Raw genomic sequence first — 55,468 nt, 5'->3', positions numbered from 1 at the left:
ACCTAACCTCAGGTTTTTAATGAGAAAATGCTTGACAGAAGGCTGGCATGATATAGAATGCCGGCTCGCTTAGGAGGGGTTCCCGAGCGGCCAAAGGGATCAGACTGTAAATCTGACGTCTACGACTTCGAAGGTTCGAATCCTTCCCCCTCCACCATTTTTAGCGAGAGCTGCAAGCCTCGCGGGTATAGTTTAGTGGTAGAACCTCAGCCTTCCAAGCTGATGATGCGGGTTCGATTCCCGCTACCCGCTCCAAGTTTGCAGGTCCTGCAAAGTGTTACGCTCTTGTAGCTCAGTTGGTAGAGCACACCCTTGGTAAGGGTGAGGTCAGCGGTTCAAATCCGCTCAAGAGCTCCATATAACAAGGCAGATATGAAAATATCTGCCTTTGTTTTAAGGGTTGCGATCAGGCCTTTTTGTTTTTTTGTTGGCTGGTTGCGCGGGTAGCTTTGGTCTTAAGGTCGAGGCTGTCGAGTAAGGTGTTGTAATGTCTTTTTCGGGTCGGCATAATGGTCGGCCTGATTTTGTTTTAGGTCAGTAGCTCAATTGGCAGAGCGACGGTCTCCAAAACCGTAGGTTGGGGGTTCGATTCCCTCCTGACCTGCCAGATTCACCTGGTGTGTCTGGCTTTCTTTTCACAGGATCTTCATAGATGACTCCTAAAGCTGAAGCTCAAGGCTCTCGCTTCGATCTGCTCAAGTGGCTAGTAGTAGTCGCTTTGGTGGTTGTTGGCGTTGTTGGTAATCAGTATTACTCTGCTTCGCCGATCCTGTACCGCGTACTTGCATTGCTTGTCATCGCTGCTGTGGCTGCCTTCGTAGGCCTGCAAACAGTCAAGGGCAAGTCTTTCTTTGTACTGGTTAAGGAAGCTCGCACCGAGATTCGTAAAGTCGTATGGCCAACTCGCCAAGAAACCACGCAGACCACGTTGATCGTTGTCGCTGTTGTGTTGGTTATGGCGTTGCTGTTGTGGGGGCTTGATTCCCTGCTCGGCTGGCTTGTTTCCTTGATTGTCGGCTAAGGGTGTCCCGTGGCTAAGCGTTGGTACGTTGTGCATGCTTACTCCGGTTACGAGAAGCATGTCATGCGCTCGTTAGTAGAGCGCGTAAAGCTGGCTGGCATGGAAGATGGCTTTGGCGAAATTCTGGTTCCCACTGAAGAAGTGGTTGAAATGCGTAATGGCCAGAAACGCAAAAGCGAGCGTAAGTTCTTCCCAGGTTATGTGCTGGTTCAGATGGATATGAACGAGGGTACTTGGCACTTGGTCAAGGATACTCCTCGGGTGATGGGTTTCATCGGCGGTACCGCTGATAAGCCTGCACCAATCACAGACAAAGAGGCAGAAGCGATTCTGCGTCGTGTCGCTGATGGTAGCGATAAGCCTAAGCCGAAGACGTTGTTCGAGCCTGGCGAGTCGGTGCGTGTCAACGACGGGCCGTTTGCCGACTTTACCGGCACGGTTGAAGAAGTTAACTACGAAAAGAGCCGGATCCAAGTGGCAGTGCTCATTTTCGGTCGCTCTACTCCGGTAGAGCTAGAGTTCAGCCAGGTCGAAAAAGTCTAGCTGAGCAAGCATCCCAACCCCGCAGCCCTAGGCTGTGGGGTTTTGTCGTCACTGGGATAAACGCGCAAGTAACCGGGGAGCCTTTCGAGGCGTTCGAACCCGTAATTGGAGTGCCTCATGGCCAAGAAGATTACCGCTTACATCAAGCTGCAAGTGAAGGCCGCTCAGGCTAACCCAAGCCCACCTGTTGGTCCTGCTCTGGGTCAGCACGGCGTGAACATCATGGAATTCTGCAAGGCTTTCAACGCCCGTACTCAGGGTATTGAGCCAGGTCTGCCGACTCCAGTGATCATCACTGTCTACAGCGACCGTAGCTTCACTTTCGAAACCAAATCCACCCCTGCTTCGGTTCTGCTGAAGAAGGCGGCTGGTCTGACTAGCGGTTCCGCTCGTCCGAACACCGTTAAGGTTGGCACCGTGACTCGTGCTCAGCTGGAAGAAATCGCGAAAGTTAAAAACGCGGATCTGACTGCAGCTGATATGGAAGCAGCCGTGCGTACCATCGCCGGTTCTGCTCGTAGCATGGGCCTTAACGTGGAGGGTGTGTAATGGCTAAGTTGACCAAGCGTCAAAAGGCTATCGCCGGCAAAATCGAAGCAGGCAAGTCCTACAACTTTGTAGACGCTGCTGCTCTGCTGGCTGAGCTGTCGACTGTCAAGTTCAGCGAGTCGTTCGACGTTGCTGTGAACCTGGGTGTTGACCCGCGTAAATCCGACCAGGTCGTTCGTAGCGCTACTGTGCTGCCGCACGGCACTGGCAAGACTGTTCGCGTTGCTGTGTTCACCCAGGGTCCAGCTGCTGAGGCCGCTCTGGCTGCCGGCGCTGACCGTGTAGGTATGGACGACCTGGCTGCCGAAATGAAAGGCGGCGACCTGAACTATGACGTAGTTATTGCATCCCCGGATGCAATGCGCGTTGTAGGTCAGTTGGGTCAGATCCTCGGTCCACGTGGTCTGATGCCTAACCCTAAAGTCGGCACCGTAACTCCAGACGTAGCTACCGCGGTTAAAAACGCCAAGGCTGGTCAGGTTCGTTATCGCACCGACAAAAACGGCATCATTCACACTTCCGTTGGCAAGATCGGCTTCGACGCCGTCAAGCTGAAGGAAAACGTTGAAGCCCTGATCGCTGATCTGAAGCGTATCAAGCCAGCTTCCTCGAAAGGCATTTACGTCAAGCGCGTTACCCTGAGCACCACCATGGGCCCAGGTCTGGTCATCGACCAAAGCTCGCTCGACGCGTAAGACACAGGTTGGCGCAAGCGATTGCGCCAATTGAAAAATTGGGGTCCCTGCCTGGCGGGGGCTATCCAAGACCGTAGGCGACGCAAGTCTTAAACCTCAAGCCTACGCAGATGGTGCTCCCGGTTCCTTACCGAATCAGACACCAAAACGACATCCGGCTCCGGTTGGATGAAACGGTAACAAGCAGGAGTTAAACCCGTGGCAATTAAACTCGAAGACAAGAAGGCCATCGTCGCTGAAGTCAACGAGGCTGCCAAAGTCGCTCTGTCCGCTGTCGTGGCTGATGCCCGTGGCGTAACAGTAGGCGCAATGACCGGACTCCGTAAAGAGGCTCGTGAAGCTGGCGTTTACGTACGTGTTGTACGTAACACCCTGCTCAAGCGCGCCGTTGCCGACACTGAATACAGTGTTCTCAACGACGTGTTCACCGGCCCTACCTTGATTGCATTCTCCAAAGAACATCCGGGCGCTGCTGCTCGTATCTTCAAAGAGTTCGCAAAAGGTCAGGATAAGTTCGAGATCAAGGCAGCTGCGTTCGAGGGCAAGTTCCTCGCAGCTAATCAGATCGACGTACTGGCAACCCTGCCGACCCGTAACGAAGCTATTTCTCAGCTGATGAGCGTGATTCAAGGCGCTACCAGCAAGTTGGCTCGTACTCTGGCGGCAGTTCGCGACCAAAAAGAAGCTGCCGCAGCCTAAGGCTCGTCTCCTTCTCGCGTTTTTTGTTTATTTCGATGGTCGCGTAGGCCGTCCCCAATATCAGGAATTAGATTCATGTCTATCTCTCAGAACGATATCCTTGAAGCAGTTGGCAACATGTCCGTAATGGAAGTTGTTGAGCTGATCAAAGCTTTCGAAGAAAAATTCGGCGTTACCGCTGCTGCTGCATCGGCTGGTCCAGCTGCTGCTGCCGCTGTTGTTGAAGAGCAAACTGAATTCAACGTCATGCTGACCGAAGCTGGCGAGAAGAAAGTTAACGTGATCAAGGCTGTACGTGAACTGACCGGTCTGGGCCTGAAAGAAGCCAAGGCTGTAGTTGACGGCGCTCCTGCCATGGTTCTGGAAGCTGTTGCCAAAGACGCAGCTGACAAAGCCAAAGCAGTACTGGAAGAAGCAGGCGCTAAAGTCGAGCTGAAGTAAGCATCGACTTTGCTCCTCCAGCCCGAGCGTTAAGCGAAAGGCTGATGGCTGGTGGCTCTTGCCACCGGCCTTTTTCCGTTATTGGCAGCCGACTGGGTCGGTGCTGATAACGAGTTGTAACCACCCGATGCGGTGGCGCAAACCATGGGGTTTGCACGATTTTCTGGCTGCTCCCGTCGGGAGGGGCCAAACAAGCAGGTGACCAAGCTGGGGAACGCTGATGGCTTACTCATATACTGAGAAAAAACGTATCCGCAAGGACTTTAGCAAGTTGCCGGACGTCATGGATGTGCCGTACCTCCTGGCCATCCAGCTGGATTCGTATCGTGAATTCTTGCAAGCGGGAGCGACTAAAGATCAGTTCCGCGACGTGGGCCTGCATGCGGCCTTCAAATCCGTTTTCCCGATCATCAGCTACTCCGGCAATGCTGCGCTGGAGTACGTCGGTTATCGCCTGGGCGAACCGGCATTTGATGTCAAAGAATGCGTATTGCGCGGTGTAACTTACGCCGTACCTTTGCGGGTAAAAGTGCGCCTGATCATTTTCGACAAAGAATCGTCGAACAAAGCGATCAAGGACATCAAAGAGCAAGAAGTCTACATGGGTGAAATCCCCCTGATGACTGAGAACGGTACCTTCGTAATCAACGGTACCGAGCGTGTAATCGTTTCCCAGCTGCACCGTTCCCCGGGCGTGTTCTTCGACCACGACCGTGGCAAGACGCACAGCTCCGGCAAACTGCTGTACTCCGCGCGCATCATTCCTTACCGCGGTTCGTGGTTGGACTTCGAGTTCGACCCGAAAGACTGCGTGTTCGTGCGTATCGACCGTCGTCGCAAGCTGCCTGCATCGGTACTGCTGCGCGCGCTCGGCTATACCACTGAAGAAGTGCTCGACGCGTTCTACACCACCAACGTCTTCCACGTGCAAGGTGAAAACCTCAGCCTGGAACTGGTGCCTCAGCGCCTGCGTGGTGAAATTGCTGTCCTGGATATCCTGGATGACAAAGGCAAGGTTATTGTCGAGCAAGGTCGTCGTATCACCGCTCGCCACATCAACCAGCTGGAAAAAGCCGGGATCAAAGAGCTGCAAGTGCCTCTGGACTACGTCCTGGGTCGCACTACCGCCAAGGTCATCGTGCATCCGGCAACCGGCGAAATCCTGGCAGAGTGCAACACCGAACTGAACACCGAGATCCTGGCGAAAATCGCCAAGGCTCAGGTTGTCCGCATCGAAACTCTGTACACCAACGATATCGACTGCGGTCCGTTCGTCTCCGACACCCTGAAGATCGACTCCACCAGCAACCAATTGGAAGCGCTGGTCGAGATCTATCGCATGATGCGTCCAGGCGAGCCGCCAACCAAAGACGCTGCCGAGACTCTGTTCAACAACCTGTTCTTCAGCCCTGAGCGCTATGACCTGTCTGCGGTCGGCCGGATGAAGTTCAACCGTCGTATCGGTCGTACCGAAATCGAAGGTTCGGGCGTGTTGTGCAAAGAAGACATCGTCGCGGTTCTGAAGACTCTGGTCGACATCCGTAACGGTAAAGGCATCGTCGATGACATCGACCACCTGGGTAACCGTCGTGTTCGCTGCGTAGGCGAAATGGCCGAGAACCAGTTCCGCGTTGGCCTGGTACGTGTTGAGCGTGCGGTCAAAGAGCGTCTGTCGATGGCTGAAAGCGAAGGCCTGATGCCGCAAGACCTGATCAACGCCAAGCCAGTGGCTGCGGCGGTGAAAGAGTTCTTCGGTTCCAGCCAGCTGTCCCAGTTCATGGACCAGAACAACCCACTGTCCGAGATCACCCACAAGCGTCGTGTGTCTGCACTCGGCCCTGGCGGTTTGACTCGTGAGCGTGCCGGCTTTGAAGTTCGTGACGTACACCCGACTCACTACGGTCGTGTATGCCCGATCGAAACGCCGGAAGGTCCGAACATCGGTCTGATCAACTCCCTGGCCGCCTATGCGCGCACCAACCAGTACGGCTTCCTCGAAAGCCCGTACCGTGTGGTGAAAGACGCTCTGGTCACCGACGAGATCGTTTTCCTGTCCGCCATCGAAGAAGCTGATCATGTGATCGCGCAGGCTTCGGCCACGATGAACGACAAGAAAGTCCTGATCGACGAGCTGGTAGCTGTTCGTCACTTGAACGAGTTCACCGTCAAGGCGCCGGAAGACGTCACCTTGATGGACGTATCGCCGAAGCAGGTAGTTTCGGTTGCAGCGTCGCTGATCCCGTTCCTCGAGCACGACGACGCCAACCGTGCGTTGATGGGTTCGAACATGCAGCGTCAAGCTGTACCAACCCTGCGCGCTGACAAGCCGCTGGTCGGTACCGGCATGGAGCGTAACGTAGCTCGTGACTCCGGCGTTTGCGTCGTGGCTCGTCGTGGCGGTGTTATCGATTCCGTGGACGCCAGCCGTATCGTGGTTCGTGTTGCTGATGACGAAGTTGAAACCGGCGAAGCTGGTGTAGACATCTACAACCTGACCAAATACACCCGCTCTAACCAGAACACCTGCATCAACCAGCGTCCGCTGGTGCGTAAAGGTGATCGGGTCCAGCGCAGCGACATCATGGCCGACGGTCCGTCCACCGACATGGGTGAGCTGGCTCTGGGTCAGAACATGCGCATCGCGTTCATGGCATGGAACGGCTTCAACTTCGAAGACTCCATCTGCCTGTCCGAGCGTGTTGTTCAGGAAGATCGCTTCACCACGATCCACATTCAGGAACTGACCTGTGTGGCACGTGACACCAAGCTTGGGCCTGAGGAAATCACTGCGGACATCCCTAACGTGGGTGAAGCTGCACTGAACAAACTGGACGAAGCCGGTATCGTTTACGTAGGTGCTGAAGTTGGCGCAGGCGACATTCTGGTCGGTAAGGTCACTCCGAAAGGCGAGACTCAACTGACTCCGGAAGAGAAGCTGCTGCGTGCCATCTTCGGTGAAAAAGCCAGCGACGTTAAAGACACCTCCCTGCGTGTACCTACCGGTACCAAGGGTACTGTCATCGACGTACAGGTCTTCACCCGCGACGGCGTTGAGCGTGATGCTCGTGCACTGTCGATCGAGAAGACTCAGCTCGACGAGATCCGCAAGGATCTGAACGAAGAGTTCCGTATCGTTGAAGGTGCCACTTTCGAACGTCTGCGTTCCGCTCTGGTCGGCCATAAAGCCGAAGGCGGCGCCGGTCTGAAGAAAGGTCAGGACATCACCGACGAAGTTCTCGACGGTCTTGAGCATGGTCAGTGGTTCAAACTGCGCATGGCTGAAGATGCTCTGAACGAGCAGCTCGAGAAGGCTCAAGCCTACATCGTTGATCGCCGCCGTCTGCTGGACGACAAGTTCGAAGACAAGAAGCGCAAACTGCAGCAGGGCGATGACCTGGCTCCAGGCGTGCTGAAAATCGTCAAGGTTTACCTGGCAATCCGTCGCCGCATCCAGCCGGGCGACAAGATGGCCGGTCGTCACGGTAACAAAGGTGTGGTCTCCGTGATCATGCCGGTTGAAGACATGCCGCACGATGCCAATGGCACCCCGGTCGACGTCGTCCTCAACCCGTTGGGCGTACCTTCGCGTATGAACGTTGGTCAGATCCTTGAAACCCACCTGGGCCTCGCGGCCAAAGGTCTGGGCGAGAAGATCAACCGGATGATCGAAGAGCAGCGCAAAGTCGCCGAGCTTCGCAAGTTCCTGCACGAAATCTACAACGAGATCGGCGGTCGTAACGAAGATCTGGATAGCTTCTCCGATCAGGAAATCCTGGATCTGGCGAAGAACCTGCGTGGCGGCGTTCCAATGGCCACTCCAGTGTTCGACGGCGCCAAGGAAAGCGAAATCAAGGCCATGCTGAAACTGGCAGACCTGCCAGAAAGCGGCCAGATGCAGCTGACCGACGGCCGTACCGGCAACAAGTTCGAGCGCCCGGTTACTGTTGGCTACATGTACATGCTGAAGCTGAACCACTTGGTAGACGACAAGATGCACGCTCGTTCTACCGGTTCGTACAGCCTGGTTACCCAGCAGCCGCTGGGTGGTAAGGCACAGTTCGGTGGTCAGCGTTTCGGGGAGATGGAGGTCTGGGCACTGGAAGCATACGGTGCCGCTTACACTCTGCAAGAAATGCTCACAGTGAAGTCGGACGATGTGAACGGCCGTACCAAGATGTACAAAAACATCGTGGATGGCGATCACCGTATGGAGCCGGGCATGCCCGAGTCCTTCAACGTGTTGATCAAGGAAATTCGTTCCCTCGGCATCGATATCGATCTGGAAACCGAATAACACGTGACGCGAATCGAGAGCGGGGCAGGATTGCCCGCTCTCTGCTCCGCCAGGAGGAAAGGCCTTGAAAGACCTACTGAATTTGCTGAAAAACCAGGGTCAAGTCGAAGAGTTCGACGCCATCCGTATTGGATTGGCATCGCCTGAGATGATCCGTTCGTGGTCGTTCGGTGAAGTTAAAAAGCCGGAAACCATCAACTACCGTACGTTCAAACCTGAGCGTGACGGCCTGTTCTGCGCCAAGATCTTTGGCCCGGTAAAGGATTACGAGTGCCTGTGCGGTAAGTACAAGCGCTTGAAGCACCGTGGTGTGATCTGCGAGAAGTGCGGCGTTGAAGTCGCGCTGGCTAAAGTTCGTCGTGAGCGCATGGCGCACATCGAACTGGCCTCGCCAGTTGCCCACATCTGGTTCCTGAAATCGCTGCCGTCGCGTATCGGCTTGCTGATGGACATGACCCTGCGTGATATCGAACGCGTTCTCTATTTCGAGAGCTATGTCGTTATCGATCCAGGCATGACCACCCTTGAAAAAGGTCAGCTGCTGAACGATGAGCAGTACTTCGAAGCGCTGGAAGAGTTCGGCGACGATTTCGATGCCCGCATGGGTGCCGAAGCTGTCCGCGAACTGCTGCACGCTATCGACCTGGAACACGAGATTGGCCGTCTGCGTGAAGAAATTCCGCAAACCAACTCCGAAACCAAAATCAAGAAGCTGTCCAAGCGTCTGAAGTTGATGGAAGCCTTCCAGGGTTCCGGCAACCTTCCAGAATGGATGGTGCTGACCGTTCTGCCGGTTCTGCCGCCAGATCTGCGTCCACTGGTCCCGCTGGATGGCGGTCGCTTCGCGACTTCCGACCTCAACGATCTGTATCGTCGAGTGATCAACCGTAACAACCGCTTGAAGCGCCTGCTCGATCTGTCCGCTCCGGACATCATCGTGCGCAACGAAAAGCGTATGTTGCAGGAAGCCGTCGATGCACTGCTCGACAACGGTCGTCGTGGCCGTGCTATCACCGGTTCCAACAAGCGTCCTCTGAAATCCTTGGCTGACATGATCAAGGGTAAGCAAGGTCGTTTCCGTCAGAACTTGCTCGGTAAGCGTGTTGACTACTCCGGTCGTTCGGTAATTACCGTAGGTCCGACCCTGCGTCTGCACCAGTGCGGTCTGCCGAAGAAAATGGCTCTCGAGCTGTTCAAGCCGTTCATTTTCGGCAAGCTGGAAATGCGTGGTCTCGCTACCACCATCAAAGCTGCGAAGAAGATGGTTGAGCGCGAGCTGCCGGAAGTTTGGGACGTTCTCGCTGAAGTTATCCGCGAACACCCAGTGCTTCTCAACCGTGCACCGACCCTTCACCGTCTGGGTATCCAGGCGTTTGAACCAGTACTGATCGAAGGTAAGGCTATCCAGCTGCACCCTCTGGTCTGTGCTGCGTACAACGCCGACTTCGACGGCGACCAAATGGCCGTGCACGTACCGCTGACACTGGAAGCCCAGTTGGAAGCGCGTGCGTTGATGATGTCGACCAACAACATTCTGTCGCCAGCCAACGGTGAGCCAATCATCGTTCCGTCGCAGGACGTTGTATTGGGTCTGTACTACATGACTCGTGAAGCGATCAACGCCAAGGGCGAAGGTCGTGTGTTCGCGGATCTGCAGGAAGTTGACCGTGTGTTCCGTGCCGGCGAAGCCGCGCTGCACGCAAAAGTCAAAGTGCGGATCAACGAAACCGTCAACGACCGTGATGGCGGCAGCGTGACCAACACTCGTATCGTCGACACCACTGTCGGCCGTGCGCTGTTGTTCCAGGTTGTACCAAAAGGTCTGTCGTACGACGTCGTCAACCTGCCGATGAAGAAAAAGGCGATCTCCAAGCTGATCAACCAGTGCTACCGCGTGGTTGGTTTGAAAGAGACCGTGATCTTCGCTGACCAGTTGATGTACACCGGTTTTGCCTATTCGACTATTTCCGGCGTTTCCATCGGTGTTAACGACTTCGTTATCCCGGATGAAAAAGCCCGCATCATCGGTGCTGCTACCGACGAAGTGAAAGAGATCGAAAGTCAGTACGCCTCCGGCCTGGTAACCCAGGGCGAGAAGTACAACAAAGTGATCGACCTTTGGTCCAAGGCGAACGACGAAGTTTCCAAGGCGATGATGGCCAACCTCTCGAAAGAGAAAGTCATCGACCGTCATGGCGTCGAAGTCGACCAAGAGTCCTTCAACTCGATGTACATGATGGCCGACTCGGGCGCACGGGGTTCTGCTGCGCAGATCCGTCAGCTCGCCGGTATGCGTGGCCTGATGGCCAAGCCGGACGGTTCCATCATCGAAACGCCGATTACTGCGAACTTCCGTGAAGGTTTGAGCGTACTTCAGTACTTCATCTCGACTCACGGTGCTCGTAAAGGTTTGGCGGATACCGCGTTGAAAACTGCGAACTCCGGTTACCTGACTCGTCGTCTGGTAGACGTGGCGCAGGATCTGGTTGTGACCGAGATCGATTGCGGCACCGAACATGGCCTGGTAATGACTCCGCACATTGAAGGCGGTGACGTTGTTGAGCCGTTGGGTGAGCGCGTATTGGGTCGTGTCATTGCCCGTGACGTATTCAAGCCAGGTACCGAGGAAGTTATCGTTCCTGCCGGCACTCTGGTAGACGAGAAGTGGGTCGAGTTCATCGAGCTGAACAGCATCGACGAAGTGATCGTGCGTTCGCCGATCAGCTGCGAAACCCGCTACGGCATTTGCGCCAAGTGCTACGGCCGTGACTTGGCTCGTGGTCACCAGGTGAACATCGGTGAAGCGGTCGGCGTTATCGCTGCCCAGTCCATCGGTGAGCCGGGCACCCAGCTGACCATGCGTACGTTCCACATCGGTGGTGCGGCAAGCCGGACCTCCGCAGCTGACAGCGTTCAGGTGAAGAATGGCGGTACCGTCCGTCTGCACAACCTGAAGCACGTTGAGCGAGTGGATGGTTGCCTGGTTGCTGTGTCCCGTTCCGGTGAGCTGGCAATCGCTGATGACTTCGGTCGTGAGCGCGAGCGTTACAAGCTGCCGTACGGTGCTGTGATTTCGGTTAAAGAAGGTGACAAGGTCGACGCTGGCGCAATCGTGGCCAAGTGGGATCCGCACACTCACCCAATCGTTACCGAAATGAAAGGTACCGTGACCTACGTGGGCATGGAAGAAGGCATCACGATCAAGCGTCAGACTGACGAATTGACCGGTATGACCAACATTGAAGTCCTCGACGCCAAAGACCGTCCAGCTGCCGGTAAAGATATCCGTCCTGCTGTGAAGATGGTTGATGACAACGGCAAGGATCTGTTGCTGCCAGGCACTGACGTTATCGCTCAGTACTTCCTGCCAGCCAACGCCCTGGTCGGTGTTGCGGACGGTGCGAAAATCGCGATCGGTGATGTTATCGCTCGTATTCCGCAAGAGACTTCGAAAACCCGTGACATCACCGGTGGTCTGCCGCGTGTTGCCGACTTGTTCGAAGCCCGTCGTCCGAAAGAAGCCTCGATTCTGGCTGAAGTCAGCGGCACCATCGCGTTCGGTAAAGAGACCAAAGGCAAGCGCCGTCTGGTCATCACTCCGAACGACGGTAGCGATCCGTACGAAGAGCTGATTCCGAAGTGGCGTCACCTGAACGTCTTCGAAGGCGAACAGGTAAACCGCGGCGAAGTTATCTCCGACGGCCCGAGCGATCCACACGACATCCTGCGTCTGCTGGGTGTAAGTGCGCTGGCCAAGTACATCGTGAACGAGATCCAGGACGTTTACCGCCTGCAAGGCGTGAAGATCAACGACAAGCACATCGAGACCATCCTGCGTCAGATGCTGCGTAAAGTTGAAATCGCTGAATCCGGCGATTCCAGTTTCATCAAGGGCGACCAGATGGAATTGACTCACGTACTGGTAGAGAACGAGCGCCTGGCGAACGACGAGAAATTCGTTTCCAAGTTCACTCGCGTGCTGCTGGGTATCACCAAGGCGTCGTTGTCCACCGAATCGTTCATCTCGGCGGCTTCCTTCCAGGAAACCACTCGCGTACTGACCGAAGCGGCGGTAACCGGCAAGCGCGATTACCTGCGCGGCCTGAAAGAAAACGTGGTCGTGGGTCGTCTGATCCCGGCTGGTACCGGTCTGGCTTATCACAGCGAGCGTAAACGCCGTCGTGATGCTGACAAACCGTTGCGCGTAAGCGCCAGTGAAGTGGAAGCTGCACTGACCGAAGCGCTGAACTCGAGCGGTAACTGAGTTCTGCGATAAATGAGCCAAGGCCCTGATCGTTCCGTTCATCGAATCAAGACATTTTGTCGAGGTTGGATAAGCGGGAAGGTTGGGGCCTTGTCTTGACTGGGGGCAAGATCCTCTTTAGACTCTTGTACCCCTAAATTTGGCGGGAATTCGTTCCTGCCATTTTGCTTTTCTTGCAAGACAATAGCGTCGCAAGACAACAGTGGAGCTAGTAGATGGCAACTATCAACCAGCTGGTACGTCAGCCGCGTAAGCGTATCGTCGAGAAATCCGACGTGCCTGCGCTGCAGAACTGCCCGCAACGTCGTGGCGTATGCACCCGTGTGTATACCACCACGCCGAAAAAACCTAACTCGGCACTGCGTAAAGTATGCCGTGTGCGTCTGACCAACGGTTTCGAGGTTTCCTCGTACATCGGCGGTGAAGGCCACAACCTGCAAGAGCACAGCGTGGTACTGATCCGCGGCGGTCGTGTAAAAGACTTGCCAGGTGTTCGTTACCACACCGTTCGCGGCTCTTTGGATACTTCCGGCGTTAAAGGTCGTAACCAAGGTCGTTCGAAGTACGGTACCAAGAAGCCTAAGTAGTAGTGGCTTTTTGTAAAAACTGAATCATCTATTTTTCTGAGTCGATAAGAGTAAGGTCGGAGGCGTCCCGAAAGGGCACCGATTCCGAGCGAACCTGAAGACCGTTTGAGGGCTTATCCATGCCAAGAAGACGCGTAGCAGCCAAGCGCGAAGTGCTTGACGATCCAAAATACGGAAGCCAAATCCTGGCCAAGTTCATGAACCACGTGATGGAAAGCGGCAAGAAAGCCGTTGCCGAGCGTATCGTTTATGGCGCGCTGGAGAAGGTTAAAGAACGCAAGAACAGCGACCCCCTGGAAATCTTCGAGAAAGCTCTCGACGCCATCGCTCCGCTGGTCGAAGTAAAGTCGCGCCGTGTAGGCGGTGCTACTTACCAGGTTCCGGTCGAAGTTCGTCCGTCCCGTCGTAACGCTCTGGCAATGCGCTGGTTGGTAGACTTCGCCCGTAAGCGCGGCGAGAAGTCTATGGCTCTGCGTTTGGCTGGCGAACTGTTGGACGCTGCTGAAGGCAAAGGTGCTGCAGTTAAGAAGCGTGAAGACGTGCACCGTATGGCTGAAGCCAACAAGGCTTTCTCGCACTACCGCTTCTAATTTTAGCGTCACTAATTTTGCGAGGGCTTTATGGCTCGTACTACACCGATTAATCGCTACCGTAACATTGGTATCGTTGCTCACGTGGATGCTGGTAAAACCACCACCACCGAGCGCGTCCTTTTTTACACTGGCAAAAGTCACAAAATGGGCGAGGTGCATGACGGCGCCGCGACCACAGACTGGATGGTGCAGGAGCAGGAGCGTGGTATTACCATTACTTCTGCTGCTATTACCGCCTTCTGGCAGGGTTCCGAGAAGCAGCACAAAGATCAGTATCGCTTCAACGTCATCGACACCCCGGGCCACGTTGACTTCACTATTGAAGTTGAGCGTTCCCTGCGTGTTCTCGACGGCGCGGTCGTTGTGTTCTGCGGTACCTCGGGTGTTGAGCCTCAGTCGGAAACCGTATGGCGTCAGGCCAACAAGTACGGCGTTCCACGTCTTGTTTACGTAAACAAGATGGACCGTGCTGGTGCAAACTTCCTGCGCGTGATCGGTCAGATCAAGCAGCGTCTGGGTCACACTCCGGTGCCAATCCAGTTGGCTATCGGTTCCGAAGACAACTTCCAGGGTCAGATCGATCTGATGTCCATGGAAGCTGTTTACTGGAATGACGCTGACAAAGGCATGACTCCACGTCGCGAGCCTATCCCTGCTGAATTGCAGGAATTGGCTGACGAGTGGCGCAGCAACATGATTGAAGCTGCGGCCGAAGCCAGCGAAGAGCTGATGAACAAGTACCTCGAAGGTGAAGAACTCACCAACGCGGAAATCAAGGCCGCTCTGCGTCAGCGTACTATTGCTGGCGAGATCGTTCTGGCTGTTTGCGGTTCTTCCTTCAAGAACAAGGGCGTTCCCCTGGTTCTCGACGCCGTTATCGACTACCTGCCTGCTCCTACCGACATTCCTGCCATCAAGGGTACTGACCCGGATGACGAGACCAAGGAAATGGAGCGTCACGCAGACGACAGCGAGCCGTTCTCGGCTCTGGCGTTCAAGATCGCTACCGACCCGTTCGTGGGTACCTTGACCTTTGTTCGAGTTTACTCGGGCGTGTTGGCCTCCGGCGACGGCGTGATCAACTCGGTTAAAGGCAAGAAAGAGCGTGTGGGTCGTATGGTGCAAATGCACGCAAACGCCCGCGAAGAGATCAAGGAAGTTCGCGCTGGTGACATCGCGGCCTTGATCGGCATGAAGGACGTCACCACTGGTGAGACTTTGTGCAACGCTGACAAGCCAATCATCCTGGTTCGCATGGACTTCCCGGAGCCGGTTATTTCGGTTGCCGTAGAGCCTAAGACCAAGGACGACCAGGAAAAAATGGGTATCGCTCTGGGCAAGCTTGCTCAGGAAGACCCGTCTTTCCGCGTCAAGACTGATGAAGAGACTGGTCAAACGATCATCTCCGGCATGGGCGAGTTGCACCTGGACATCCTGGTTGACCGGATGCGCCGTGAGTTCAACGTCGAAGCCAACATCGGTAAGCCTCAAGTTTCGTACCGTGAGCGCATCACGAAGAGCTGCGAAATTGAAGGCAAGTTCGTTCGTCAGTCCGGCGGTCGTGGCCAGTTCGGTCATTGCTGGATTCGTTTTGCTCCTGCTGACGAAGGTCAGGAAGGTCTGCAATTCCTGAACGAAGTAGTGGGTGGTGTGGTTCCTAAGGAATACATCCCGGCTATCCAGAAGGGTATCGAAGAGCAGATGAAGAACGGCGTTGTTGCCGGCTATCCGCTGATCGGCCTGAAGGCTACCGTGTTTGATGGTTCCTACCATGACGTCGACTCGAACGAGATGGCGTTTAAGGTGGCTGCTTCCATGGCGACCAAGCAACTGGCCCAGAAGGGCGGTGGTGAGTTGCTTGAGCCGATCATGGCTGTAGAGGTTGTTACACCTGAAGACTATATGGGTGACGTGATGGGCGACCTTAACCGTCGTCGCGGCATGATCCTGGGTATGGAAGATACGGTTTCCGGTAAAGTAATTCGTGCCGAGGTTCCGTTGGGTGAGATGTTCGGTTATGCGACCGACGTTCGTTCCATGTCCCAAGGTCGCGCAAGCTACTCTATGGAATTCAAAAAATACAATACAGCTCCGTCGCACATCGTCGAAACTGTAACCAAAAAACAAGGCTGATTCAGTCCTTTAGGCTAGGAGTTAATTGTCGTGGCTAAAGAAAAATTTGATCGTTCCCTTCCGCACGTCAACGTTGGCACCATCGGTCACGTTGACCATGGTAAAACCACTCTGACTGCTGCTCTGACTCGCGTCTGCTCCGAAGTTTTCGGTTCGGCTGTTGTTGCTTTCGACAAGATCGACAGCGCTCCAGAAGAAAAGGCTCGTGGTATCACCATCAACACCGCGCACGTTGAGTACAACTCGAAGATCCGTCACTACGCTCACGTTGACTGCCCAGGTCACGCTGACTATGTGAAGAACATGATCACCGGTGCTGCACAGATGGACGGCGCAATCCTGGTTTGCTCGGCCGCTGATGGTCCGATGCCACAAACCCGTGAGCACATCCTGCTGTCCCGTCAGGTAGGCGTTCCGTACATCGTGGTTTTCCTGAACAAGGCTGACCTGGTAGACGACGCTGAGCTGCTGGAACTGGTTGAGATGGAAGTGCGCGATCTGCTGAGCACCTACGACTTCCCGGGCGACGACACTCCGATCATCATCGGTTCTGCTCGTATGGCTCTTGAAGGTCTTGACGACAACGAAATGGGTACCACTGCTGTTAAGAAGCTGGTGGAAACTCTGGACAGCTACATCCCAGAGCCAGTTCGTCTGACCGACAAGCCGTTCCTGATGCCAATCGAAGACGTATTCTCGATCTCGGGTCGCGGTACTGTTGTGACTGGTCGTATCGAGCGCGGTATCGTTCGCGTTCAAGATCCGCTGGAAATCGTTGGTCTGCGTGACACCACCGTCACCACCTGCACCGGTGTTGAAATGTTCCGCAAACTGCTCGACGAAGGTCGTGCTGGCGAGAACTGCGGCGTTCTGCTGCGTGGTACCAAGCGTGACGACGTTGAGCGTGGCCAGGTTCTGGTTAAGCCAGGTTCGGTTAAGCCGCACACCAAGTTCACCGCAGAAGTTTACGTTCTGAGCAAGGAAGAAGGCGGTCGTCATACTCCGTTCTTCAAAGGCTACCGTCCACAGTTCTACTTCCGTACTACTGACGTGACTGGTAACTGCGAGCTGCCAGAAGGCGTTGAAATGGTAATGCCAGGTGACAACATTCAAATGACTGTTACCCTGATCAAAACCATCGCAATGGAAGACGGTCTGCGTTTCGCTATCCGTGAAGGCGGTCGTACCGTCGGCGCTGGCGTCGTAGCCAAAATCATCGAGTAAGCTCTTTTTGAGTAAGCTTTGATGAGTTGAAAAAGCCCCCGCTTAGCGGGGGCTTTTTTATTGGGTTGACACCTATCTGGGGCGTCTATAGAATTGCGCCTCCTTTTAACGGGCGTATTGCGCCCGGTGGGAATAGCAGCCGGAGTCTGAAATCCAATGCAAAATCAGCAAATCCGTATCAGGTTGAAGGCTTTTGACCATCGCCTGATCGACCAATCCACCCAGGAAATCGTGGAAACCGCGAAACGTACTGGTGCTCAAGTGCGTGGTCCAATTCCACTGCCTACCCGTAAAGAGCGGTTCACCGTTCTGGTCTCCCCGCACGTCAACAAAGACGCGCGTGACCAGTACGAGATCCGTACTCATAAGCGCGTTCTGGACATCGTCCAGCCAACGGATAAAACCGTTGATGCTCTTATGAAGCTTGATCTTGCGGCCGGTGTGGAAGTGCAGATCAGCCTCGGCTAAGACTCGGTCTTAGTCGTGTAACGCTCTGAAATGGGCGGCCATAGCGGGTGAAAGCCCCGTACACTCATGAGGTTTACAACATGACTATTGGTGTAGTCGGTCGTAAATGCGGTATGACCCGTATTTTCACCGAAGAAGGTGTCTCCATTCCGGTCACGGTCATTGAGATCGAGCCGAATCGCGTCACCCAGTTCAAAACTGAAGAGACCGATGGCTATCGTGCAGTGCAAGTCACTGTAGGCGAGCGTCGTGCTTCGCGTGTTACAGCTGCTCAGGCTGGCCACTTCGCTAAAGCGAACGTTGCCGCTGGTCGTACCGTAATGGAATTCCGTCTTGAAGAAGGCGAGTACCAGGCCGGCGATCTGATCAACGCTGAAATCTTCGCCGCTGGTCAACTGGTTGATGTAACCGGTCAGTCCAAAGGTAAAGGCTTCCAGGGTACGATCAAGCGTTGGAACTTCCGCGGGCAAGATAATACCCACGGTAACTCCGTGTCCCACCGCGTTCCAGGCTCTATCGGCCAGTGCCAGACTCCTGGTCGTGTATTCAAGGGCAAAAAAATGTCCGGTCATATGGGCGCTGAGCGCGTGACCGTGCAGTCCCTCGAAGTAGTGCGCGTGGACGCTGAACGCAATCTGTTGTTGGTCAAGGGCGCTGTTCCTGGCGCTACTGGCGGCAACTTGGTTGTACGTCCAGCAGCCAAGGCTCGCGGTTAAGGGGAAGCTGACATGCAATTAAATGTAAATGACGCTCAAGCGATCGAAGTTTCCGAACTGACATTTGGCGGCGAATTCAACGAGACGCTGGTTCACCAAGCAGTCGTGGCCTACATGGCCGGCGGCCGTCAAGGTAGCAAGCAGCAAAAGACCCGTTCCGACGTTCGTGGTGGCGGTAAGCGCCCATGGCGTCAGAAAGGTACTGGCCGTGCTCGTGCCGGTACTATCCGTAGCCCAATCTGGCGTGGCGGCGGTACCACTTTCGCAGCTCGTCCTCAGGATCACTCCCAGAAGCTGAACAAGAAGATGTATCGCGCAGCAATGCGTTCCATCCTTGCTGAGCTGGTGCGTACTGATCGTCTGGTCGTGGTTCAGGATTTCGCCGTTGAAACGCCGAAAACCAAAGACCTGCTGGGCAAACTGAACAACATGAGCCTGACCGACGTTCTGATCGTGTCTGACGCTGTTGATCAGAACCTGTACCTGGCTGCTCGCAACCTGCCGCACGTAGATGTACGTGATGTGCAAGGTTCCGATCCAGTTAGTCTGATCGCATACGACAAGGTGTTGATCACCGTGTCGGCCGTGAAGAAATTCGAGGAGCTGCTGGGATGAACCAGGAACGCGTATTTAAAGTTCTGCTTGGCCCGCACGTTTCCGAGAAGGCTACGGTTCTGGCAGACAAGAAAGGCCAGTTCGTTTTCAAGGTTGCCACTGACGCAACCAAGCTGGAAATCAAGAAGGCCGTCGAAAGCCTGTTCAGCGTGAAAGTAGAGCGTGTTACTACCCTGAATGTTCTGGGTAAGAGCAAGCGCACTGCTCGCGGTCTGGGCAAGCGTAATGACTGGAAGAAGGCAGTTATCTCCCTTCAGCCAGGCCAAGATCTCGATTTCAGCAGCAGTGCTGAGTAAGGAAGGGGTGCATCATGGCAATCGTTAAATGCAAACCGACTTCCCCTGGCCGCCGTCATGTGGTCAAGGTGGTCAACCAGGAGCTGCATAAAGGCGCTCCTCACGCACCGCTGCTCGAGAAGAAATCGAAGTCTGGTGGTCGTAACAACAATGGTCGTATTACCACTCGTCACATCGGTGGTGGCCATAAGCAGCATTATCGTCTGGTCGATTTCCGTCGCAACGACAAAGATGGCATTCCAGCCACTGTCGAGCGTATCGAATACGATCCAAACCGTACTGCTCACATTGCTCTTATGTTGTACGCAGACGGCGAACGCCGTTACATCATCGCCCCTAAAGGCGTGAACGCTGGTGACCAGCTGATTTCGGGTGCTTTGGCTCCGATCAAGCCGGGCAACCAGTTGCAACTGCGCAGCATTCCAGTTGGTAGTACCGTACACGGCATCGAATTGAAGCCAGGTAAAGGCGCGCAAATCGCTCGTTCCGCTGGTGCTTCGGCTCAGCTGATCGCTCGTGAAGGTGTCTATGTGACCCTGCGTCTGCGTTCTGGTGAGATGCGTAAAGTGCTGGCTGAATGCCGCGCGACCCTGGGCGAAGTCTCGAACTCCGAGCACAGCCTGCGTTCGCTGGGTAAAGCTGGTGCCAAACGCTGGCGTGGCGTTCGCCCAACCGTTCGTGGTGTTGCCATGAACCCGGTTGACCACCCACATGGTGGTGGTGAAGGTCGTACCTCTGGTGGTCGTCATCCGGTATCGCCATGGGGCTTCCCGACTAAGGGCGCGAAGACTCGTGGTAATAAGCGTACCGACAAAATGATCGTCCGTCGTCGCAAGTAAATAGAGGGATACGACAGTGCCACGTTCTCTGAAAAAAGGTCCTTTTATCGATCTTCACCTACTGAAGAAGATCGAAGTGGCGGCGGAAAAGAACGATCGCAAACCAGTTAAAACCTGGTCGCGCCGTTCGATGATCCTGCCACAAATGGTCGGTCTGACCATCGCAGTACACAACGGTCGTCAACATGTGCCAGTTCTCGTGAACGAAGACATGGTCGGCCACAAACTGGGCGAGTTCGCCGGTACCCGCACTTATCGTGGGCACGTGGCTGACAAGAAAGCCAAGCGTTAAGGGGTTAGGAAATGGAAGTAGCCGCTAAGTTGTCGGGCGCTCGAATCTCCGCCCAGAAAGCCCGCTTGGTCGCCGACCAGATCCGCGGGAAGAAGGTGGGCGAAGCGCTCAACTTGTTGGCTTTCAGCAGTAAGAAAGCCGCCGAGATCATGAAGAAAGTGCTGGAGTCGGCCGTAGCCAACGCCGAGCATAACGAAGGCGCAGACGTTGATGACCTTAAAGTCAGCACCGTTTTCGTCAACGAAGGGCGTTCGCTGAAGCGAATCATGCCACGTGCCAAAGGCCGTGCTGATCGCATCGTCAAGCGGTCTTGCCATATCACTGTCAAGGTTGCTGACAAGTAACGGAGTCGAAGAGATGGGTCAGAAAGTACATCCCATTGGCATTCGCCTGGGAATCGTCAAGGAGCACACCTCCGTCTGGTACGCAGACGGTCGGACTTATGCGGACTATTTGTTCGCTGATCTGAAGGTGCGTGAGTATCTCCAAGACAAACTAAAAAGCGCGTCCGTAAGCCGTATCGATATCCATCGTCCGGCCCAAACTGCACGTATCACCATCCACACCGCTCGTCCAGGTATCGTTATCGGGAAGAAAGGTGAAGATGTTGAGAAACTGCGTCAGGACCTGACCAAGCAAATGGGTGTGCCTGTGCACATCAATATCGAAGAAATCCGCAAGCCGGAACTCGACGGTATGTTGGTTGCGCAGAGCGTAGCTCAGCAGCTGGAGCGTCGCGTAATGTTCCGTCGCGCTATGAAGCGCGCTGTACAGAACGCCATGCGCATTGGTGCCAAAGGCATCAAAATCCAAGTGAGCGGTCGTCTCGGCGGTGCTGAAATCGCACGTACTGAATGGTATCGCGAAGGTCGTGTGCCACTGCACACCCTGCGTGCCGACATCGACTATGCCAACTACGAAGCTCACACCACTTACGGTGTGATCGGTGTAAAGGTTTGGATCTTCAAAGGCGAAGTAATTGGTGGTCGCCAAGAAGAACTGAAACCACAAGCACCAGCGCCTCGTAAAAAAGCTGCTAAGTAAGGGGTACGCCAAATGTTGCAACCAAAGCGTACGAAGTTCCGCAAGCAGATGACTGGTCACAACCGTGGCCTGGCATTGCGCGGTAGCAAAGTCAGCTTCGGCGAGTTCGCGCTGAAGTCTGTAGCTCGTGGTCGTCTCACCGCTCGTCAGATCGAGTCAGCGCGTCGTGCTCTGACCCGTCACGTTAAACGTGGCGGCAAGATCTGGATCCGTGTATTCCCGGACAAGCCTATTTCCAAGAAGCCACTCGAAGTTCGGATGGGTAAAGGTAAAGGTAGCGTGGAATACTGGGTTGCCCAGATTCAGCCAGGCAAAGTCCTGTATGAAATCGAGGGTGTTTCTGAAGAGCTGGCGCGTGAGGCATTTGCCCTGGCTGCTGCAAAGCTGCCGCTCGCCACTGCCTTCGTTAAACGGACGGTGATGTGATGAAAGCGAACGAACTTCGTGAAAAAGACGCGCCGCAGCTTAACGAGCAACTGCTCGGCCTGCTGCGCGACCAGTTCAATCTGCGCATGCAGAAAGCAACTGGCCAGTTGGGGCAGTCTCACCTGCTCCGGCAAGTTAAGCGTGACATCGCTCGCGTGAAGACTGTGCTCAAACAGCAGGCAGGTAAGTAATCATGGCTGAAGCCGAAAAAACCGTCCGTACGCTGACTGGCCGTGTTGTCAGCGACAAAATGGACAAGACCATCACCGTTCTGATCGAGCGTCGCGTTAAGCACCCGATCTACGGTAAATACGTTAAGCGTTCGACTAAGCTGCACGCGCACGACGAAACCAATCAGTGCCACATCGGCGACAAAGTCACTATTCGTGAAACTCGTCCTTTGGCCAAGACCAAGTCTTGGGCGCTGGTTGATGTTCTCGAACGCGCTGTGGAAGTCTAAGGACTAGGGGTCGGAGAAATTATATGATTCAGACTCAATCCATGCTCGATGTGGCCGATAACAGCGGCGCTCGCCGCGTTATGTGCATCAAGGTGCTGGGTGGCTCCCATCGTCGTTACGCTGGTATCGGTGACATCATCAAAGTTACCGTGAAGGAAGCAATTCCTCGCGGTAAAGTGAAAAAAGGCCAAGTGATGACTGCTGTTGTAGTCCGCACTCGTCACGGCGTTCGTCGTGCTGATGGCTCCATTATCCGCTTTGATGGCAACGCTGCTGTTCTTCTGAACAACAAGCAAGAGCCGATCGGCACCCGTATCTTTGGGCCAGTGACCCGTGAACTTCGTACTGAGAAGTTCATGAAGATCGTCTCGCTCGCCCCAGAAGTGCTGTAAGGAGATCCGACATGCAAAAGATTCGTCGTGACGACGAGATCATCGTGATCGCCGGCAAAGACAAAGGTAAGCGCGGTAAGGTGCTTAAGGTTCTCGCTAATAACCGTCTGGTTATCGGTGGTCTGAACCTGGTCAAGCGTCATACCAAGCCTAACCCGATGTCGGGCGTACAAGGCGGTATCGTCGAGAAAGAAGCTCCGCTGGATGCTTCTAACGTAGCCATTTTCAACGGCGAAACCAACAAGGCTGATCGCGTTGGTTTCAAAGTAGAAGACGGCAAGAAAATTCGTGTCTTCAAGTCGACCCAAAAAGCGGTTGATGCTTGAACACTGCTAGGTAGATGAGACCATGGCACGACTAAAAGAGATTTACTGGAAAGAAATCGCACCGAAGCTTAAGGAAGAACTTAAGCTTTCGAACGTGATGGAAGTTCCACGCGTTACCAAAATCACCCTGAACATGGGTCTGGGCGAAGCAGTCGGTGACAAAAAAGTCATCGAGCACGCTGTTGCCGACCTGGAAAAGATCACCGGCCAGAAAGTCGTTGTGACTTACGCTCGGAAATCCATCGCTGGCTTTAAAGTCCGTGAAGGTTGGCCGATCGGCGTCAAAGTGACCCTGCGCCGTGAGCGTATGTACGAGTTCCTGGATCGTCTGCTGTCGATCTCCCTGCCTCGGGTTCGCGACTTCCGCGGCCTGAATGCCAAGTCCTTCGATGGTCGTGGTAACTACAGCATGGGCGTTAAAGAGCAGATCATCTTCCCGGAAATCGACTACGACAAGATCGATGCTCTCCGCGGTCTGGACATTACCCTGACCACCACTGCCAAGAACGATGATGAAGGTCGCGCCCTGTTGCGTGCTTTCAAATTCCCGTTCCGCAACTGATTGGAGTAGGAAAATGGCCAAGATGAGCATGAAAAACCGCGAGCTGAAGCGTCAGCTCACGGTTGCCAAGTACGCCAAAAAGCGTGCAGCACTGAAAGCAATCATCGTTGATCTGAACGCAAGTCCAGAAGCGCGTTGGGAAGCTACAGTAGCTCTGCAAAAGCAGCCACGTGACGCAAGCGCTTCGCGCATGCGTAACCGCTGCCGCCTGACCGGTCGTCCACACGGCGTTTACCGCAAGTTCGGCCTCGGCCGTAACAAACTGCGTGAAGCTGCAATGCGTGGTGACGTACCTGGTCTGGTTAAAGCCAGCTGGTAAGCACTATCAAAGTCTCGGCGTCCAGGTTCGCAAGATCCTGACCGCCGGTGACCTTGAACTTGAATCAAGCCCCTTTTGGGGCTTGATTCATTTGTGGGGTGTGTCTAGAATACCCGGCTCGCCTGAGCCCGTGCTTTTTTCGCACGGATGTCCTCGGCGACACGTAGTAGCCGCAAGGCTAATTTTTTGTGTATTAGGAGCGTCTAGCCCATGAGTATGCAGGACCCGTTAGCGGACATGCTAACTCGAATCCGTAATGCCCAGATGGCTGAAAAGTCCGTCGTAAGCATGCCATCTTCTACTTTGAAGGTAGCTGTTGCCAAAGTCCTGAAGGACGAAGGTTACATTGCGGGTTATCAGATCAGCAGCGAAATCAAGCCACTGCTGTCCATCGAGCTGAAGTACTTCGAAGGCCGTCCGGTCATCGAGGAAGTGAAGCGCGTTAGCCGTCCAGGCCTGCGTCAGTACAAGTCCGTCGATGATCTGCCAAAAGTTCGTGGCGGTCTCGGTGTGTCTATCGTCTCCACCAACAAAGGTGTGATGACGGATCGTGCTGCGCGCGCTGCCGGTGTCGGCGGCGAAGTTCTTTGCACTGTGTTCTAAGGGGGGATAAGCATGTCACGCGTCGCTAAGAACCCCGTTAAGCTGCCAGCCGGCGTCGAAGTCAAATTCGCAGGCCAACAGCTTTCGGTGAAGGGTGCCAAGGGTACTCTCGAACTGAACATCCATTCGTCCGTTGAGATCGTTGAAGAAGCTGGTGAGCTGCGTTTTGCTGCTCGCAATGGCGATCAACAAACTCGCGCAATGGCTGGTACCACTCGTGCGTTGGTAAACAACATGGTCCAAGGCGTAAGCCAAGGCTTCGAGCGTAAGCTCCAGCTGGTCGGTGTTGGTTACAAAGCGCAAGCAAAAGGCACAGTGCTGAACCTGGCTCTTGGCTTCTCGCACCCAGTGGATTATGAACTGCCGGAAGGCATCACCGCTGAGACTCCTAGCCAGACCGATATCCTGATCAAGGGCATCGATAAGCAGCTGGTAGGTCAAGTGGCCGCCGAGATCCGCGACTTCCGTCCACCAGAGCCGTACAAAGGCAAAGGTGTGCGCTACGCGGACGAAGTCGTCCGTCGTAAAGAAGCCAAGAAGAAGTAGGGCATAGCAAATGACCGACAAAAAAGTTACTCGACTGCGTCGCGCTCGCAAAGCACGCCTGAAAATGCACGAACTCGAAGTCGTGCGTCTCTGCGTGTTCCGCTCGTCGCAGCACATCTACGCCCAGGTCATTTCGGCCGACGGCAACAAAGTCCTGGCATCTGCCTCGACTTTGGATAAAGAACTGCGTGATGGCGCCACTGGCAACATCGACGCGGCCACTAAGGTTGGCCAGCTGGTCGCTACGCGTGCTAAAGCCGCTGGCGTCTCGCAGGTGGCTTTCGACCGCTCTGGCTTCAAGTACCACGGCCGCGTCAAGGCGCTGGCTGATGCTGCTCGTGAAGCTGGGCTGGAGTTCTAAGTTATGTCAAATAACGACCAAAAGCGCGACGAAGGCTACATCGAGAAGCTGGTTCAAGTTAACCGCGTAGCCAAAACCGTTAAAGGCGGCCGTATCTTCACTTTCACCGCGTTGACCGTGGTTGGTGACGGTAAAGGGCGTGTTGGCTTCGGCCGTGGCAAGTCACGTGAAGTGCCTGCTGCGATCCAGAAGGCAATGGAAGCTGCTCGCCGCAACATGATCCAAGTTGACCTGAACGGCACCACTCTGCAGTACGCAATGAAGTCCGGTCACGGCGCTTCGAAGGTGTACATGCAGCCTGCTTCTGAAGGTACCGGTATCATCGCTGGCGGCGCTATGCGTGCTGTCCTCGAAGTTGCTGGCGTTCAGAACGTTCTGGCCAAGTGCTACGGCTCGACTAACCCGGTAAACGTGGTTCACGCCACTTTCAAAGGTTTGAAAGCTATGCAGTCTCCTGAATCCATTGCCGCCAAGCGTGGCAAAAGCGTCAAGGAGATCTTCTGATCATGGCTACCGTTAAAGTTACGCTGATCAAAAGCATGACCGGCCGCATCCCTAACCACAAACTGTGCGTTAAGGGTCTGGGTCTGCGTCGCATCGGTCACACTGTAGAAGTACTTGATACTCCCGAGAATCGCGGGATGATCAACAAGGCTTACTACATGCTGCGTGTCGAGGGTTAATCGATGAAACTCAATGATCTGAGTCCAGCGCCGGGTTCCCGTCGCGAAAAGCATCGTCCGGGCCGTGGTATCGGTAGTGGTTTGGGTAAGACCGGTGGCCGTGGCCACAAAGGTCAATCCTCCCGCTCCGGTGGCACCATTGCTCCAGGCTTTGAAGGCGGTCAACAGCCGCTGCATCGTCGCCTGCCGAAGTTCGGTTTCGTTTCCCTGAAAGCCATGGATCGCGCAGAAGTGCGTTTGTCCGAGCTGGCTAAAGTGGAAGGCGACATCGTCACCGTGCAGTCCTTGAAAGATGCCAACGTGATCAACGTCAACGTACAGCGTGTGAAAATCATGCTGTCCGGTGAAGTGACTCGCGCTGTTACCATCGGAAAGGGAATCGGCGCCACCAAAGGTGCGCGTGCGGCTATCGAAGCAGCTGGCGGCAAGTTCGAGGAATAAATGGCTAAGCAAGGTGCTCTCTCTGCGCTCGGCAAAGGCGGTATGTCTGAACTCTGGGCTCGTCTGCGTTTTCTGTTCCTGGCGATTATCGTCTACCGAATAGGCGCACACATCCCGGTTCCAGGTATCAACCCGGACCGACTCGCGGACCTGTTTCGACAGAATGAGGGGACCATTCTTAGCTTGTTCAACATGTTTTCCGGCGGCGCGCTGGAGCGGATGAGCATCTTTGCATTGGGGATCATGCCGTACATTTCGGCATCGATCATCATGCAGCTGATGACCGCCGTCAGCCCGCAGCTGGAGCAGTTGAAGAAGGAAGGTGAAGCTGGCCGTCGCAAGATCAGCCAGTACACCCGCTACGGCACTGTCGTCCTCGCTCTTGTTCAGGCAATTGGCATGTCCATTGGTCTGGCAGGGCAGGGCGTTGCGTTCACTGGTGACTTTGGCTTCCATTTCGTCGCGGTATCCACGTTTGTGGCTGGTGCGATGTTCATGATGTGGCTGGGTGAGCAGATTACTGAGCGTGGTGTTGGCAACGGTATCTCGATGTTGATTTTTTCGGGTATCGTCGCCGGTCTTCCGAGAGCGATCGGGCAGTCTTTCGAGTCTGCACGTCAGGGTGATATCAACATCTTCGCCCTGGTTGCCATCGGTTTGCTGGCAGTAGCGATTATCGGTTTCGTGGTGTTCATTGAGCGTGGTCAGCGTCGTATTGCTGTTCACTACGCCAAGCGTCAGCAGGGCCGTAAGGTCTTCGCTGCGCAGACTAGCCACTTGCCGCTGAAGGTGAACATGGCCGGTGTTATTCCGGCCATTTTCGCGAGCAGCATTTTGCTGTTCCCGGCTTCGTTGGGTGCCTGGTTCGGCCAGTCTGAAGGTATGGGCTGGTTGCAGGACATCTCGCAGTCGATCGCTCCTGGTCAGCCGTTGAATATTCTGCTGTTTAGTGCAGGGATTATTTTCTTCTGCTTCTTCTATACGGCGTTGATGTTCAATCCGAAAGACGTAGCGGAAAACCTGAAGAAGTCCGGTGCCTTTATTCCGGGCATCCGTCCAGGTGAGCAGTCTGCGCGCTACATTGATGGCGTTCTGACTCGCTTGACCATGTTCGGTGCTCTTTACATGACGGCCGTGTGTCTGCTTCCCCAGTTCCTGGTGGTTGCGGCAAACGTACCGTTCTACCTTGGCGGGACCTCGTTGCTGATCGTCGTCGTGGTTGTGATGGACTTCATGTCCCAAGTACAATCGCACCTCGTTTCGCACCAGTACGAATCCCTGATGAAGAAAGCCAACCTGAAGGGTTACGGCAGCGGCATGTTGCGCTGAGTACCCATAAGGTTCGAGGAGTTGGTGATGAAAGTTCGTGCATCGGTGAAAAAGCTGTGCCGTAACTGCAAGATTATTCGCCGCGAAGGTGTTGTTCGAGTAATTTGCAGCGCGGAACCGCGTCACAAACAGCGCCAAGGCTGAGTGTGATTGTGCTTCAAGCCCGGTAGCTAGTGCGCTACCGGGTTGATTATTTGTTATTACAGCGATATTATCTCGCGCCCTATTTCTTGGCTTCCGGGGCGTAGGTAGCTGTCAATTGGAGTCCCACTGAATGGCCCGTATTGCAGGCGTTAACATTCCAGATAACAAGCATACTGTTATCTCGCTGACCTACATCTATGGTGTTGGTCGCACTACTGCACAGAAGATCTGTGCAGTGACTGGGGTAAACCCAGCCGCAAAGATCAAGGATCTGAGCGACGAGCAGATTGAACAGCTGCGTGGCGAAGTGGCGAAGTTCACCACTGAAGGTGACCTGCGTCGCGAAATCAACATGAAAATCAAGCGTTTGATGGACCTCGGTTGCTATCGCGGTCTGCGTCATCGTCGTGGTCTTCCAGTACGCGGTCAGCGTACCAAGACTAACGCGCGTACCCGTAAAGGTCCGCGTAAGCCGATCCGCAAGTAATCGCCCCAGCGAATCGACAGGAAATTAATCATGGCTAAACCTGCTGCTCGTCCTCGTAAAAAAGTTAAAAAGACAGTGGTTGATGGCATCGCCCACATCCATGCTTCTTTTAACAACACAATCGTGACCATCACCGACCGTCAAGGCAACGCTCTTTCCTGGGCTACCTCCGGTGGTTCGGGTTTCCGCGGTTCCCGCAAGTCCACCCCGTTTGCTGCTCAAGTAGCTGCTGAACGTGCTGGCCAAGCTGCGCTGGAATACGGTCTGAAAAACCTCGACGTTAACGTCAAAGGTCCAGGCCCAGGTCGTGAATCTGCAGTCCGCGCTTTGAACGGCTGTGGCTACAAGATCGCCAGCATCACCGACGTGACGCCAATCCCGCACAACGGGTGCCGTCCGCCGAAGAAGCGCCGCGTGTAATCCAGGAGATTGTAAAGAATGGCTCGTTACATTGGTCCAAAATGCAAACTCGCTCGTCGCGAAGGCACCGATCTCTTTCTGAAGAGCGGCGTGCGCGCGATCGAATCGAAGTGCAACATTGAAGCAGCACCTGGTATCCACGGCCAACGCCGCGGTCGCCAGTCCGATTACGGCACCCAACTGCGTGAAAAGCAGAAGGTCCGTCGTATCTACGGCGTTCTCGAGCGTCAATTCAGCGGCTACTACAAAGAAGCTGCTGGCAAGAAAGGTGCAACCGGTGAAAACCTGCTGCAACTGCTCGAATGCCGTCTGGACAACGTTGTATACCGTATGGGTTTTGGCTCTACTCGTGCCGAATCCCGTCAGCTGGTATCGCACAAATCCGTCAGCGTTAACGGCCAGACCGTAAACGTACCGTCTTACCAGGTTCGTGCTGGTGACGTGGTCGCGATTCGCGAGAAAGCAAAGAACCAACTTCGCATTGTCCAAGCTCTCGATCTGTGTGCCCAACGTGGCCGCGTAGAATGGGTAGAAGTAGACACTGAGAAGAAGTCGGGCGTTTTCAAGAACGTTCCAGCTCGCAGTGATCTGTCCGCCGACATCAACGAAAGCCTGATTGTCGAGCTCTACTCCAAGTAAGGGCTAGAAAATAGGTGCATCCATGCAGATTTCGGTAAATGAGTTCCTGACACCCCGCCATATTGATGTGCAGGTTGTCAGTCCAACCCGCGCCAAGATCACTCTCGAGCCTCTCGAGCGTGGTTTCGGCCACACCCTGGGCAACGCGCTGCGCCGCATCCTGTTGTCCTCAATGCCCGGCTGTGCAGTAGTCGAGGCCGAGATTGACGGTGTACTCCATGAGTACAGCGCAATCGAAGGCGTACAGGAAGACGTAATTGAAATCCTGTTGAACCTTAAAGGTCTGGCTATCAAGCTGCACGGTCGTGACGAAGTTACGCTGACCTTGTCGAAGAAGGGTTCGGGGGTGGTTACCGCTGCCGATATTCAGCTGGATCATGATGTCGAGATCGTTAACCCCGATCACGTAATCGCTAACCTGGCGTCTAACGGCGCCCTGAACATGAAGCTCACCGTAGCTCGTGGTCGTGGTTATGAACCGGCAGACTCGCGTCAGAGCGATGAAGACGAAAGCCGCAGCATCGGTCGCTTGCAGCTTGACTCTTCGTTCAGCCCGGTTCGCCGTATCGCATACGTGGTGGAAAACGCCCGTGTCGAACAGCGTACTAACCTGGACAAGCTGGTTATTGATCTGGAAACCAACGGTACTCTGGATCCTGAAGAGGCTATCCGTCGCGCTGCAACCATTCTGCAACAGCAGTTGGCTGCGTTCGTCGACCTCAAAGGTGACAGTGAGCCAGTGGTTGTCGAGCAGGAAGACGAGATCGATCCGATCCTGCTTCGCCCGGTTGACGATCTGGAACTGACTGTACGTTCGGCTAACTGCCTTAAGGCGGAAAACATCTACTACATCGGTGACCTGATTCAGCGTACCGAAGTAGAGCTGTTGAAGACTCCGAACCTTGGCAAGAAATCCTTGACTGAAATCAAGGACGTTCTGGCCTCCCGCGGTCTGTCCCTCGGCATGCGCCTCGACAACTGGCCGCCTGCAAGTCTTAAGAAGGACGACAAGGCGACTGCCTGATCGTCGTAATCACCGAACGTCGTGTTTGGTAAGGAATGAACCATGCGTCATCGTAAAAGTGGTCGTCACCTGAGCCGCACTAGCTCGCACCGCAAGGCCATGTTCCAAAACATGGCAGTGTCGCTGTTCGAGCACGAGCTGATCAAAACTACACTGCCGAAAGCTAAAGAACTGCGTCGCGTTGCTGAGCCGCTGATCACTTTGGCCAAGACAGACAGCCTGGCTAACCGCCGTCTGGCTTTCGACCGTACTCGTTCGAAAGCTATCGTTGGTAAGCTCTTCAACGACTTGGGCAAGCGTTACGCTACCCGTGAGGGTGGCTACCTGCGCATCCTCAAGTGCGGCTTCCGCACTGGCGACAACGCGCCTATGGCGTACGTCGAGTTGGTTGATCGTGCTACCGGCGGTGAAGCTGTATCCGCTGAGTAAGACGTCAGTCTGAAACGAAGAACCGGGCCTAGTGCCCGGTTTTTTGTGGGCGTCTGAAAAGTAGGCTCTTCGTTAGTAATTTTCTATCGACACTTACAAGTTAATGAATTTGTAGGTGTAACGTTGGTGATCAATACTCCCTCTCAGCCGATTAGCCGGCAGTTCAAGACTGACAGAGGAAGAGATCGCATGAGCCAAAATAAAATACTTACCACCGCCAGTGGCGCTCCTGTCGCCGACAACCAGAATTCCCGCTCCGCCGGCCCTCGCGGCCCGTTGCTGCTCGACGACTTCCACCTGATCGAGAAGCTTGCCCACTTCAACCGTGAAAACATTCCTGAGCGCCGCGTACACGCCAAGGGCTCGGGTGCTTACGGTACGTTCACCGTGACGCGCGACATCACTGAGTACACCAGCGCCAAGCTGTTCGAATCCGTCGGCAAGCAGACCCCAACGTTTCTGCGGTTTTCCACCGTGGGCGGTGAGCGCGGCTCGGCTGACACAGAGCGCGATCCACGTGGCTTCGCCCTGAAGTTCTATACCGAGGAAGGTAACTGGGACATCGTTGGCAACAACACTCCAGTGTTCTTCATTCGCGATCCGCTCAAGTTTCCGGACTTTATCCACACCCAAAAACGCCTGCCGCAAAGCAACCTGAAAAGTGCGCAGATGATGTGGGACTTCTGGTCGCACTCGCCTGAGGCGCTGCACCAGGTCACCATCCTGTTTTCGGACCGTGGCATCCCTGACGGCTACCGTCACATGCACGGCTTCGGCAGCCACACCTACAGCCTGATCAGTGCCAGCGGCGAGCGTCACTGGGTGAAGTGGCATTACAAGACCCAGCAAGGGATCAAGAACCTGGCACCGGCAGAAGCTGCTCGCCTGGCGGGCACTGATCCGGATTACGCACAGCGCGACTTGTTCGAAGCGATTGAGCGTGGCGACTTTCCAAAATGGCGTGTGTGCATTCAGATCATGACCGAGGCCCAGGCTGCGGCGCATTACGAGAACCCTTTCGATGTGACCAAGACCTGGTCGCAGAAAGAGTTCCCACTGATCGAAGTGGGTGAGCTCGAGCTCAACCGCAATCCGCAGAACTACTTCGCGGAAGTTGAACAAGCGGCGTTCGGTCCGAGCAATATGGTGCCAGGTGTCGGCCTGTCGCCAGACCGCATGCTGCAAGGGCGAGTGTTCGCTTACGCCGATGCGCACCGCTACCGTGTTGGTACCAACCATCAGCAACTGCCGGTGAATGCGCCGCGCAGCCCGGTCAACAGCTACCAGCGTGATGGCTCCATGGCGTTTGGCAGCAATGGCGGTGCAGCGCCGAACTACGAGCCGAACAGTTACGTAGAGTCGCCAAAACAGGCGCCTCGTTATGCTGAGCCTGCTTTGGCATTGAGCGGTGCGGCTGATCGTTACGATCATCGCGAAGACACGGACTACTACAGCCACGCAGGTGCGTTGTTCCGTTTGATGAGTGATGAGCAGAAAAACCTGCTGACCAACAATATTGCGGGCGCGATGGCAGGGGTCTCCGCTGATGTAGTGGATCGCCAATTGCAGCATTTCTTCAAGGCCGACCCGGCTTATGGAGACGCAATCGCAAAGGCGCTCAACGTACAGATTAACGAAGTCTAAACGAGAAACAGAACCGCCCTCATTAGGGCGGTTTTTGCGCTATTTAAACTACTTTTCTCAGAATATCTTCGCTTTTATCGCGCAAACCAAGTGACCAAACAGTCGCTGTGGTTCAAACTACAGACTTTCAAGCAGGGAGATGTAGGGCGATGCAAGGCCACCCAGACGTAATCGATTACCTCAACACGTTGCTGACCGGCGAACTGGCCGCGCGTGATCAATATTTCGTTCACTCGCGGATGTATGAGGACTGGGGATTCACCAAGCTCTACGAACGAATCAACCACGAGATGGAAGAGGAAGCGGGGCACGCCGATGCGCTGATGCGCCGAATCCTGATGCTCGAAGGCACGCCACGCATGCGTCCGGACGATCTTGATGTCGGCACCACGGTTCCTGACATGCTCGCTGCCGACCTGCGACTGGAATACAAAGTCCGCGCCGCACTCTGCAAGGGTATCGAACTCTGCGAGCAGCACAAAGACTACGTCAGCCGCGAGATGCTGCGCATTCAACTGAACGACACCGAAGAAGACCACACCTACTGGCTCGAGAAGCAGTTGGGGCTTATCAAGTTGATCGGTCTGGAAAATTACCTGCAATCTCACACCTGACATTGAACCGTAGGAGCACAGCTTGCTGGCGAAGGCTTCCTTGATATCGCCATCGCCAGCAAGCTGTGCTCCTACAGTGTCAACGAAAAAGCCCCTGTCACCGACAAAGTGACAGGGGCTTTTTCATGGGCTTGATTCAGTCCCTGTCGCGAGCCAGCAGCGGTTTGAGATAGAAACCGGTGTGAGACTGCTTCATCTCGGAGACTTCTTCCGGCGTACCGACGGCAATGATCTGCCCGCCTTTGGAACCACCTTCCGGCCCCAGATCCACCAACCAGTCAGCGGTCTTGATCACGTCCAGATTGTGCTCGATCACCACCACGGTGTTGCCGTGGTCGCGCAGTCGATGCAGCACGTCGAGCAGTTGCTGAATATCCGCGAAGTGCAAACCGGTGGTTGGCTCATCGAGGATGTACAGCGTCTTGCCGGTATCGCGCTTGGACAGCTCGCGGGACAATTTCACTCGCTGCGCTTCACCACCAGACAGCGTGGTCGCCGATTGCCCCAGCTTGATGTACGACAGGCCGACATCCATCAGCGTCTGAAGCTTGCGTGCCAGTGCCGGCACCGCGTCGAAGAACACCCGGGCTTCCTCGATGGTCATCTCGAGGGTTTCGTGGATGCTCTTGCCCTTGTACTTGATCTCCAGCGTTTCGCGGTTGTAGCGCTTGCTCTTGCAGACGTCGCACGGAACATAGATGTCCGGCAGGAAGTGCATTTCAACCTTGATCAGGCCGTCGCCCTGGCAGGCTTCGCAGCGTCCGCCCTTCACGTTGAAGGAGAAACGCCCCGGCCCGTAACCGCGGGAACGGGATTCCGGCACGCCGGCGAACAGTTCGCGAATCGGCGTGAACAGCCCTGTGTACGTCGCCGGGTTGGAGCGTGGCGTGCGGCCGATCGGGCTCTGGTCGATGTCGACGACCTTGTCCAGGTGTTCCAGCCCTTTGATGCTGTCGTGAGCCGCAGCCTCAAGCGTCGTCGCACCGTTGAGTGCCGTCGCACTCAAAGGGAACAGCGTGTTGTTGATCAGCGTCGACTTGCCCGAACCGGACACGCCGGTAACGCAGGTCAGCAGGCCAATCGGAATCTCCAGATCGACGTTGCGCAAGTTGTTGCCGCGAGCGCCCTTGAGGGACAGCGACAATTTCTTGTTACGCGGTGTGCGTTTGGCTGGAACAGCAATCTTCACCCGACCCGACAAGTACTTGCCGGTCAGTGAGTCAGGGTGAGCCATGACTTGCGCTGGCGTACCTTCGGCGACGATATGCCCCCCGTGCACGCCGGCACCCGGGCCGATATCCACGACATAGTCAGCCAGGCGAATGGCATCTTCATCGTGTTCGACCACGATCACCGTGTTGCCGATATCCCGTAGATGTTTGAGCGTGCCGAGCAAACGGTCGTTGTCGCGTTGGTGTAGACCAATCGACGGTTCATCGAGGATGTATAGAACGCCCACCAGACCGGCACCAATCTGACTGGCCAGGCGAATCCGCTGCGCCTCGCCACCGGACAACGTGTCGGCACTGCGATCCAGCGACAGATAGTCGAGGCCGACGTTGACCAGGAACTGCAGGCGCTCGCGGATTTCCTTGAGGATCTTGTCGGCAATTTCACCGCGACGCCCGGTCAGCTTCAGCACGCCGAAGTATTCGCATGCATCGCCAATCGGCAGATTGGTTACCGCCGGCAGCGTCTTCTCGCCGACCCAGACATGCCGCGCCTCGCGACGCAGGCGGGTGCCACGGCAATCCGGGCAATGCTGGGTGCTGAGGAACTTGGCCAGCTCTTCACGCACCGAAGCCGATTCGGTTTCGCGGTAGCGACGTTCCAGGTTTGGCACGATGCCTTCAAACGGGTGCGAACGTTTGACGATGTCGCCACGGTCATTCAGGTATTTGAAATCGACGTTCTGGGAACCGCTGCCGTGCAGGATGAATTTCTGCTGATCGGCCGGCAGTTCGTTGAACGGTACTTCGAGGCTGAATTTGTAGTGCGCCGCCAGCGACCCGAGCATCTGGAAGTAATAGACGTTACGCCTGTCCCAGCCGCGAATCGCACCTTCGGCCAGGGTCAGTTCGCCATTGACCAGTCGCTTGATGTCGAAGAATTGCTTCACGCCCAGACCATCGCACGTCGGGCAGGCGCCGGCCGGGTTGTTGAAGGAGAACAGCTTGGGTTCCAGCTCGCTGATCGCGTGACCGCAGATCGGGCAGGCGAAGCGCGCGGAGAAGATCATCTCTTCGCCGGGTTCGTCGTCCATCGGTGCGACCAGGGCAATGCCATCCGCCAGTTTCAGCGCGGTCTCGAAGGATTCGGCCAGACGCTGTTGCAGATCGGCGCGGACCTTGAAGCGGTCGACGATGACGTCAATCGAATGCTTCTTCTGCTTGTCCAGCTTCGGCAGTTCGTCCAGTTCGCAGATCCTGCCGTTGACCCGGGCCCGGACAAAGCCCTGGGCGCGCAGTTCTTCGAAGACCGAAAGGTGTTCGCCTTTGCGCTCGCGAATCACCGGCGCCAGCAGCATCAGTTTGCTGCCCTCCGGTTGGGCGAGGACCAGGTCGACCATCTGGCTGACGGTCTGCGCTTCCAGCGGAATGTCGTGATCCGGGCAGCGCGGAATACCGACGCGAGCGTAGAGCAGGCGCAGGTAGTCGTAGATTTCGGTAATGGTGCCGACCGTCGAACGCGGGTTGTGCGAGGTCGACTTCTGTTCGATGGAAATGGCTGGCGACAAGCCTTCAATGGTGTCGACGTCAGGCTTTTCCATCATCGACAAAAACTGCCGGGCATAGGCCGACAGCGACTCGACATAGCGGCGCTGGCCTTCGGCGTACAGCGTGTCGAACGCCAGGGACGATTTGCCGGATCCGGACAAGCCGGTGATGACGATCAGTTTGTCCCGTGGCAGGGTCAGGTCGATGTTCTTCAGGTTGTGGGTTCGGGCCCCACGAATCAGGATCTTGTCCAAAGTGGCCTCGCTCGGCGGGCGTCGAAAACGTAGGAGTATACGGCCAAATACTGGATGGATGCACACTATCAAACGAGTGGTTTACTGTCGTACATGAAGAGTCTGTCAGCGGAACGCGTCAAAGCGTCGCGATATACCCTGTCAATCGATGGGACTGGTAGAATCGCCGCCGGTTCACATGAGGTTTTTCCATGCACGATCCCCACAGCGAACGCATGAGTGGCAGTGAGACCCGCGCAGCAAGCGGTCTGGCCCTTGTGTTCGCGTTCCGTATGCTTGGCATGTTCATGGTGTTGCCGGTACTGGCGACCTATGGGATGGATCTGGCAGGAGCGACCCCGGCCCTCATCGGGCTGGCGATTGGCGCTTACGGCCTGACCCAGGCGATATTTCAGATTCCGTTCGGCTTCATTTCCGACCGCATCGGGCGCCGCCCGGTGATTTACCTGGGGCTGATCGTGTTCGCCCTCGGCAGTGTGCTGGCGGCCAACGCTGACTCGATCTGGGGCGTTATCGCCGGACGAATCCTGCAAGGCGCCGGGGCGATTTCCGCAGCTGTGATGGCGTTGCTGTCAGACCTGACCCGCGAACAGCATCGGACCAAAGCCATGGCCATGATCGGCATGACGATTGGTCTGTCGTTCGCGGTCGCCATGGTGGTAGGGCCTTTGCTGACTCGCGCCTTCGGCCTGTCCGGGTTGTTCCTCGCCACCGGTGGCATGGCGCTGGTGGGTATCGTGATCGTGATGTTCATGGTGCCGCGCTCCACCGGGCCGTTGCAGCACCGTGAGTCCGGCGTCGCGCGTCAGGCACTGATGCCGACGCTCAAGCACCCGGACCTGCTTCGCCTGGATCTGGGTATATTTGTGTTGCACGCGATGTTGATGTCGAGCTTCGTTGCATTGCCGCTGGCCCTGGTCGAAAAAGCCGGGCTGCCCAAAGAGCAGCACTGGTGGGTCTACCTGACCGCGCTGCTGATTTCCTTCTTCGCCATGATCCCGTTCATTATCTACGGCGAGAAGAAACGCAAAATGAAACGAGTTTTATTGGGCGCAGTGCTGACGCTGATGCTCACTGAGCTATTCTTCTGGCAGTTCGGCGATAGCTTGCGGGCTCTGGTGATCGGGACGGTGGTGTTCTTTACCGCGTTCAACTTGCTGGAAGCTTCGTTGCCATCGCTGATCAGCAAGGTTTCACCGGCGGGCGGCAAGGGCACGGCGATGGGGGTTTATTCCACCAGTCAGTTCCTCGGATCGGCACTGGGCGGGATCCTCGGCGGCTGGATGTTCCAGCATGGCGGTCTGTCGGTTGTCTTCCTCGGATGCGCCGGCCTGGCTGCCCTCTGGCTGGCCTTTGCTGTTACCATGCGCGAACCACCTTATGTCACGAGCCTGCGCTTGCCGTTGTCGCCCGAGGCGATCCGCGAAGCGGGTCTGGTTGAGCGCCTGAAGGCCGTCGTAGGGGTAACAGATGCGGTAATCGTTGCTGATGAAGCAGCGATTTACATCAAATTGGACACAGAACTATTGGATCGCACTACCCTCGAGCGTCTGGTGAACAACCCGCCCGAGGCAGCGTGCGTAGCCTAGGAGAACGTTATGGCCCGTGGGGTTAACAAAGTCATATTGGTCGGCACTTGCGGCCAGGATCCCGAAGTTCGCTACTTGCCTAACGGTAACGCCGTGACCAACCTGAGTCTGGCGACCAGCGAACAGTGGACCGACAAGCAGACCGGTCAGAAGGTCGAGAAGACCGAATGGCACCGTGTGTCGATGTTCGGCAAAGTGGCGGAAATCGCCGGCGAATACCTGCGTAAAGGTTCGCAGGTTTACATCGAAGGCAAACTGCAGACCCGCGAGTGGGAAAAAGACGGTATCAAGCGTTACACCACTGAAATCGTGGTCGACATGCAAGGCACCATGCAGCTGCTGGGCGGCCGTCCACAGCAGGGCGACCAACAAGGCGGGGGCAACAACTACCAGCAGTCCGCTCCGGCTCCACGCCAGCAGCAGGCGCCGCGTCCGCAGCAGTCGGCACCGCAACAGTCGCGTCCGGCTCCACAGCAGGCTGCTCCTCAGCCGGCTCCGGATTTCGACAGCTTTGATGACGATATCCCGTTCTAGGATATGGCTTAGGCCTTTGTAAGGTTTAGCCTCGAAACCCCCGATCGGTCCTCTGGACTGGTCGGGGGTTTTCTTTTGCACACGATTTGTAGGATCCAGCTTGCTGGCGATGGCGTCCATCCAGTCAATAAGCAGGTTGACTGAACCTCCGCCATCGCCGGCAAGCCGGCTCCTACAGGTTTGCGCTCAGCGGGATGATGTGGTTACGGCGGCCCGCGCTGTGTGCAGCTTTTTGTAGCTGTCGATCAGGCGCAGGTGCCTGTCGAGCCCCTCCAGTTTCATGCTGGTCGGCGTCAAGCCATGGAAGCGCACGGTCCCGTCCACCGAGCCGATTGCTGCGTCCGTCCGCTCGCTGCCAAACATCCGGCGGAAATTGGCCTCGTAGTCTTCCAGTTCCAGGTCTTCGTCCAGCTTCATCTCCAGCACCACATTGACGGCCTGGTAGAACAAGCCGCGCTCAACCGTGTTGTCGTTGTACTGCAGGAACATTTCCACTGCCTCTTTCGCCTCTTCAAATTGTTGCAGGGCGAGATAAATCAGCAGCTTCAACTCCAGGATCGTCAGCTGACCCCAAGCGGTATTGTCGTCAAATTCGATTCCGATCAAGCTGGTGATGTCGGTGTAGTCGTCCAGCTCACTTTCCACCAGACGCTCGACCAGCGCTCGCAGTTCGTCTTCGTCCAGGCGATGCAGGTTCAGGATGTCTTCACGGAAGAACAGCGCTTTGTTGGTGTTATCCCAGATCAGATCGTCTACCGGATAAATTTCCGAATAGTCCGGCACCAGGATGCGGCAGGCCGTCGCGCCGATATGCTCGTAGACCGCCATGTACACTTCCTTGCCCATGCCTTCGAGAATGCCGAACAGGGTCGCGGCTTCCTCGGTATTCGAGTTTTCACCCTGGCCGGAGAAGTCCCACTCCACGAATTCGTAATCCGACTTCGAACTGAAGAAGCGCCACGACACAACGCCGCTCGAGTCGATGAAGTGCTCGACGAAGTTGTTCGGCTCGGTCACCGCATGACCTTCAAACGTCGGCTGGGGCAGGTCGTTGAGGCCTTCGAAGCTGCGGCCTTGCAGCAACTCGGTGAGGCTGCGTTCCAGTGCCACTTCCAGGCTTGGGTGCGCGCCGAACGAGGCGAACACACCGCCGGTACGCGGGTTCATCAACGTGACGCACATCACCGGGAATTCACCGCCCAGGGACGCATCCTTCACCAACACCGGGAAACCCTGTTCTTCCAGCGCCTGAATGCCGGCGAGGATCCCTGGGTACTTTGCCAGCACGTGGGCCGGCACATCCGGCAGTGCAAATTCACCTTCGATGATTTCGCGTTTTACCGCGCGCTCGAAGATCTCCGACAGGCACTGCACCTGAGCTTCGGCCAGCGTATTGCCGGCACTCATTCCGTTGCTCAGGTACAGGTTTTCAATCAGGTTGGACGGGAAATACACCACCTCGCCGTCCGACTGGCGCACGTACGGGAGCGAGCAGATGCCGCGCTCTTCATTGCCCGAGTTGGTGTCGATCAGATGGGAACCGCGCAACTCGCCGTCGCGGTTGTAAATCTTCAGGCAGTACTCGTCGAGAATCTCGGTCGGCAGCGCGTCTTTGCGGCCAGGCTTGAACCAGCGCTCGTCCGGATAATGCACAAAATCCGCGTTGGCGATGTCTTCGCCCCAGAACTGGTCGTTGTAGAAGAAGTTGCAGTTGAGTCGCTCGATAAACTCGCCCAACGCCGACGCCAGTGCGCCTTCCTTGGTCGCACCCTTGCCGTTGGTGAAGCACATCGGCGAGTGCGCATCGCGGATATGCAGCGACCACACATTGGGCACGATATTGCGCCACGAGGCGATTTCAATCTTCATGCCCAGGTCCGCCAGGATGGCCGACATGTTGGCGATGGTTTGTTCCAGCGGCAGATCCTTGCCGGCAATGTAAGTGCTCGCTTCTGAGCTGGAAGCAGGCATCAACAGTGCCTGGGCATCGGCGTCGAGGTTTTCCACTTCTTCGATCACAAACTCAGGCCCGGCCTGCACCACTTTTTTCACGGTGCAACGGTCGATGGAACGCAGGATGCCCTGGCGGTCCTTGTCGGAGATGTCCGCGGGCAACTCGACCTGGATCTTGAAAATCTGGTTGTAGCGGTTTTCCGGGTCAACAATGTTGTTCTGCGACAGGCGGATGTTATCCGTGGGGATATTGCGTGTGCTGCAGTACAACTTCACGAAATACGCCGCACACAACGCCGACGAAGCCAGGAAGTAGTCGAACGGACCGGGTGCCGAGCCATCGCCCTTGTAGCGGATTGGTTGGTCGGCCACCACCGTGAAGTCGTCGAACTTGGCTTCAAGCCGAAGGTTGTCGAGAAAGTTGACCTTGATTTCCATGGGGGGTACCAGAATAACGGGCTAGACGATTTGGCCGCCATTATCCGGCTTTTCAGCGGTAAGTCTTGTGGTTGTCGGGTTCCTGATCGGGTTTACACCTGTTTCACCCCGACGCCCGATGCATGGCAACGGGCTTTTCCACTGATGGTAATTGTTCAGTCGAGTATCAGGTGCGGCAAGAACCGGCTGGAGTCCTTGGTAATCAAGCTGTTGTCCTCGCGCACACCGATCCCCGCCGCCTGATCGCCGATCACCCAGGAACCGATCAGCGTGTAGCTATCGCCAAACCGTGGCAACGGCGCGAACTCCTGAAGGATAAACGGTGCGTCCGTGTAGGGTCCGTCCTCTTTCACGATCAGACCGTCCGCTGTTTGCAGCTCGATGTTGGCGCCTTCCCGCGAGAAGAATGGCTTGCGCACCCAGCCCTTGGGCACCGCTTTGTTCGGGTCGGTATCCAGGTGGGCGGCGAGCAGGTTCGGATGACCTTTGTTGAACTCCCACAGCAGCGGCAGGATGCCTTTGTTGGAGATGATGGATTTCCAGGCCGGTTCGAAAAACTGCGTATCGCTCTGGGCAATCGCTGCACCAAAGGGCTCGTGGAAGATGAACTCCCAGGCGTGCAGTTTGAACAGGTGAGGAATCCAGCGATCTTCAAGATCGACGAAACGTCCGTCACTGGTGAGGCCAATGTCTTCGATGTCGATGTGGTGGGATTCGATGCCGACTTTTTCCGCAACCAGCCGCAGGTAATCGGTGGTGCCCTTGTCCTCGACCGAATCTTTCATCGAGGCGAAATAGAAGGGCTGCGTGATCTGCAGTTGAGCAAAGGCCTGATGCAGCTTGGTGTCGATGCTGTTGAACTGGTCGGCGTTCTTGGGCAACAAACCGCGCTCAATGCACTGCTCCAGCCAGCCCCACTGGAACGCCGCCGCTTCGTAGAGGCTGGTCGGCGTGTCGTAGTTGAGCTCCAGCAGTTTGGCCGGGCCGTTGCCGTTGTAGGAAAAGTCCATGCGCCCGTACAGATGCGGATGACCTTCGAGCCATGACGTACGAACCAGGTCGTAGAACGGTGCCGGAATGCTCAGGCGTTCCAGCAACTCCTCGCTCTGCACCACGCGAGCCACCAGGTCCATGCACATCTCATGGATCTCGGTGGTCGGGTCTTCGAGATCGTTCTCGATCTGTTTGAGCGTGAACTGGTAGTACGCGCTCTCGTCCCAATAGGGTTCGTCGTCGATGGTATGGAACAGAAAGCCGAGGTTTTCGGCGGTCTGTTTCCAGTCATGACGCTCTGCGCAGAGGATTTTCTTCATGGCCCTGTTTCCTTAACTGCTCGACCCGCCGCCACCCCAGCCGCTGCGCGCACTGGCTTTGCTGCCGAAGCCGCCACGGGAAGTGGACGAGGCAACGGACACCGGTTTGCTGGCGGAACGAATCGAGTCGGCGTAGTTGCTGCTGCCGTATCGCGCCTGATTGGATTTGGTAAAGGTCGAACCTTTCGAAATCCGCTGGCCGAGTGTCGAAGACGAATAGCTGCCACGGTCGTCGCGGTAGCGGTACACCGGCTCGGAATAGTAGCTGTTGCGGTTGTTGCTCAGCATGTTGCCGATCAGCAGGCCGGTCAGCAGGCTGGTGCCGGAGAATCCCGAACCGCCACTGTTCGCTTCCGAGGCAGGTAATTGCGCTTTGGCGGCGTCCACCTGGGATTGCGTCACCTCGCCATTGGCGGTCAGTTCGAAGCCGCCGAGTTTGGGGATGAACTTGCCGGCGGAGTCCTGCTGGCACCAGTCGGCGACGAAGTCGGCTTCGCAATCGGCCTGGTTGTCGTACACCGGTGCAATGCGTCGATGTTCGGCCATGGCGGTCATGAAGGCGTCCGAGCAGACGTCCACCGGAAGTTTTTCATCGGCGCATTGCTGCACGGACTGGAAGTTGTACTTTTTCTGCACCGAGTAGGTTTTTTCCGTCGGCCCGCAGCCCGAAATCGCCATCGCGACCGAGGCTGCCAACGACAGCTGAACGTACTTGCTTCGTTTCATCGGGAGCTCCGTGCGCGATCAGTTCGAGGAAGGGGTCATGCAGGCGGCGTTCAACATGCCGACGCTGATGGCCACGGCTGCCACGTAGATACCGGCGGCGATTTCACCTTTCTTGATGCGCTCGGAGGTGCCCTTGAGCACCAGGCTGGTCATCAGGAACGCCAACAATTGCACGAACGCGGCGATGACTGCCCAGACCACGAAGTCGAGGAGGCTGACCGAGTAGGCGATCACGTTGCTGGCCGGAATTGCGAAACCGATGACCGCACCGCCCAGGGCGATTGCAGCCGCGACGTTGCCCGAACGGATCAGCTCGAATTCCTTGTGCGGGGTGATGCGGGTGTAGATGAACTGGAACAGCGCGAACAGCACGGCGGCGCCGAGGATGTACGCAACAAACCCGAGCACGGCGGCTTTGTTCAGGGAGACGGAGAGCGCTTCTAGCATGGGTTTCTTCCTTTTTAAAAAGTGTTCAGGTCGGTGGTGTACAGCGAAATGCCCAGCGAAGTGCTCAAGCTGATCGTGCCTTCGGCGTCTTCTTCGACGGAAAACAGCAGGAATTCACGGCGGTCGGTCAGGCCGGTTTCGCGGGCGTACAGCATCGAACGGTGCTCGACGCTGTAGGACTCATCCGGGTTTTTCAGCTGTTCGCTCAACGCCACCAGTTCAGTCTGTCCATTCTCGGTGCCCCATTCGCGGGTGTATTCGACGCCGTTGTGGGTGTAGGTCGGCAGCCCGATCAGGCTGTTCGGACCGGCCAGACGGCGCAGCTCCGCTTCGCTGCTGATGGTGATGTAACTGAGGTAGTTGAACAGGATCACCGACTCGACCTGGCCGGCGATGTCGCCGGTGGTGTGCACTTGCAGCCAGTAGTCTTCGTCGTTCATGTAGTAGCGCGATAGCCAGGTCGACTGCCCGAGATCAATGGTGCCGTTGCTCCAGATCTGCTGCGAGCCGGGGATGGCCACGGCGGTTTTTTCGTCGAGCAACAATTGCAGCGTGCTGTCGAACATCACGCCTTTGCCAAGCGCCAGACCCAGCGGGCCGGCGGCCGGCTGGGTTTCGCTGGCGGTCCATTTCGAATCTGAATTCGCGTTCGGGGCCTCAAGCCCCAACAACTGTTTAAACCATCCCATTGGAGATTTCCTTGAGGCGAGTGGAGGCGATGTAGAAGAGCTCGCCGCCCTCGACGCGTGTGGCGCCAGGCGGGTTGATCGATGGTTGTCGGGCTCCCTTGGCGCGGTAGCCGATGAGGGTGGCGTTGTGACGTTCTTTCATCTGCGTGTACAGATCGCCGAAGGTCGCGTTAAACGTCTCGGGCAGTTTCATCAGGTATTGGGTCGCGCCCTGGCCCACGCACAGCAATTCGTTGATGACCACGGACGAGCCGGGGTCCTGAGACGCGCGCACAAGCATCTCGATGGCCATGCTGGATGTGCATTCCAGGCTGGGGGCGTAGGCACTGGCGAGCGAGGCGATTTCACTGTCATTGAAGTGGGCGACCACATGCCCGACAGGCTTCAGTTGATTGACCGCCAGCACGGTGGCCAGGGTCAGGTCGTCTGAATGGGTTCGCACCAGAACGCGTTCGGCACCGGGAACACCAGCGCGCAGTAGCAGCGCCACCGACGACAGGCTTTCGCCCTTGATGAAGGACGCCTGGCCGGGCATGGGGTTTTCTTCAAGGGTGCAATCGCAAATGACGATCAGGTTGTCGTTGGAGGTTTCATCCTGAAGCAACAACTCAACGACCCGTTCGCTGGACGCACCTTCCCAGCCGATGAGCACCGTATGCCCGACATTGCCGGTGTAGTCACCTTTGCCCTTCATGCTTTTTCTCCATACATCGATAACGCTGCTGGTGGTTTTGCCGATGGCTGCCGTCAGCAGCGCAATGCCGCCGAGCATGACCCAGGTGGCCACGAAAATGCGCCCCGCCGATGTCTGTGGCGCGAGATCGCCATAGCCTACGGTAAGCGTGGTAGTGAGATAGAAGTAGGTAAACGTGGCGGGGGCGGTGAGGTGCTGTTCGCCCAGCAATACCAGGCCCAGATACGCCGTGGTCAGGTGCACGGCCAAGGCGATGACCAGTCCCGCCCAACCGAATCGGTGGAAGAGGGACGAGGCATACATGCGCAATAAAAGGAAAATCGACATTTCGTCCCTGACTCCGTGGGTACTCATTCCTGGCGACGTTATCGCCTCGGCGTCTGAATGCTCAAGTGCGGTTAACCGGCGGCATTAAACCTGCTGCGCGGCGCAGAGAAAAGTACCTTGGCTGCAATAAATCCGGCGAGCGCCCCAAAGAGATGTCCTTCGAAGGACACACCCTGACGCGGAAGGAAGCCAAAGACCAGGCCGCCATAGAGCAGCGCCACGACGCTGGCCGTGATCAGGTTGCCCCAGCTGCGGTGAAACCAGGCGCGGGACAGGAGATAGGCCCACAGCCCGAATACCCAGCCGCTGGCGCCAATGTGTACGCCGGAAAATCCGAACAGCCAGACCAGCGCGCCGCCCAGCACAATGATGATCGCGCTGACGGCCAGGAACCGGTTGAGCCCGTCGACAATGACCAGGGTGCCCAGAATCAGGAAGGGAATCAGGTTGGCGCTGAGGTGCGCAAAGGACGCGTGCAAAAAAGGCGAGGTGATGATGCCGACCAGTCCGTGGACTGTTCTCGGCACCAGGCCGAATGCCACAAGGCTGTAGCCGGTCGCGGCGTTGAGCAGTTGCAGCGCCACCATGAAAATGGCGAGGCTGGCGATTGTCTTGAAACCCTTCAGGGCATCCATCCTTGACCTCGATTCAACGAAAAACTGAAACGCATATCCAATGTGGGAGCGAGCCTGCTCGCGAAGAGGGAGTGTCAGTCAACATTAATGTCGCCTGACAAACCGTAATCGCTAGCAGGCTAGCTCCCACAGGTTATGCATCTGCGACTGAGTGGGTTACTCAGCCGATTTCTGCTTCAGGCGCTCCAGAATCGCGTTGGCGCTGCCCGCGTCCGGCGTAATGCCGGCTTCGCGCAGTTTGCGCTCCAGGTCGGTGCCGGTCGAGGCATCGGCCAGTTGGTCCTGGGCTTCCAGTTCAGCGGCGCGTTGCTGCTGCTTGGCTTGCAAGCGGTTCAGCGTGCCGACTGCGGTTTCCAGCTTGCCGTTGGCGCCGCCGCTGGCGATGGACGCACTGACCTGGGCTTTCTGCACGCTTTCACGGGCCTTGGCCATGTCCACTTGCTGACGCAGGCTCTTGATGCGGCTTTCAGCCTTGGTGATGTCTTTGCGCATGTTGTCCGCATAACCGCCGAATTCGGTGGCCTGCTTCTGCTCGACATCCAGCTCGTTGGTCAGGGTCGAAATGGCTTCGGCCACTTCCAGTGCCAGGTCTTCACGGTTGGCCTGAATGGCGGCCAGCGCCTTGGATTCCAGGTCCTTGATCTTGGCGTTGTACTCGCTGACGCGATCGGCGGACAGTTTGTGCTTGGCCATGATGGTGACCAGCTCACGCTTGGCGTTGGCCAGCGCGCTGTCGGCGTCGCGGATTTCCTGGTCGAGGATGCGCAGGGCCTGTTGGTCGACGATCGATTCGCCGACTTCATTGGCACCGCCACGCAGTGCGGTGAACAATTTGCTCCAGATGGACTGAGTCATTGGATTTTCCCTGATTCCCGAATAATTAATTGAAAAAACGTTCGAAGGCTTCGCTGGCGCGCTGCACGTTGTCGACGAGGGTTTTGACCTCGGTCACGACGTTGGTCAGGCTCGAGTCGGAGCTGAGCGCGCCAAACATGTTGTAAACGACCTGCCCGTTAGGCATGGACTCGATGCCGATCGACGACAGCGGGAACATTTCCCGGCTGCGCAGCACGGCATCATTGAAGGCCGGCACGTCCTTGATCGACTCGACGTCGACCAGCACGGTATCGACGATGATCTGGTCGCCCACAACCGCGATGTAAATCGGCAAGCCACCGAAGTCGTTCATTTCCAGCTTGATGCTGGATTCGGAACCTTGGACGAGGGAGAGGGTGATGTCGTTCGAGACCACTTCGTCCAGGGCTTGAAGGGCGCTGTAGAGGCGATCGATGTTCCAGTTGTTACCTGCGCTCATGTAATTCTCCGACATGAATGAGCCAGCCAGGATCGGTTGGCGTAGCTGTTTCTCCATCTGCTTGAGCAGGCTTCGGTTTTCGGGAAGCACCCAAGTCTCGTGTTTTACATAACCGGCGGCACCCAGGCCCGCGCGCATCTGCTTCATGTAGAAGCTCGACGGTTTTTTCGCGGACGGTTTCGAGCGCTCTCCCTTGCGGCTTGCTGAATCGTTCACAGACCCGGAAGGCGGATCTGATGGAGAGCTGCTGTTCATGGTGCTGACCTCGTTGTGAAAAACTCACGCGTGAGAAACACTACAGGCAATTTTTGTTGGGCTCAATAGCTCACGCGTGAGATTTTTTTTATGGGTGGTGGAGGGTATATCCGTTTTTTGGGTGATAGCGGATATTGGTTTCGCCCTTACGGCGAGTCACTTGGAAAAGCCCCAAGTAACCAAGGGCTCTTGCCCCTTTCGTTCGGTGCCTCGCCTAGGCTCGGCATGCCCTCGCTCCGGTTCTGCTCCGTGGGCCCGCCGCGATCGGCCATCCCTGGCCGTGCGCGGCTAACCCGGCATCCATGCCGGGTTGCCCACTGCGCAGAACCTGCGTTCGGCCTCTCGAGGGGGCGCTCAGATCAAAAGCTGAAGGCGAGCTAACGCTCGGCCTGATGAGTGATGAGTGGTGAGAGGCGAAAGCGCACGCCGATCCCCTGTAGGAGCTGGCTTGCCGGCGAAAAGCGTCCGGACGACGCGTTCATCCAGACAACCCGCGTTATCGTTGACGTCCATCGCCAGCAAGCCAGCTCCTACAATTTTGAACCCTGTAAACCCGATCCCGTGTAGGAGCCGGCTTGCTGGCGATAGCGGTGGGTCAGTCGACGTATTTATTGCCTGAAAGGACGCCATCGCCAGCAAGCTGGCTCCTACAAGGGAAATGCGTATGTATTCGGAACGCACACGATCAATTGTAGGAGCCGGCTTGCTGCGGGCGGCGTTCCGACGATCGCGGTGTGTCAGTCTCCCTCCTTATTCGACTGGACGAACGCTATCGCCAGCAAGCCGGCTCCTACAGGGAGGTGGTGCACATGTCCGGAATGAGTGAACGCGTCAAAGAAGGACAACGCGGACAACTGAAGAGCCAGGTCGGCTTTCAGGCCGCCTCGGCGGCTGTGGCGGTAGTCGCCCCCTCGAGAGGCCGAGCGCAGGTTCTGCGCAGTGGGCAACCCGGCATGGATGCCGGGTTAGCCGCCCCCGGCCATGGATGGCCGATGGCGGCGGGCCCACGGAGCAGGACCGGAGCGAGGGTATGCCGAGCCTTAGCGAGGCACCGAACGAAAGGGGCAGAAGCGCTTTGGTTACTTTCCGCCGGGCCGCGCAGGCTTTTCGAAAGTGACTCGCTGTAAGAGCGAAACCAATAGCAGCCGTTACCGCAGCAACGGATATGTACTCAGCTCAGCTCAGCTCAGCTCACCCAGCCAGAAACTCGCCAGTAGACACCACGCGAGCATAGGCAAAACCCAACGCCGACATGAACGCGGCATGAACATGGGCAGCCGGAACCGTAAGTCCGTTGAACTCCAAATCCCGCGAGGCACAGGCGTCATGAATGACAGTGACGGCGTAACCCATGTCGGCGGCCGCACGGGTAATGCCATCGACGCACATGTGACTCATGCTGCCAACCACCACCAACTCCTTGATACCCTGCTCATCAAGAATTGACTGCAGTTCAGTTTCGCGGAACGAGTTGACGAAGTGCTTGAGCACCACCGGCTCGTCGGCGCGGTTCAGGACTTTGGGATGCAGCTTCGCGCCCTCGGAGCCCGGGGTGAAGAAGGGCGCTTCGTCGGAAGTGAACTCGTGGCGAATGTGCACCACCGAATCACCGGCATCACGAAAAGCTTTGAGCAGGCGTACGGCGTTATCCGCAGCCGCGTCGGCGCCGACCAGCGGCCACTTGCCCTGGGGGAAGTAGTCGTTTTGGATATCAACTACGATGAGTGCTTGCTTGGCCATGACTGTTTCCTCGAAGTGTGTGTTGGTGTGGAATGAAGTATTGGCTCTGGCGGACCGTCCGAGGATTGGCCGCACCGACAATAGAAGGGGGAAAACTGACAATGGACGCACAAAGGGCAATCGCCGAGCTGGGCGTGCTGATTTATCCCGGCGCGCAGATGGCGGCGGTGCACGGGCTGACCGACTTGTTCGGGGTGGCGAACCGGATTGCCGCTGACTATCAAGCGGCGCAGTTGCCGCTGTTGCGGGTCAGCCATTGGCAGGTCGATGGCGATCAACCACCCCAGCGCATCTACGACAGCCATCCCGCGCCGGACGGCGCATTGGTGGCAGTGCTGATCCCGCCGTCGATTGGCGGTTTTTCCGAAGGCCAGGCACCGCAAGGCTTGCTGCGCTGGATTCGTCAGCAGCACGCACAAGGCGCGACCCTCGGCGGCGTCTGCGTGGGCTCGATTCTATTGGCTGAGAGCGGCCTGCTCGACGGTCGCAGCGCCACCACCCACTGGACGTCGGCCAAGGCGTTCGCCGAGCGTTATCCGGCGATCAAGCTCAAGGCCGACACGCCGATCGTCGATGACGGCGACTTGATCACCACCGCCGGGTTGATGGCCTGGTCCGAGCTGGGTTTGCGTCTGGTCGACCGATTGCTGGGGCCGAGCGTCGCCACCGGCACTGCGCGGTTTCTGGTGGTGGAACACAGCGACAGTGCGAGTGAATGTGGCAGCAACTTTTCACCGATTCTCAGCCACGGCGATGCCTCGATTCTCAAGGTTCAGCATTGGCTGCAAAGCACCGGCGCGACCGATGTGTCGCTGGCGACCATGGCTGAACGGGCAGGGCTGGAAGAACGCACCTTCCTGCGAAGATTTCGTGCTGCAACCGGGCTCAAACCCACCGAGTACTGCCAGCACCTGCGGGTCGGCAAGGCCCGGGAAATGCTTGAATTCACCAACGGCACCATCGACCACATTGCCTGGACCGTCGGTTATCAGGACCCGAGTGCCTTCCGCGCGACGTTCAAGAAAATTACCGGGTTGGCGCCGAGTGATTATCGGGCGCGGTTTGGGGTGACGCCGACTACCGCATCGGTCCGTCAGTGAACATCAATTCAGTGTAGGAGCGAGCCTGCTCGCGAAGAGGCCGTGACGGTCAGCATCTATGTCGCCTGAAAGGTCGCTTTCGCGAGCAGGCTCGCTCCTACAGTGGGTCTATGCAAGGCTTGGGTCGTGCAAAATGCCGGGAGCGATATGGCGGTCGTGCAGAATGAGGCAGGCTCAGTGCTATCACCGTTTTCGCAACTGATTGAATTGTCGATTATTTCAAATCAGCTGCCGTTGGCCTGATCTCTGCACCCCTACAACTACACTCATCAAGCGCCGATTGAAGGGGGACGCATGACCCCAACAAACCGCAAGAAACTGGTGGTCGCCCATTCGGTGCGGCCCGACGCGCCACAGCACGAAGTCGAAACCAATCACGCATTGGCCCGTTGGCTGGCGCAGGTTCTCGGGTTCAAATTCGGCGGCAGCTACGACCCCGAACACCACAGCGGTCGCGATCTTTATCTGCTGCCGACACAAACCATTGTCGGCGCTGCGGCCGCGCGGCAATTGGGCGTCAAGGGCCCGGAGGATTTGTGGGGCGGCTATGTCGAGCATGATTTCATCTGCACCAAAGCCATCAGCCACGGCTTGCGCAACAAAAACGCTTTTGCTCCGCACGGCTGGTCGCCGTTGTTTTGCGAACGGGTGCGCAACGTGGTGCTCGAGGGTCTCAGCGTGTTCTCCCTCGACGATGCGCGCCCTGCGGCGGAGCATTTGCTCGATAACGGACCGATCCGCCTGAAGCCGATCCATGCCTGCGCCGGACGCGGTCAGGAGGTGATCCAGAGCCTCGACCAATTCGATGCGATCCTCGGCAGGCCCGAAGCCAAGGCGCTATTCACCGAAGGCGTGGTGTTGGAGCAAGACCTGACCGAGGTGGTGACCCACAGCGTCGGCCAAAGCTTCATCGGCGGCACAGTGCTGAGTTACTGCGGTGATCAATACTTGACCGCAGACGGTCATGGCGAGCAGGTTTATGGCGGTTCCAATCTGCTCGTGGTGCAGGGCGGCTACGACGAGCTGCTCGAACTGCAACTGCCCGACGACGTGCGGCTGGCCATCCGGCAAGCGCAGGTGTTCGACCGTGCGGCGGACGAGGCCTATCCCGGTTTCTATGCCTCGCGGCGCAACTACGACATCGCGCAAGGTCTGGACAGTAACGGCACACAGCGCAGCGGCGTGCTTGAACAGTCCTGGCGCATGGGCGGTGCCAGCAGCGCCGAAGTGGCGGCGTTGCAGAGCTTCGTCAACGACCCGCAGATGAGCGCGATTCGTGTGTCTTCGGTGGAAACCTACATCGATCAAGCGCTGCCGGCGGACGCCATCGAGGTGTACCGCGGGCCGGCGCACAACAGTGAATTTCTCCTCAAGTACGTAACGGTCAAATCCTATGACGGCTAGAAGCGAAACCATTCAGATCGACATCGACGATGAACAGATGAGCGGGACTTTTCTCAGCCCCAAATCGAAGGTCCCCGGCGTGCTCTTCGTGCACGGTTGGGGCGGCAGTCAGGAGCGTGATCTTGAACGGGCCAAAGGCATCGCAGGTCTGGGCTGCGTATGTCTGACGTTCGACTTGCGCGGTCACACCGGCGGCACCGGCATTCCACTGACGCGAGTTTCCCGCGAAGACAACCTGCGAGACCTGCTGGCGGCGTACGACCGATTGCTCGCGCACCCTGCGCTCGACACCTCGGCGATCGCCGTGGTCGGCACCAGTTATGGCGGCTATCTGGCTTCGATTCTGACCTCATTGCGCCCCGTGCGCTGGCTGGCGCTGCGGGTGCCGGCGTTGTATCGCGATGAGCAATGGCACGCGCCCAAGCGCGAACTGGACAAGCTCGATTTGCGTGATTACCGCAGCACGCTGGTGCGCGCCGACAGCAATCGCGCGTTGCATGCCTGTTCGCAATTTACCGGGGATGTGCTGCTGGTGGAGTCCGAGACTGACGACTATGTGCCCCACGCGACCATCATGAGTTACCGGGCGGCGTGTCAGCAGACGCACTCGCTGACCCACCGCATCATCGACGGCGCCGACCACGCGTTGAGCGAGCCGGTTTCGCAGCAGGCGTATACGTCGATCCTGGTGGACTGGATTACCGAGATGGTGGTGGGTGAGCGGTTGAGCATCATCCAGTCGACGTAAGAGCGGCGGTGGATTCTTCGCGGGCAAGCCTCGCTCCTACAGGAAGCGCGCGAACCCCGTAGGAGCGAGGCTTGCCCGCGAAGGCGTCCTTACAACCACCCAATCACTTGGGCTTTTTCGCAATCCGCAGCGACTTGGCCTTGGCTTCGACAATCAAATACATCACCAACGTAATCAACAACGGCAGGATGAAATAAATCGCCCGATACGCCAGCAACCCCGCCACCAGGCTCCCCCGCGAAGCCTCATGCTGCAGCAACGCCACAAACACCGCCTCCAACACCCCGAGCCCCGCCGGAATGTGCGTGATCACCCCGGCAATCGCGCTGATCAACAACACGCCAAGCACCAGCGGATAATCCAGCTTGCTTGGCAAAAGGGTGAAGATCACCGCTGCCATCAGCGACCAGTTCAGCGCCCCGAGCGCCAGTTGCAGCACCGCCATGCGCAGGGACGGCAGGTTGATTTCGACACCGCGAATTGCCCACTCCCGCCGCTTGGAAAACTGGCAGGCGGCCAGGTATCCCGCGCTCACCAGCAACAACAAAACGCCCACGCCTTGCAGTGCTCCGCTACTGAGTTTCCAGCCCGGTGGCATGCGCACCAGCCCGCTGCTGAACATCGCGCCGGCAATCACCATGTAGCCGAACCAGTTGGTCGCCAGGCTCAGGCCGAGGATTTTCGCGATGTTGCTTTTGCTTACGCCGAGCCGCGAGTAAAGCCGATAGCGCATGGCAATGCCGCCGACCCAGGCACTCAGGTTGAGGTTGAAGGCGTAGCTGATGATCCCCACTGGCAGGATCTGTTTCCAGGTCAGGTCCTGACGAATATAGGTACGGCCAATCAGGTCGAAACAGGCGTACACCAGAAAACTCACCAGCGTCAGCCCGGAGGCGATGATCAGCGTGCGCACCTTGAAATCGGCGAGGGTGTCGAACACCTCGTTCCATTTGATGCGTTGGGCCAGCATCGTGAACAGGACGATCAGCGCCAGGAAAAACAGCATCGTCAGCGGTTTCTTCCAGCGACTCCAATGCGACTTGTGCGGGCTGTCGGCGTGAGGCGCCGAATGGGTTTCAGCGCGGTTCATGGTGATCGCCCCCGGCGAGGTGGGTGAAGGGCTTCAGGCGTGGCTTGTGTGCCGGCAGCCAGCCGGCCCACGCCGGGAAGTGCCGCAGGAAGTGAAACACCAGAAAACCGACGGTCATGTGCCAGACCCGACCGCGTGGGGATTTGTCCGCACACATGGCTTTGCAGTGGTTGTCGCTCAGCCTCTCGAGGCGTTCGAACAAATCGCGGTTGAAGGCGCGATCGCGGATCAGCACATTGGCTTCCAGATTCATCGACAGGCTCAGCGGGTCGAGGTTGCTCGAGCCGACGGTGCTCCAGTCTTCATCCACCAGCGCGACTTTGCCGTGTAGCGGGCGCTCGCAATATTCGTGAATCTGCACCCCGGATTTGAGCAGGTAGTCATAGGTCATGCGCGCCGCCAGTTTGGCCACCATCATGTCCGGCTGGCCTTGCAGGATCAGTCGCACCTCGACACCTCGCCGCGCGGCGTTGCGTATCTCGCGCAGCAAGCGATAACCGGGAAAGAAATAGGCGTTGGCAATCACCACGCGACGCTGGGCGCTGCGCAGGACATGTCGATAAACCTCTTCGATATCGGTTTGATGATCACCGTTGTCGCGGTACACCAAACGGACCTGGCCATCGTGATCGTTGAACGCCAGTTCCGAGCGCCGCTGCCGCCGGCGTTGCCACCAGTATTTGGCGCGGGCCGGGCGACCGCTTTGCAGCAGGGTGAAATGATGAATGTCGGTCACCGCCGGGCCTTGCACTTCAACCGAGTAATCCTGTTTGGCCTCGGGGCCGAAGTCGGCCAGATGGTCGGCGGAAAAGTTGATCCCGCCGATGAACGCAATCGTGCCGTCGACCACCACGATTTTGCGGTGCAAGCGCCGGAACCAGTTTGTGCGGATGCCCAGCCGCTTCGGTGCCGGGTCAAATATTTGCAGGTGCACGCCGGCCTCGCTCAACGCGGTGAGGTAATCGGTGCTCAACTCGCCACAACCAAACCCGTCGAGACTGGCGGTGACGCGCACGCCGCGTTGAGCCGCGTCGATCAGCACTTGCTGCAGTTCTTCGCCGACCTTGTCCTCGAAAACGATGAAGGTTTCCAGGAGGATTTCAGTCTTGGCCTGGCGCATGGCTTCGAACACCCGCGGGAAATATTCTTCGCCGTTTTCCAGCAGCTCCACCCGGTTGTTGCCCTGCCAGCCATATTCAACGTCAACCACGCCGGGTTCGCGCACTGGCGGGTTGGTGGGCACGTGATCCACGGTGGTTTTTTCCATCGGTGCGCTGCTCATAGCTCGATCTCCACCGATAGCGGTGCGTGGTCGGAAAGATGGGACCAGGGCCGCGCCGCCAGGACTTGCGGGCGGCAGGCCGTGAGGTTGCGCACGTAGATGCGGTCCAGGCGCAAGGCCGGCAAGCGCGCCGGAAAACTGCGCGCCGGTTTGCCGTGGAGTTCGGCGAAGACCTCGCGCAAACCACAGGGTTTGAGCATTGCGTCGGCGCGCTGACGCCAGTCGTTGAAGTCACCGGCGACAATCACCGGCGCATCGCTCGGCAACTCTGCGAGGCGTTGGGTCAGCAGCTTCAGCTGTTCATTGCGATGGGTTTCGCGCAGCCCCAGATGGACGCAAATCGCGTGCACCTCCGGGCCATCGACGGGCAAGCGCAATACGCAATGCAGGATGCCGCGGTTTTCGTGCCCGCTGATGGACACGTCGAGGTTGTCGTGGCGAATGATCTGGAATTTCGACAACAGTGCATTGCCGTGGTCGCCTGCCGGGTACACCGCGTTGCGTCCGTAGGCGAACTGCGGCCACAGCGTGTCGGCGAGAAATTCGTACTGCGGCATCGTCGGCCAGTTGCTGTAACGCTGGGGATGGTGCTCGTGGGTGCCGTGGACTTCCTGCAAAAACACCACGTCGGCGGACACGCTGCGCACGGCTTCACGCAATTCCGGCAGGATGAAACGCCGGTTGAGCGCGGTAAAACCCTTGTGCGTGTTGACCGTCAGCACGGTGAAGCGGCGTACTGCGGCCACGGTTCCTGACGAGTCATCGTCGGGGTTGAACTGCTCGGCGCGGTTCATGGCAACACGCCTTGTGCCGCAGGCTCGCCGGAGGCAAAGGAGCGCCAAGCTGAAATACCGCTGTGAATCGCCGCCATGTCGCCTCCCGTCTGATGGTCCTCGATTACCCCTGTCTTTTGATGACTGCGGGGCAAGCGAGAAAGTTTCGACGGGACTACGGACGGTAGGAGGGCTAAACCTGTAGGAGCCGGCTTGCTGCGGGCGGCGTTCCGACGATAGCGGTGGCACATTCAACATTGATGTGACTGGTACACCGCTATCG

The 55,468-nt window shown here is 56.8% G+C and carries 61 protein-coding genes and 4 tRNA genes; 51 read left to right on the top strand and 14 right to left on the bottom strand.

The genetic code is table 11. From position 1 onward, the window contains the following. The first annotated feature begins 72 nt into the window (after positions 1-72). The 46 genes from IB254_RS28130 (at position 73) to bfr (ending at position 33,162) form a co-directional block, all read left to right on the top strand. Positions 73-157 (top strand) — tRNA-Tyr (locus IB254_RS28130). 24 nt (positions 158-181) lie between these two features. After that, a tRNA-Gly gene (locus IB254_RS28125) sits at positions 182-255 on the top strand. A 26-nt stretch (positions 256-281) separates the two neighbouring features. Beyond that, a tRNA-Thr gene (locus tag IB254_RS28120) sits at positions 282-357 on the top strand. 174 nt (positions 358-531) lie between these two features. After that, positions 532-607, top strand: a tRNA-Trp gene (locus tag IB254_RS28115). 45 nt (positions 608-652) lie between these two features. After that, positions 653-1,021: a preprotein translocase subunit SecE gene (gene secE / locus IB254_RS28110; protein ID WP_007896620.1), complete on the top strand. Its 369-nt coding sequence runs from the start codon at positions 653-655 to the stop codon at positions 1,019-1,021. Between the two features lie 9 nt (positions 1,022-1,030). Next, on the top strand, positions 1,031-1,564 hold the full coding sequence (gene nusG / locus IB254_RS28105) for a transcription termination/antitermination protein NusG (RefSeq protein WP_007896622.1): 534 nt from the start codon (positions 1,031-1,033) through the stop codon (positions 1,562-1,564). Between the two features lie 117 nt (positions 1,565-1,681). Then, on the top strand, positions 1,682-2,113 hold the full coding sequence (gene rplK, locus IB254_RS28100) for a 50S ribosomal protein L11 (RefSeq protein WP_008030880.1): 432 nt from the start codon (positions 1,682-1,684) through the stop codon (positions 2,111-2,113). Further along, on the top strand, positions 2,113-2,808 hold the full coding sequence (gene rplA, locus IB254_RS28095) for a 50S ribosomal protein L1 (RefSeq protein WP_008041297.1): 696 nt from the start codon (positions 2,113-2,115) through the stop codon (positions 2,806-2,808). The genes rplK and rplA overlap by 1 nt, the downstream gene beginning before the upstream one ends. Positions 2,809-3,006: 198 nt before the next feature. Next, the gene (rplJ, locus tag IB254_RS28090) at positions 3,007-3,507 is read left to right on the top strand and encodes a 50S ribosomal protein L10 (protein WP_008030884.1); all 501 of its coding nucleotides are present in this window, start codon (positions 3,007-3,009) and stop codon (positions 3,505-3,507) included. 75 nt (positions 3,508-3,582) lie between these two features. Beyond that, positions 3,583-3,948: a 50S ribosomal protein L7/L12 gene (gene rplL / locus IB254_RS28085; protein WP_008030886.1), complete on the top strand. Its 366-nt coding sequence runs from the start codon at positions 3,583-3,585 to the stop codon at positions 3,946-3,948. A gap of 220 nt (positions 3,949-4,168) precedes the next feature. After that, the gene (gene rpoB / locus IB254_RS28080) at positions 4,169-8,242 is read left to right on the top strand and encodes a DNA-directed RNA polymerase subunit beta (RefSeq protein WP_008030889.1); all 4,074 of its coding nucleotides are present in this window, start codon (positions 4,169-4,171) and stop codon (positions 8,240-8,242) included. Positions 8,243-8,306: 64 nt separating this feature from the next. Beyond that, the gene (rpoC, locus tag IB254_RS28075; protein WP_008030891.1) at positions 8,307-12,506 is read left to right on the top strand and encodes a DNA-directed RNA polymerase subunit beta'; all 4,200 of its coding nucleotides are present in this window, start codon (positions 8,307-8,309) and stop codon (positions 12,504-12,506) included. Positions 12,507-12,721: 215 nt separating this feature from the next. Further along, positions 12,722-13,093, top strand: coding sequence for a 30S ribosomal protein S12 (rpsL, locus tag IB254_RS28070; protein ID WP_002555494.1), 372 nt, complete (start codon positions 12,722-12,724; stop codon positions 13,091-13,093). Between the two features lie 119 nt (positions 13,094-13,212). Further along, the gene (gene rpsG / locus IB254_RS28065) at positions 13,213-13,683 is read left to right on the top strand and encodes a 30S ribosomal protein S7 (protein WP_002555493.1); all 471 of its coding nucleotides are present in this window, start codon (positions 13,213-13,215) and stop codon (positions 13,681-13,683) included. A gap of 30 nt (positions 13,684-13,713) precedes the next feature. Beyond that, the gene (gene fusA / locus IB254_RS28060; protein WP_008030893.1) at positions 13,714-15,819 is read left to right on the top strand and encodes an elongation factor G; all 2,106 of its coding nucleotides are present in this window, start codon (positions 13,714-13,716) and stop codon (positions 15,817-15,819) included. A 30-nt stretch (positions 15,820-15,849) separates the two neighbouring features. Then, positions 15,850-17,043, top strand: a complete 1,194-nt coding sequence (gene tuf, locus IB254_RS28055) for an elongation factor Tu (RefSeq protein ID WP_150634595.1) — start codon at positions 15,850-15,852, stop codon at positions 17,041-17,043. A 156-nt stretch (positions 17,044-17,199) separates the two neighbouring features. After that, on the top strand, positions 17,200-17,511 hold the full coding sequence (gene rpsJ, locus IB254_RS28050; RefSeq protein WP_003186070.1) for a 30S ribosomal protein S10: 312 nt from the start codon (positions 17,200-17,202) through the stop codon (positions 17,509-17,511). 80 nt (positions 17,512-17,591) lie between these two features. Then, positions 17,592-18,227, top strand: a complete 636-nt coding sequence (gene rplC / locus IB254_RS28045) for a 50S ribosomal protein L3 (RefSeq protein WP_003186059.1) — start codon at positions 17,592-17,594, stop codon at positions 18,225-18,227. Between the two features lie 12 nt (positions 18,228-18,239). Next, a complete protein-coding gene (gene rplD, locus IB254_RS28040) occupies positions 18,240-18,842 on the top strand; it encodes a 50S ribosomal protein L4 (RefSeq protein ID WP_003228735.1) in 603 nt (200 codons plus the stop codon). Continuing rightward, positions 18,839-19,138 (top strand): 50S ribosomal protein L23, encoded by a 300-nt coding sequence (gene rplW, locus IB254_RS28035; protein WP_002555488.1) that lies wholly within the window; start codon positions 18,839-18,841, stop codon positions 19,136-19,138. The genes rplD and rplW overlap by 4 nt, the downstream gene beginning before the upstream one ends. A gap of 14 nt (positions 19,139-19,152) precedes the next feature. Beyond that, positions 19,153-19,977 (top strand): 50S ribosomal protein L2, encoded by an 825-nt coding sequence (gene rplB / locus IB254_RS28030; RefSeq protein WP_008030897.1) that lies wholly within the window; start codon positions 19,153-19,155, stop codon positions 19,975-19,977. 16 nt (positions 19,978-19,993) lie between these two features. Then, a complete protein-coding gene (gene rpsS, locus IB254_RS28025; RefSeq protein ID WP_002555486.1) occupies positions 19,994-20,269 on the top strand; it encodes a 30S ribosomal protein S19 in 276 nt (91 codons plus the stop codon). Between the two features lie 11 nt (positions 20,270-20,280). Beyond that, positions 20,281-20,613: a 50S ribosomal protein L22 gene (gene rplV / locus IB254_RS28020; RefSeq protein WP_003103908.1), complete on the top strand. Its 333-nt coding sequence runs from the start codon at positions 20,281-20,283 to the stop codon at positions 20,611-20,613. Between the two features lie 13 nt (positions 20,614-20,626). Beyond that, positions 20,627-21,313: a 30S ribosomal protein S3 gene (gene rpsC, locus IB254_RS28015; RefSeq protein ID WP_003176422.1), complete on the top strand. Its 687-nt coding sequence runs from the start codon at positions 20,627-20,629 to the stop codon at positions 21,311-21,313. A gap of 12 nt (positions 21,314-21,325) precedes the next feature. Then, a complete protein-coding gene (gene rplP / locus IB254_RS28010) occupies positions 21,326-21,739 on the top strand; it encodes a 50S ribosomal protein L16 (RefSeq protein ID WP_008030899.1) in 414 nt (137 codons plus the stop codon). Next, positions 21,739-21,930: a 50S ribosomal protein L29 gene (rpmC, locus tag IB254_RS28005; RefSeq protein ID WP_008030901.1), complete on the top strand. Its 192-nt coding sequence runs from the start codon at positions 21,739-21,741 to the stop codon at positions 21,928-21,930. Before rplP ends, rpmC begins: the two co-directional genes overlap by 1 nt. A 2-nt stretch (positions 21,931-21,932) precedes the next feature. After that, positions 21,933-22,199 (top strand): 30S ribosomal protein S17, encoded by a 267-nt coding sequence (gene rpsQ, locus IB254_RS28000; protein ID WP_003176419.1) that lies wholly within the window; start codon positions 21,933-21,935, stop codon positions 22,197-22,199. Positions 22,200-22,222: 23 nt separating this feature from the next. Then, positions 22,223-22,591, top strand: coding sequence for a 50S ribosomal protein L14 (rplN, locus tag IB254_RS27995; protein WP_002555479.1), 369 nt, complete (start codon positions 22,223-22,225; stop codon positions 22,589-22,591). A gap of 11 nt (positions 22,592-22,602) precedes the next feature. Then, the gene (gene rplX / locus IB254_RS27990; RefSeq protein ID WP_003176416.1) at positions 22,603-22,917 is read left to right on the top strand and encodes a 50S ribosomal protein L24; all 315 of its coding nucleotides are present in this window, start codon (positions 22,603-22,605) and stop codon (positions 22,915-22,917) included. A 22-nt stretch (positions 22,918-22,939) separates the two neighbouring features. After that, complete coding sequence (gene rplE / locus IB254_RS27985) at positions 22,940-23,479, top strand: 50S ribosomal protein L5 (protein ID WP_003176415.1); 540 nt, start codon at positions 22,940-22,942, stop codon at positions 23,477-23,479. Positions 23,480-23,492: 13 nt separating this feature from the next. Beyond that, positions 23,493-23,798 carry a 30S ribosomal protein S14 gene (gene rpsN / locus IB254_RS27980; protein ID WP_003176414.1) on the top strand — a complete coding sequence of 102 codons (306 nt, stop codon included), beginning with the start codon at positions 23,493-23,495 and terminating at the stop codon, positions 23,796-23,798. A 210-nt stretch (positions 23,799-24,008) separates the two neighbouring features. Further along, the gene (gene rpsH, locus IB254_RS27975) at positions 24,009-24,401 is read left to right on the top strand and encodes a 30S ribosomal protein S8 (protein ID WP_003186040.1); all 393 of its coding nucleotides are present in this window, start codon (positions 24,009-24,011) and stop codon (positions 24,399-24,401) included. A gap of 12 nt (positions 24,402-24,413) precedes the next feature. Continuing rightward, entirely contained in the window at positions 24,414-24,947 is a 534-nt protein-coding gene (rplF, locus tag IB254_RS27970) for a 50S ribosomal protein L6 (protein WP_003176412.1), read from the top strand. Between the two features lie 10 nt (positions 24,948-24,957). Next, positions 24,958-25,308 (top strand): 50S ribosomal protein L18, encoded by a 351-nt coding sequence (gene rplR / locus IB254_RS27965; protein ID WP_003186037.1) that lies wholly within the window; start codon positions 24,958-24,960, stop codon positions 25,306-25,308. A 3-nt stretch (positions 25,309-25,311) separates the two neighbouring features. Beyond that, a complete protein-coding gene (rpsE, locus tag IB254_RS27960; protein ID WP_007943782.1) occupies positions 25,312-25,812 on the top strand; it encodes a 30S ribosomal protein S5 in 501 nt (166 codons plus the stop codon). 2 nt (positions 25,813-25,814) lie between these two features. Next, positions 25,815-25,991 carry a 50S ribosomal protein L30 gene (rpmD, locus tag IB254_RS27955; protein WP_003186033.1) on the top strand — a complete coding sequence of 59 codons (177 nt, stop codon included), beginning with the start codon at positions 25,815-25,817 and terminating at the stop codon, positions 25,989-25,991. A 3-nt stretch (positions 25,992-25,994) separates the two neighbouring features. Continuing rightward, the gene (rplO, locus tag IB254_RS27950) at positions 25,995-26,432 is read left to right on the top strand and encodes a 50S ribosomal protein L15 (RefSeq protein WP_007896782.1); all 438 of its coding nucleotides are present in this window, start codon (positions 25,995-25,997) and stop codon (positions 26,430-26,432) included. Beyond that, a complete protein-coding gene (gene secY, locus IB254_RS27945) occupies positions 26,433-27,761 on the top strand; it encodes a preprotein translocase subunit SecY (RefSeq protein ID WP_003228718.1) in 1,329 nt (442 codons plus the stop codon). 27 nt (positions 27,762-27,788) lie between these two features. Next, complete coding sequence (gene rpmJ / locus IB254_RS27940; RefSeq protein WP_002555468.1) at positions 27,789-27,905, top strand: 50S ribosomal protein L36; 117 nt, start codon at positions 27,789-27,791, stop codon at positions 27,903-27,905. 130 nt (positions 27,906-28,035) lie between these two features. Continuing rightward, positions 28,036-28,392, top strand: coding sequence for a 30S ribosomal protein S13 (rpsM, locus tag IB254_RS27935; protein WP_003186020.1), 357 nt, complete (start codon positions 28,036-28,038; stop codon positions 28,390-28,392). A gap of 30 nt (positions 28,393-28,422) precedes the next feature. Beyond that, the gene (rpsK, locus tag IB254_RS27930; protein WP_002555466.1) at positions 28,423-28,812 is read left to right on the top strand and encodes a 30S ribosomal protein S11; all 390 of its coding nucleotides are present in this window, start codon (positions 28,423-28,425) and stop codon (positions 28,810-28,812) included. Positions 28,813-28,830: 18 nt separating this feature from the next. Beyond that, positions 28,831-29,451 (top strand): 30S ribosomal protein S4, encoded by a 621-nt coding sequence (gene rpsD / locus IB254_RS27925; protein WP_003210056.1) that lies wholly within the window; start codon positions 28,831-28,833, stop codon positions 29,449-29,451. Between the two features lie 22 nt (positions 29,452-29,473). Beyond that, positions 29,474-30,475, top strand: a complete 1,002-nt coding sequence (locus IB254_RS27920) for a DNA-directed RNA polymerase subunit alpha (RefSeq protein WP_003186012.1) — start codon at positions 29,474-29,476, stop codon at positions 30,473-30,475. Positions 30,476-30,517: 42 nt separating this feature from the next. Next, complete coding sequence (rplQ, locus tag IB254_RS27915; RefSeq protein WP_007943777.1) at positions 30,518-30,904, top strand: 50S ribosomal protein L17; 387 nt, start codon at positions 30,518-30,520, stop codon at positions 30,902-30,904. A 189-nt stretch (positions 30,905-31,093) separates the two neighbouring features. After that, positions 31,094-32,548 (top strand): catalase, encoded by a 1,455-nt coding sequence (locus tag IB254_RS27910; protein WP_192420659.1) that lies wholly within the window; start codon positions 31,094-31,096, stop codon positions 32,546-32,548. A gap of 149 nt (positions 32,549-32,697) precedes the next feature. Beyond that, the gene (gene bfr, locus IB254_RS27905) at positions 32,698-33,162 is read left to right on the top strand and encodes a bacterioferritin (protein WP_008030905.1); all 465 of its coding nucleotides are present in this window, start codon (positions 32,698-32,700) and stop codon (positions 33,160-33,162) included. A gap of 136 nt (positions 33,163-33,298) precedes the next feature. On the opposite strand, the gene uvrA is transcribed toward bfr, so the two are convergent. After that, positions 33,299-36,133 carry an excinuclease ABC subunit UvrA gene (uvrA, locus tag IB254_RS27900; protein ID WP_192420658.1) on the bottom strand — a complete coding sequence of 945 codons (2,835 nt, stop codon included), beginning with the start codon at positions 36,131-36,133 and terminating at the stop codon, positions 33,299-33,301. A 191-nt stretch (positions 36,134-36,324) separates the two neighbouring features. On the opposite strand from uvrA, the gene IB254_RS27895 reads away from it, so the two are divergent. Next, the gene (locus IB254_RS27895) at positions 36,325-37,722 is read left to right on the top strand and encodes an MFS transporter (RefSeq protein ID WP_008030907.1); all 1,398 of its coding nucleotides are present in this window, start codon (positions 36,325-36,327) and stop codon (positions 37,720-37,722) included. Between the two features lie 9 nt (positions 37,723-37,731). Then, a complete protein-coding gene (locus tag IB254_RS27890; RefSeq protein WP_008041307.1) occupies positions 37,732-38,256 on the top strand; it encodes a single-stranded DNA-binding protein in 525 nt (174 codons plus the stop codon). 186 nt (positions 38,257-38,442) lie between these two features. Here IB254_RS27890 and IB254_RS27885 read toward each other — a convergent pair whose 3' ends face one another. From IB254_RS27885 to IB254_RS27840, 10 genes are all read right to left on the bottom strand, one after another. After that, positions 38,443-40,647, bottom strand: a complete 2,205-nt coding sequence (locus IB254_RS27885; protein WP_192420657.1) for an OsmC domain/YcaO domain-containing protein — start codon at positions 40,645-40,647, stop codon at positions 38,443-38,445. Between the two features lie 155 nt (positions 40,648-40,802). After that, entirely contained in the window at positions 40,803-41,960 is a 1,158-nt protein-coding gene (locus IB254_RS27880) for a glutathionylspermidine synthase family protein (RefSeq protein ID WP_192420656.1), read from the bottom strand. Between the two features lie 12 nt (positions 41,961-41,972). Then, entirely contained in the window at positions 41,973-42,686 is a 714-nt protein-coding gene (locus IB254_RS27875; RefSeq protein ID WP_008041314.1) for a DUF1190 domain-containing protein, read from the bottom strand. Positions 42,687-42,704: 18 nt separating this feature from the next. Further along, positions 42,705-43,133, bottom strand: a complete 429-nt coding sequence (locus IB254_RS27870; protein ID WP_008030949.1) for a DUF350 domain-containing protein — start codon at positions 43,131-43,133, stop codon at positions 42,705-42,707. Between the two features lie 14 nt (positions 43,134-43,147). Next, a complete protein-coding gene (locus IB254_RS27865) occupies positions 43,148-43,822 on the bottom strand; it encodes a DUF2491 family protein (RefSeq protein ID WP_008030951.1) in 675 nt (224 codons plus the stop codon). Next, positions 43,809-44,843, bottom strand: coding sequence for an ion channel (locus tag IB254_RS27860; RefSeq protein WP_192420654.1), 1,035 nt, complete (start codon positions 44,841-44,843; stop codon positions 43,809-43,811). Before IB254_RS27860 ends, IB254_RS27865 begins: the two co-directional genes overlap by 14 nt. Before the next feature lie 71 nt (positions 44,844-44,914). After that, complete coding sequence (locus IB254_RS27855; RefSeq protein ID WP_192420652.1) at positions 44,915-45,478, bottom strand: rhomboid family intramembrane serine protease; 564 nt, start codon at positions 45,476-45,478, stop codon at positions 44,915-44,917. A gap of 156 nt (positions 45,479-45,634) precedes the next feature. Beyond that, positions 45,635-46,333: a PspA/IM30 family protein gene (locus IB254_RS27850; RefSeq protein WP_008041320.1), complete on the bottom strand. Its 699-nt coding sequence runs from the start codon at positions 46,331-46,333 to the stop codon at positions 45,635-45,637. Between the two features lie 25 nt (positions 46,334-46,358). Continuing rightward, the gene (locus IB254_RS27845) at positions 46,359-46,940 is read right to left on the bottom strand and encodes a YjfI family protein (RefSeq protein WP_085988408.1); all 582 of its coding nucleotides are present in this window, start codon (positions 46,938-46,940) and stop codon (positions 46,359-46,361) included. Between the two features lie 1,299 nt (positions 46,941-48,239). After that, entirely contained in the window at positions 48,240-48,788 is a 549-nt protein-coding gene (locus tag IB254_RS27840) for a cysteine hydrolase family protein (RefSeq protein WP_008044039.1), read from the bottom strand. Positions 48,789-48,889: 101 nt separating this feature from the next. Between IB254_RS27840 and IB254_RS27835 the strand changes: the two genes are divergently transcribed. From IB254_RS27835 to IB254_RS27825, 3 genes are all read left to right on the top strand, one after another. After that, a complete protein-coding gene (locus IB254_RS27835) occupies positions 48,890-49,888 on the top strand; it encodes a GlxA family transcriptional regulator (RefSeq protein ID WP_192420650.1) in 999 nt (332 codons plus the stop codon). 294 nt (positions 49,889-50,182) lie between these two features. Next, complete coding sequence (locus tag IB254_RS27830) at positions 50,183-51,292, top strand: DUF3182 family protein (RefSeq protein ID WP_192420648.1); 1,110 nt, start codon at positions 50,183-50,185, stop codon at positions 51,290-51,292. Further along, on the top strand, positions 51,282-52,040 hold the full coding sequence (locus IB254_RS27825) for an alpha/beta hydrolase family protein (protein ID WP_192420646.1): 759 nt from the start codon (positions 51,282-51,284) through the stop codon (positions 52,038-52,040). The genes IB254_RS27830 and IB254_RS27825 overlap by 11 nt, the downstream gene beginning before the upstream one ends. Before the next feature lie 103 nt (positions 52,041-52,143). Here IB254_RS27825 and IB254_RS27820 read toward each other — a convergent pair whose 3' ends face one another. The 3 genes from IB254_RS27820 to IB254_RS27810 are packed head-to-tail and all read right to left on the bottom strand — an operon-like array spanning position 52,144 to position 55,206. Then, the gene (locus tag IB254_RS27820; RefSeq protein WP_192420644.1) at positions 52,144-53,130 is read right to left on the bottom strand and encodes a lysylphosphatidylglycerol synthase domain-containing protein; all 987 of its coding nucleotides are present in this window, start codon (positions 53,128-53,130) and stop codon (positions 52,144-52,146) included. After that, the gene (gene clsB / locus IB254_RS27815) at positions 53,117-54,412 is read right to left on the bottom strand and encodes a cardiolipin synthase ClsB (RefSeq protein WP_192420642.1); all 1,296 of its coding nucleotides are present in this window, start codon (positions 54,410-54,412) and stop codon (positions 53,117-53,119) included. Before clsB ends, IB254_RS27820 begins: the two co-directional genes overlap by 14 nt. Then, a complete protein-coding gene (locus IB254_RS27810) occupies positions 54,409-55,206 on the bottom strand; it encodes an endonuclease/exonuclease/phosphatase family protein (protein WP_192420640.1) in 798 nt (265 codons plus the stop codon). Before IB254_RS27810 ends, clsB begins: the two co-directional genes overlap by 4 nt. Positions 55,207-55,468: the final 262 nt, after the last annotated feature.

This window comes from Pseudomonas sp. PDM03, from assembly GCF_014852385.1.
Classification (GTDB): Bacteria; Pseudomonadota; Gammaproteobacteria; order Pseudomonadales; family Pseudomonadaceae; genus Aquipseudomonas; species Aquipseudomonas migulae.
Note: the sequence above shows the minus strand (reverse complement) of the source record. Positions and strands in the feature narration are given on the sequence as shown.

Excerpts from the sequence above, each read along its gene's own strand:
- IB254_RS27880 (WP_192420656.1), bottom strand. The coding sequence starts at position 41,960 with ATGAAGAAAATCCTCTGCGCAGAGCGTCATGACTGGAAACAGACCGCC.
- rpsM (WP_003186020.1), top strand. The coding sequence starts at position 28,036 with ATGGCCCGTATTGCAGGCGTTAACATTCCAGATAACAAGCATACTGTT.
- rplC (WP_003186059.1), top strand. The coding sequence starts at position 17,592 with ATGACTATTGGTGTAGTCGGTCGTAAATGCGGTATGACCCGTATTTTC.
- rplD (WP_003228735.1), top strand. The coding sequence starts at position 18,240 with ATGCAATTAAATGTAAATGACGCTCAAGCGATCGAAGTTTCCGAACTG.
- secY (WP_003228718.1), top strand. The coding sequence starts at position 26,433 with ATGGCTAAGCAAGGTGCTCTCTCTGCGCTCGGCAAAGGCGGTATGTCT.
- IB254_RS27850 (WP_008041320.1), bottom strand. The coding sequence starts at position 46,333 with ATGACTCAGTCCATCTGGAGCAAATTGTTCACCGCACTGCGTGGCGGT.
- IB254_RS27885 (WP_192420657.1), bottom strand. The coding sequence starts at position 40,647 with ATGGAAATCAAGGTCAACTTTCTCGACAACCTTCGGCTTGAAGCCAAG.
- IB254_RS27860 (WP_192420654.1), bottom strand. The coding sequence starts at position 44,843 with ATGTCGATTTTCCTTTTATTGCGCATGTATGCCTCGTCCCTCTTCCAC.
- rpsD (WP_003210056.1), top strand. The coding sequence starts at position 28,831 with ATGGCTCGTTACATTGGTCCAAAATGCAAACTCGCTCGTCGCGAAGGC.
- fusA (WP_008030893.1), top strand. The coding sequence starts at position 13,714 with ATGGCTCGTACTACACCGATTAATCGCTACCGTAACATTGGTATCGTT.
- rplP (WP_008030899.1), top strand. The coding sequence starts at position 21,326 with ATGTTGCAACCAAAGCGTACGAAGTTCCGCAAGCAGATGACTGGTCAC.
- IB254_RS27895 (WP_008030907.1), top strand. The coding sequence starts at position 36,325 with ATGCACGATCCCCACAGCGAACGCATGAGTGGCAGTGAGACCCGCGCA.
- rpsL (WP_002555494.1), top strand. The coding sequence starts at position 12,722 with ATGGCAACTATCAACCAGCTGGTACGTCAGCCGCGTAAGCGTATCGTC.
- bfr (WP_008030905.1), top strand. The coding sequence starts at position 32,698 with ATGCAAGGCCACCCAGACGTAATCGATTACCTCAACACGTTGCTGACC.
- rpsQ (WP_003176419.1), top strand. The coding sequence starts at position 21,933 with ATGGCTGAAGCCGAAAAAACCGTCCGTACGCTGACTGGCCGTGTTGTC.
- rplX (WP_003176416.1), top strand. The coding sequence starts at position 22,603 with ATGCAAAAGATTCGTCGTGACGACGAGATCATCGTGATCGCCGGCAAA.
- IB254_RS27810 (WP_192420640.1), bottom strand. The coding sequence starts at position 55,206 with ATGAACCGCGCCGAGCAGTTCAACCCCGACGATGACTCGTCAGGAACC.
- IB254_RS27820 (WP_192420644.1), bottom strand. The coding sequence starts at position 53,130 with ATGAACCGCGCTGAAACCCATTCGGCGCCTCACGCCGACAGCCCGCAC.
- clsB (WP_192420642.1), bottom strand. The coding sequence starts at position 54,412 with ATGAGCAGCGCACCGATGGAAAAAACCACCGTGGATCACGTGCCCACC.
- rplN (WP_002555479.1), top strand. The coding sequence starts at position 22,223 with ATGATTCAGACTCAATCCATGCTCGATGTGGCCGATAACAGCGGCGCT.
- rplO (WP_007896782.1), top strand. The coding sequence starts at position 25,995 with ATGAAACTCAATGATCTGAGTCCAGCGCCGGGTTCCCGTCGCGAAAAG.
- rpsH (WP_003186040.1), top strand. The coding sequence starts at position 24,009 with ATGAGTATGCAGGACCCGTTAGCGGACATGCTAACTCGAATCCGTAAT.
- IB254_RS27825 (WP_192420646.1), top strand. The coding sequence starts at position 51,282 with ATGACGGCTAGAAGCGAAACCATTCAGATCGACATCGACGATGAACAG.
- rplL (WP_008030886.1), top strand. The coding sequence starts at position 3,583 with ATGTCTATCTCTCAGAACGATATCCTTGAAGCAGTTGGCAACATGTCC.
- IB254_RS27835 (WP_192420650.1), top strand. The coding sequence starts at position 48,890 with ATGGACGCACAAAGGGCAATCGCCGAGCTGGGCGTGCTGATTTATCCC.
- IB254_RS27840 (WP_008044039.1), bottom strand. The coding sequence starts at position 48,788 with ATGGCCAAGCAAGCACTCATCGTAGTTGATATCCAAAACGACTACTTC.
- secE (WP_007896620.1), top strand. The coding sequence starts at position 653 with ATGACTCCTAAAGCTGAAGCTCAAGGCTCTCGCTTCGATCTGCTCAAG.
- rplF (WP_003176412.1), top strand. The coding sequence starts at position 24,414 with ATGTCACGCGTCGCTAAGAACCCCGTTAAGCTGCCAGCCGGCGTCGAA.
- rplV (WP_003103908.1), top strand. The coding sequence starts at position 20,281 with ATGGAAGTAGCCGCTAAGTTGTCGGGCGCTCGAATCTCCGCCCAGAAA.
- IB254_RS27855 (WP_192420652.1), bottom strand. The coding sequence starts at position 45,478 with ATGGATGCCCTGAAGGGTTTCAAGACAATCGCCAGCCTCGCCATTTTC.
- IB254_RS27870 (WP_008030949.1), bottom strand. The coding sequence starts at position 43,133 with ATGCTAGAAGCGCTCTCCGTCTCCCTGAACAAAGCCGCCGTGCTCGGG.
- IB254_RS27845 (WP_085988408.1), bottom strand. The coding sequence starts at position 46,940 with ATGAAGCAGATGCGCGCGGGCCTGGGTGCCGCCGGTTATGTAAAACAC.
- rpsG (WP_002555493.1), top strand. The coding sequence starts at position 13,213 with ATGCCAAGAAGACGCGTAGCAGCCAAGCGCGAAGTGCTTGACGATCCA.
- rpsC (WP_003176422.1), top strand. The coding sequence starts at position 20,627 with ATGGGTCAGAAAGTACATCCCATTGGCATTCGCCTGGGAATCGTCAAG.
- rpmD (WP_003186033.1), top strand. The coding sequence starts at position 25,815 with ATGGCTACCGTTAAAGTTACGCTGATCAAAAGCATGACCGGCCGCATC.
- IB254_RS27920 (WP_003186012.1), top strand. The coding sequence starts at position 29,474 with ATGCAGATTTCGGTAAATGAGTTCCTGACACCCCGCCATATTGATGTG.
- rplA (WP_008041297.1), top strand. The coding sequence starts at position 2,113 with ATGGCTAAGTTGACCAAGCGTCAAAAGGCTATCGCCGGCAAAATCGAA.
- rpsK (WP_002555466.1), top strand. The coding sequence starts at position 28,423 with ATGGCTAAACCTGCTGCTCGTCCTCGTAAAAAAGTTAAAAAGACAGTG.
- IB254_RS27865 (WP_008030951.1), bottom strand. The coding sequence starts at position 43,822 with ATGGGATGGTTTAAACAGTTGTTGGGGCTTGAGGCCCCGAACGCGAAT.
- IB254_RS27830 (WP_192420648.1), top strand. The coding sequence starts at position 50,183 with ATGACCCCAACAAACCGCAAGAAACTGGTGGTCGCCCATTCGGTGCGG.
- rpoB (WP_008030889.1), top strand. The coding sequence starts at position 4,169 with ATGGCTTACTCATATACTGAGAAAAAACGTATCCGCAAGGACTTTAGC.
- rpsN (WP_003176414.1), top strand. The coding sequence starts at position 23,493 with ATGGCCAAGATGAGCATGAAAAACCGCGAGCTGAAGCGTCAGCTCACG.
- rplK (WP_008030880.1), top strand. The coding sequence starts at position 1,682 with ATGGCCAAGAAGATTACCGCTTACATCAAGCTGCAAGTGAAGGCCGCT.
- rpsJ (WP_003186070.1), top strand. The coding sequence starts at position 17,200 with ATGCAAAATCAGCAAATCCGTATCAGGTTGAAGGCTTTTGACCATCGC.
- rplQ (WP_007943777.1), top strand. The coding sequence starts at position 30,518 with ATGCGTCATCGTAAAAGTGGTCGTCACCTGAGCCGCACTAGCTCGCAC.
- rpmC (WP_008030901.1), top strand. The coding sequence starts at position 21,739 with ATGAAAGCGAACGAACTTCGTGAAAAAGACGCGCCGCAGCTTAACGAG.
- IB254_RS27910 (WP_192420659.1), top strand. The coding sequence starts at position 31,094 with ATGAGCCAAAATAAAATACTTACCACCGCCAGTGGCGCTCCTGTCGCC.
- IB254_RS27890 (WP_008041307.1), top strand. The coding sequence starts at position 37,732 with ATGGCCCGTGGGGTTAACAAAGTCATATTGGTCGGCACTTGCGGCCAG.
- rpsE (WP_007943782.1), top strand. The coding sequence starts at position 25,312 with ATGTCAAATAACGACCAAAAGCGCGACGAAGGCTACATCGAGAAGCTG.
- IB254_RS27875 (WP_008041314.1), bottom strand. The coding sequence starts at position 42,686 with ATGAAACGAAGCAAGTACGTTCAGCTGTCGTTGGCAGCCTCGGTCGCG.
- rplB (WP_008030897.1), top strand. The coding sequence starts at position 19,153 with ATGGCAATCGTTAAATGCAAACCGACTTCCCCTGGCCGCCGTCATGTG.
- rplE (WP_003176415.1), top strand. The coding sequence starts at position 22,940 with ATGGCACGACTAAAAGAGATTTACTGGAAAGAAATCGCACCGAAGCTT.
- rplR (WP_003186037.1), top strand. The coding sequence starts at position 24,958 with ATGACCGACAAAAAAGTTACTCGACTGCGTCGCGCTCGCAAAGCACGC.
- rplW (WP_002555488.1), top strand. The coding sequence starts at position 18,839 with ATGAACCAGGAACGCGTATTTAAAGTTCTGCTTGGCCCGCACGTTTCC.
- rpmJ (WP_002555468.1), top strand. The coding sequence starts at position 27,789 with ATGAAAGTTCGTGCATCGGTGAAAAAGCTGTGCCGTAACTGCAAGATT.